We start from the raw sequence: 56,088 nt of genomic DNA on the forward strand, positions 1-56,088 counted from the left end.
TTCCAGCAGCACCTCGTTGGCCAGGGCGAACAGGGCGTCGCCCACCAGGATCGCCTGGGCGGGGCCGTGCACCTTCCAGACCGTGTCGCGGTGGCGGCGCTGCTCGTCGCCGTCCATGAGGTCGTCGTGGAGGAGGGAGAAGTTGTGGACGAGCTCCACGGCGACGGCGCCGGGGACGCCCGTCTCGGGGGCCGCGGACATGACCTCGGCGGACAGCACGGCGAGGGCGGGGCGCACGGCCTTGCCGCCGTCGCCGTCCGCGGGCCTGCCCTGGGCGTCGATCCAGCCGAAGTGGTAGGCGGCAACAGTGTCCATGGGAGGGGCCAGGCGGTCGACGGCCGCCCGCAGTACCGGAGTGGCCAGGGTCCGGCCGCGCTCCAGCAGCGCGGTCACGTCCACCGCCTCGGCAGTCCTCGAGGCCGGGGGCACAGTGGGCACAGTCTCTCCTCTTGTTGCGGTGCCGGAGGTGCGGGGGCCGCCTGCCGCGTCGTGCCGAGCGAGCATCACGCCGCCTCCTCGAACGCGAAGAGGTGCTGCGGGCGGGGCCGGCCCAGGGCGCCCAGCACGGCGTCCGCCGCGCTCACGCCGCTGCGGACCGCACTCTCCATGGTCGCGGGCCACCCGGTGGCGGTCCACGCTCCGGCCAGGTACAGGCCGGGTGCCTTGGTGCGGGCACCGGGCCTGAGGCGCCCGACGCCGGGGGTGGGAGCGAACGTCGCGGTCCGCTCCCGGGTGACGAAGAAGTCCCTCACCGCCGCGCCCCGGGCCCGCGGCAGCAGCCGCTCCAGCTCGGGCAGGTACCGCTCGCGCAGCACCGCCACGGGCGCGTCGATCTCGTCCTGTGCGGCCGACTGGGACACGGCGAGGTACTGGCCCTCGCGCAGCCCCGACGCAGCGGTCCGGTCGAACACCCACTGCACGGGGCTGCCCAGGGCGGTGAAGAAGGGCCGGGTGAGCACCCTGCGGTCGTACACCACGTGGACGTTGAGGATGGGTGCGGTGCCGATCTGCAGGAGCCGCTCGGGGGCGTCCAGGGCGCCTTCGGGCAGCAGCCCGTGCGCCTCGCGCTGCGGTACGGCGAGCACCACCGCGTCGGCGTCGAGCCCCTCGCCGGGGATCTCGACGTCCCAGCGGCCGTCCGGCCGGGCGGCGACGGAGGTGACGCGGGTGCGCAGTTCGGTGCGCACGCCGGCGGAGTCGAGGGCCTTGCGGGCCAGCCCGTCGTGGAGGTCGCCGAGCGGGACGCTCGCCCAGCCGATGTCGGCCGCGCCCGGGTCGGACAGCAGGCCCGTCCTGAACACCATGGCGGCCAGGGCCAGGGAGGAGTCGGCGGCGACGGCGTTGAGGGTGGCGACCCCGACCAGGTCCCACAGCGCCTCGACGGCGCGGGCCGACTGGCCGTGCGCGGCCAGCCAGCTGCCGAAGTCCTGCGCGTCCAGCGCCGGGTCGGCCGGGTCGAGGTTCTTCAGGGCGAGCGCGGCGCGGCCGACCCTGGCGCGTTCGGCGAGCGAGAGGTGCGGATAGGTGGCGAGGCTGCGGCCCAGGTGCAGCGGCACGGGCAGGGCGTCGCGCCGCAGCCTGCCCAGCCGCCGGCCCTCGGGGCGGTCGGCGTCCAGGACGGGTACGTCGAGCCGGTGCTGCAACGGGGCCAGGGCCGCGCCCTCGATGCGGTCGAGGAACCAGCGGTAGGCGGTGCAGCAGCGCAGGTAGACGTGCTGTCCGTTGTCGACGGTCAGGCCGTCGCGCCGGAAGGAGAAGGCCAGGCCGCCCAGCCGGGGCCTGCCCTCCAGCAGTGTGACGCGCACGCCGGCGTCGGCGAGGGCGAGCGCGGTGGTGACACCGGCGAGCCCGCCGCCCACCACGACGGCGTGCCGTCCGTCCGCGGCCGGTCCGTGGGACCGCGTGCCGTGGGTCATCGCACCCCCTCCCCCGCGCGGCGGCCGGGCCGCGCGATGCCCGCGCGGGAGGCCGTCTGTGTCAGGGACGCACCCCCGGGCCGGAGGGTTGCCCGCCGTTTCGCGTCGGCGGCGGCTCCTTCCCCGCTCACACCCGCCTCCTGACGGCCCGTCGCGTGACGTGCCGGGCGTCGAGACCCGACAGACCGCGCACGGCCACGTACGCCTTCTCGCGCCCCGGCAGGGAGACCCGGCCGCGCAGCACCGCCTCCGGGTCGCGCTCGATGCGGTCCAGGAGGCGGCGGTAGATGCCGGCCATGGCGGCGACGCAGGCGCCGCTGCGCCGGTCGAGCATGGGCAGCAGCCGGTAGCCCTCGGCGAACAGGGCGCGGGCCCGGCGCACCTCGAAGTGCACGAGCCCCGCGAAGTCCGAGCCCTCGGGCGGCCGGGGCCCGCTGAAACCGGCGGAGCAGCCGAACTTGGCGAGGTCGTCGGCGGGCAGGTAGGTGCGTCCGCCCTCGGCGTCCTCGCGGACGTCGCGGAGGATGTTGGTGAGCTGGAGCGCGAGACCGAGCGTGTCGGCGTATTCCGGCGCGCGGTCGACGCCACGCGCCCCCGGTTCGGTGCCGAAGACGCCCAGCGACAGCCGTCCGATGGCGCCGGCCACACAGCGGCAGTAGACCTTCAGATCGTCCCAGGTCTCGTACGTCTCGCCGCGGACGTCCATCTGGACGCCGTCGATCAGCTCGTCCAGGCCGCCCAGCGGGATCGGGAAGTGCGAGGCGGCGTGCGTGAGGGCGACGGCGACCGGGTCGGTGTCGTCCTCGCCGACCCCGCCCTCGCGGATCCGGGTGAGCAGCGCTCGCGTCTCCTCCAGCCGGGCCACCTTGACCTCGCCGGCGAGCGGGCCGTCGCCGATGTCGTCGACGCGCCGCGAGAACGCGTAGAGCGCCGACATGGCGCGGCGCTGGGGCGTCGGCAGCAGGCGGATGCCGTAGGCGAAGTTGCGGGCCTGCCGCCCGGTGACGGCCTCGCAGTAGCTGTAGGCGGCGAGTACCGGTGCGGACGTGCGTGGGTCGGATTCCACGGTCCGGATCACCCCTCTCCTCGCAGGATCACGCCCGCCTCGCGCAGCACCTGCAGCTTGCCGGGCTCGGGCGGGCCGGGAAGTACGTCGAAGTCGGCGGCGGCGATCGCCCGCAGTGCCGCCCTGCCCCCCGCCACGAAACCCGCGAGCAGCAGCCTCAGCCTGCCGTGGACGCTGCCCACCAGGGGCGCTCCCTCGTCCAGGAGGTCGCGGGCGCGCTGCGCCTCGTACGCCACCAGCGCGCGGACCGACGCCCCGGCGCTCGCGGCGGCGAGGTCCTCCTCCTGGACGTGGAAGCGCTTCAGGTCGGTGGCGGGCAGGTACACGCGGTCGCGACGGAGGTCCTCGGCCACGTCCTGGAGGTGCTCGACGATCTGCAGGGCGGTGCAGATCATGTCGGAGCGGCGGATCCGCTCGGGCGTCGAGGTGCCGGTGACGGAGAGGACGAGCCGGCCGACCGGATCGGCGGACAGCCTGCAGTAGGCGAGCAGGTCGTCGTAGGTCTCGTAGCGGCTGACCAGCTGGTCCTGGCGGTTGGCGGCGATCAGGTCGAGGAACGGCTCGGGGGTCAGCGCGCGCCGGCGCACGGTCGGCTGCAGCCGGCGCAGCAGGGGGTGACGGGGGGTGGAGTCGAAGACCCTGCGCAGGTCCGCCTCGAAGGCGTCGAGCAGGACGAGCCGGTCCTCGGCGTCTCGCGGGGACACGCCGAGCAGCCGGGCGTCGGCACCGCCGGGGGCGAGGTCGCCGTCGCCGATGTCGTCGACCAGACGGGCGAAGCCGTAGACGGCCATGAGGTCGGTGCGCCAGGCCCGGGGCAGGAAGAAGGGGGCCACGGGGAAGTTCTCACCCGCGGCCTTGTCGAGGGTGGCGCGCTCCGGGTCGGGGGTGCGCGCCGTGCCGGTTCCCGTCACCGCCGGCTGCCCGGTGCGGGGACGGCACGTGCTGCGTGGAGCTGGGGAGTTTCCGTAGCCATCGCCGTCACATCTCCCGTTCTACACTGCCGACCCAATACGCACTATTTCGGACACGCCGCCCGGCCGTCCGCACGGTCCTCCGACGGGCGGTGTCGCGCATTATTGCCCTGATTGCCGTGTTTCGGGACCGGTACAGCTTACGTTGTACAACACGGCACGGTTCGTCAGGGTGGCCCGCACTCCACGGAAACACACCGATCGGCCCCAAGATTCCCGTCATGGGCGGGAGTTGACGCTTCCTTTGCAGACGCCGGGCCCCGCCGGAACAGTTCCGCGGGGCCCTGGCCGGATCGCGTCACTTGCCCGTGAACTTCTCGTACTCCTTGAGCACCTCGTCGGTCGGGCCGTCCATGCGCAGCTCGCCGCGCTCCAGCCACAGGACGCGGTTGCAGGTGTCGCGGATGGACTTGTTGTTGTGGCTGACCAGGAAGACGGTGCCCGCCTCCTTGCGCAGTTCCCGGATCCGGTCCTCGGAGCGCTTCTGGAACTTGCGGTCGCCGGTGGCGAGGGCCTCGTCGATCATCAGGACGTCGTGGTCCTTGGCCGCGGCGATGGAGAAGCGGAGCCGGGCCGCCATGCCGGAGGAGTAGGTGCGCATCGGCAGGGTGATGAAGTCGCCCTTCTCGTTGATGCCGGAGAAGTCGACGATGTCCTGGTAGCGCTCCTTGATCTCCTCGCGGGACATACCCATGGCGAGGCCGCCCAATATGACGTTGCGCTCGCCGGTGAGGTCGTTCATCAGGGCTGCGTTGACGCCGAGCAGCGAGGGCTGGCCGTCGGTGTAGACCTTGCCCTGCTCGGCGGGGAGCAGCCCGGCGATGGCGCGCAGCAGCGTGGACTTGCCGGAGCCGTTGGAGCCGATCAGGCCGATGGCCTCGCCGCGGTAGGCGACGAAGGAGACCCCGCGCACGGCGTGCACCTTGCGCACGCCGCGCGCCGTGTCGTCGGAGCCCCGCTTGAGGATGCGGCTGAGGGCGGCGGTGGCACTGCCCTTGCCGGACTTCGCGCCGTTGACGCGGTAGACGATGTGCAGATCGTCGGCGATCACGGTGGGGACCCGTGCGTCCTGCTGGTCAGCCACGGCCGTACCTCTCCTCCGCCTTCCAGAAGTACACGAAGCCGCCGACGGCGAACAGCACGGCCCAGCCGGCCGCGACCGCCCACACGTGGTCGGGCAGGTACTGCGCGCCGTAGTCGTCGATCAGGGCGAAGCGCATCAGGTCCATGTAGATCGCGGCCGGGTTCCACTGCAGGACGTTGGCGATCCAGGACGGCTTGTCCGCCAGGAAGATCGGGATGGAGAACATCACGCCCGACGCGTACATCCAGGTCCGCATCACGAAGGGCATCAGCTGCGCGAGGTCCGGGGTCTTGGCGCCGGCCCTGGCCATGATCAGCGCAAGGCCGGTGTTGAAGCAGAACTGCAGGACCAGCACCGGCACGATCAGCAGCCAGGACAGGTCCGGGTAGTGGCCGAAGCCGACCGCGACGGCGAACAGCACGATCATCGAGAACAGCAGCTGCTGGAGCTGCTGCAGGGCGAAGGAGATCGGCAGGGACGCCCGCGGGAAGTGCAGGGCGCGGACCAGGCCGAGGTTGCCGGAGATGGCGCGCACACCCGCCATCACCGAGCTCTGCGTGAAGGTGAACACGAACACGCCCGTGACGAGGAACGGGATGTAGACCTCGCGCGACATGCCCCGGTCGGCCTCCAGCAGCAGGCCGAAGATGAAGAAGTACACGGCCGCGTTCAGCAGCGGCGTGGCCACCTGCCACAGCTGGCCGAGCTTGGCCTGGCTGTACTGGGCGGTCAGCTTCGCCCGCGAGAAGGCGAGGATGAAGTGCCGCCGGTCCCAGAGCTGACGTACGTACTCCAGCAGCGAGGGCCGGGCGCCGCTCACGCTCAGCCCGTACTTGGCGGCGAGCTCCTTCGCCGTGAGGCCCTCGTCGGGCGCCGCGGGCGCGCTCAGCGCGACCGCGGCGTCGTGCGTTGTCTCACTCACTAGTGGAAACTTTCGTCTTCGGGATAGGCGGCCTGTGCGGGCCTGCTTGAGCCGGGGCCAGAGTACGGCCCCTTCGACACTCCCGGGGCGGTCCCGGACACGAGCCTGTCAGATGACCGGGGGCCTGCCCAGCCGGGTCAGCCGCCACACCGTACGCCACTTCATCGGACGGCGGGGCCCGCAGGGGGTGGTCCAGCCCTCGCGGAATCCGCCGAACCAGGCCCGCAGTGCCGGCCGCGAGGGGCGGCGCAGCAGGGTGAGCAGCAGCCACACGCCCAGGTACACCGGGACGAGGAGGGCGGGCAGGTTGCGGCGGGCCAGCCAGACGCGGTTGCGGGCGACCATGCGGTGGTACACCGCGTGCCGCGAGGGAGCGGTCGTCGGGTGGTACAGCACCATGTCGGACCGGTAGTCGATCATCCAGCCGGCGTCCAGGGCGCGCCAGGCGAGGTCGGTCTCCTCGTGGGCGTAGAAGAACTCGTCCGGGAGGCCGCCGACGTCGGCCAGGACACGGGTGCGGACGGCGTTGGCGCCGCCGAGGAAGGTGGTGACCCGGGAGGAGCGCATCGGGTCGGAGGCGCGCAGCCGGGGCACGTGCCGGCGCTGGGTGACGCCGGTGTCGGGGTCGGCGATGCGGAAGCTGACGATGCCGAGCTCCGGGTCGGCCTCGAACGCCTTGCGGCACAGTTCGGCGGTGTCGTGGTGCGCGAGCAGCCCGTCGTCGTCGAGGAAGAGCAGGATGTCGACGTCGCGGCCGGCCGGGCCGAAGGCCTCGATGCCGACGTTGCGGCCACCGGGGATGCCGAGGTTCTCGGGCAGCTCGATGGTGCGGACGCCCTCGGGGACGTCCGGGACGGGCGAGCCGTTGCCGACGACGACGACCTCGACCGGGTCGCCGTCCTGCTTGGCGACGGAGTCGAGCAGGGCACGCAGTTCGTCGGGGCGGTTGCCCATGGTGATGATGACGGCCCCGACCTTCATGGCACTCACTTCAGCCTGCTGGAGGCGAGGATGGACACCAGGTGCAGCAGCGTCTGCACCAGGGCGATGCCGGCCAGCACGGCGACGCCGAGGCGCGTGAAGAACAGGTCGCCGCGGGCCTGGTCGACGAGGGCCAGCACCAGGATCAGCAGCGACGCCTCTATGCCGAGGATCAGCCGGTGGAACTTCAGGGCGGCGGCGGCCCGGCGGGCCAGCGCCATGCCGGAGGAGCGCATCTCGGCGGCGGCCTCCTGCACCGGCGGCTTGCCGGCCTGGTGGCGGGCGACGCCGACGAGGTCGGTCTCGGCCTTGATCAGGATGGCGCCGAGGGCGGCGAGGGTGCCGAGGAAGGCCCAGAGCCAGTCGATGCGGCCGCCGCCCCACAGGTCGGCGGCGCGCAGGCCGAAGCCGGTGAGCACCGCGGCGTCGGTCAGGTAGGCGCCGACCCGGTCCAGGTAGACGCCGTTGAGGGAGTACTGCTTCTTCCAGCGTGCGATCTCGCCGTCGACGCAGTCCAGCAGCAGGTACAGCTGGACGCACACCACGCCGAGGACGGCGCCCGGGATCCCCGGCACGAGCAGTGCCGGGGCCGCGAGCACACCGAAGACGGTCATCAGGTAGGTGAGCTGGTTGGGCGTGACCCTGGTGTTCACCAGGTAGCGGTCGACCCGCAGGGACACCTCGCGCATGTAGAGGCGTCCCATCCAGTGCTCACCGCTGCGCCGGTCCTTCACCCCCGCGGGGTGAACGACGGGGCGGAGTTCAGCTACCGATGGCCTTGACATAGTCGGTGTAGGTGTCCTTGATCTGTTCGGTGTTCAGGTCGAGGTGTTCGAGGATGGTGTAGCGGCCGGGCCGGGTCTCGGGCGCGAACTCGACGGCCTTGACGAACTCCTCCGTCGTAAAGCCGATCTCGTCCGGCAGCACGGGCAGCCCGTGCCGGCGCAGCACCTCCGCCATGTACGCCGACTCCTCGTGCGCTCCGCGCAGCCACATCGCGAAGGCCGCACCGAGACCGCACTGCTCGCCGTGGGCGGCGGCCCGCTGCGGGTAGAGCAGGTCGAAGGCGTGGTTGATCTCGTGGCACGAGCCCGAGGCCGGCCGCGAGTCGCCGGAGATCGACATCGCGACGCCGGTGAGGACGAGCGACTCGGCGAGCACCTGAAGGAAGCCGTTGTCACCGACGCCGGCCGGGTGCCGGAGCACCGCCTCGCCCGCCTGGCGGGCCATGGCGGCGGCCAGCCCGTCGATCTTCTCGCCCTTGACGCGGTTGGCCAGTTCCCAGTCGGCGATCGCGTTGACGTTGGAGATCGCGTCACCGATGCCGGCGCGCACGAAGCGGACCGGGGCCTCGCGGATGACGTCCAGGTCGATGACGACGGCGATCGGGTTGGGCACGCCGTAGGAGCCGCGGCCCGCGTCGTTGTCGAGGGTGGCGACCGGCGAGCACAGACCGTCGTGCGCGAGGTTCGTGGGCACGGCGACCAGGGGCAGGCCGACGCGTGCCGCGGCGAACTTGGCGCAGTCGATGATCTTGCCGCCGCCGAGGCCGACCACGGCGTCGTAGCGGCCGGCCTGCATGTCGCCCGCCAGCCGGACGGCGTCGTCGAGGGTGCCGCCGCCGACCTCGTACCAGGTGGCGCCGGGCATGCTCGGCGCGATGCGCTCGCGCAGCCGGGCGCCGGAGCCGCCGCTGACGGCGACGGCGAGGCGGCCGGAGTGCGAGATGCGCTCGTCGGCGAGGACGTACGCCAGGTCGTCGAGGGCACCCGGGCGGATGTCCACGACGAGCGGGGACGGGATCAGCCGGGTCAGTACTGGCACGCGATCTCCCGTCCGCGGGCGAGGTCGTCGTGGTTGTCGATCTCCACCCACTTGACGTCGCCGATCGGCGCCACGTCGATGCGGAAGCCGCGGTTCACGAGCTCCTGGTAGCCGTGCTCGTAGAACTGCTGCGGGTCGGTCTCCCAGACGGTCTTGAGCGCGTCGGCGAGCTCGGCGGCCGCGTCGCCCTCGATGAGGGTGACGCCGATGTACTCGCCGGTGGCCTCGGCGGGGTCCATCAGCTTGGTGATCTTCGTCATGCCCTTCTCGGGGTCGGCGACGACCTTCATCTCCTCGTCGGCGAGGTCCTTGACCGTGTCCAGGGCGAGGATGATCTTCTTGCCGTCGCCGCGGGCGGCGAGCAGCGTCTTCTCGACGGAGACGGGGTGGACGGTGTCGCCGTTGGCGAGGATCACGCCGTCCTTGAGGGCGTCACGGCCGCACCACAGGGAGTAGGCGTTGTTCCACTCCTCGGCCTTGTCGTTGTCGATGAGGGTGAGCTTGAGGCCGTACTTCGCCTCCAGCGCCTCCTTGCGCGCGTACACGGCTTCCTTGCGGTAGCCGACGATGACGGCGACCTCGGTCAGGCCGATCTCGGCGAAGTTGCCGAGGGTGAGGTCGAGAACCGTGGGCTCGTCCTCTTCGCCCGCCAGACCCACCGGTACGAGCGCCTTGGGAAGTCTGTCGGTGTAGGGGCGCAGACGCCGTCCGGCGCCGGCGGCCAGCACGAGGCCGATCATGCGGGTTCTCCTTCATCGTGTACGGCGGGTGCGCCGACCTGGTGGGCGGCGACCCAGAAGCGGATGCTCTCGACGAGCACCACAAGGGCCACGGCCACGGCGAGGACCGTGAGCGCGACGGTGAACTGTGGGGCGGTGAGCAGCGCGGCGAGGACGGTGACGAGCAGCGTCCGCCCCTCGTGCCCACCGAGGGAGCGCACCAGCCAGGCGGGGGGCGCTCCGGCGTTGCCGCGGATGCGGTACACCGTGTCGTAGTGATGGTAGGCGACCGCCGCCACCAGCCCGAAAGCCGCAGGAAGGGCTCCGTTCACGTCCGCTTTCGAGGCGAGGACGAGCACGGTGCCGTACTCGGCGGCCCGGAACAGCGGCGGGACGAGCCAGTCGAGGGCGCCCTTGAGGGGCAGGGCGACGGCTGCGGCCGAGGTGAGGGCGTACAGGACCGCGGCGGCGACGGGCAGCGCGCTGCCGTACGGCTCCAGGGCCGCGGCCAGCACCAGCAAGGCGGCGCCGGGCAGGGCGACGAGGAACCGGGCGCCGAGCGGCGGCTGGGCGGGCAGCCTGCGCAGCAGCCGGGCGAGGGCCTCGGCGAGGGGTCCGCTGTCGGCGAGGTCGGCCAGGGACCGGGCCGCGCGGTCGGTGCCCCGGGCCGTGCGGTTCAGGGAGCGCAGCACGCGGCCCGCGGTGGTGTACGCCGCGGCGAAGGCGCAGCCGGCGAGCAGCGCGTAGAAGGTGATGCGCGGGGTCGTGAGGGCCGTGAGCACCGCGATCATCGCCCAGCGCTCACCGATGGGCAGGACGATCATGCGGCGGACCCAGACCGTCCAGCCGACGCTGTCGAGCTTGCCGGACAGGGCGGCGGTGGGGCTGGTGTTGGCGCCGGCGCCGGCGCCCACGACGTGCGCCTCGTTGAAGGAGAAGTCCACGACGTGCCGGCAGGTCTGCAGGACCATGGCGCCCAGGGCCAGGGCCCAGACGTCGTCGCCGCCGCGGGCGGCGCCCAGGGCGAGACCGGCGTAGTAGGCGTACTCCTTGGCCCGGTCGAAGGTGGCGTCGAGCCAGGCGCCGAGGGTGGAGTACTGCAGGGAGTAGCGGGCGAGCTGGCCGTCGGTGCAGTCCAGCACGAACGAGGCGATCAGCAGGACGCCGGCCGCGACGAAACCGCCGCGGGTGCCGGTGGCCGCGCAGGCCGCCGCTATGAGAGCGGTGAGCAGGGAGGCGGTCGTCACCTGGTTCGGGGTCAGACCGCGGCGGGCGCACCAGCGGGCGAGGTAGCGGGAGTACGGGCTGATGCAGAAGGTGGTGAAGAAGCCGTCGCGGGCCTTCACGGCCGACTTCAGGCGCACGGCCTCGTCGTCGACGTCCGCCACCGCCTGCCGGGCCTCGTTGCGGGCCTGCGGGTCGGCCGGGACGGCCGCGACCAGGCTGCCCAGCTCGGGGCGGTGGACCTCGGCGCCGTCGGCGTCGAGCGCGGCGAGGACGCGGTCGGCGAGGCTGTCGACCAGGGTGGTGCCGCCGCCGGCGGAGTTCTCGCGGGCCATCGCCCGGGTCAGGGCCTGGCGTCCGGCGGGCCGGGCGGTGACGGCGCCCGGGATCGCGGCCAGCGGGAAGCGGGGGTCGGTCAGGCCCAGCCGCAGGGCGTGCACATGGCCCACGAACCGGGCGTCGACCAGCGCGACCCGCTCGTCGCCCGGGACCTCGGCGAGGAGGGTCTCGGCCTCGACGGCGTCAGCGGCGTACCGGACGTCGAAGCCGAGGGACCGCAGGTCGCCCTCGATCGACGATCCGGGGACCGGCTGCCCGGTGAGGATGGCGGTCGACAACCGAATTCACTCCCTGGGGACCGGCGCTCCGCACCGGTGCTGTACATGATGGGGGCGGCCGCGCCGGTGACTCCCGGGGCGGCATGTCGGCAGAGGCTATCGGATGGCCGGAAGGCCGTGTTCACCGCCCGTTGGGCGGCTCGATCGACGCAGTTCGCCCGAGTCCTTGCCGCGATCATCTTGGTGGATCCGGGGCCCGCCCCACAAACCGCGGCCCGCAGACCGGACATCGGGGACATTGCGGGGGTGCCGGGCCGGGCGGCATAGGGTGGACGACCATGACTTGGCTGATCACCGGCGGGGCCGGCTACATCGGGGCCCATGTGGCCAGGGCCATGACGGAGGCCGGCGAGCGCGTCGTCGCCCTGGACGACCTGTCCGCCGGGGTGCCCGCGCGGCTGCCGTCCGGCGTTCCGCTCGTGCGGGGCTCCTCGTCGGACGGGGAGCTGCTGAAGCGGCTTCTCGCCGAGCACGCCGTGACGGGTGTGGTGCACCTCGCGGCGCGCAAGCAGGTCGCCGAGTCGGTGGCCCGGCCCACGCGGTACTACCGGGAGAACGTGGGCGGTCTGGCGACCCTGCTGGACGCGGTGGCCGAGGCGGGGATCGGGCGGTTCGTCTTCTCCTCGTCGGCGGCGGTCTACGGCGACCCGGGCGTGGACCTCATCACGGAGGACGCGCCGTGCGCGCCGGTGAACCCCTACGGCGAGACCAAGCTCGCCGGGGAGTGGCTGGTGCGGGCGGCGGGCCGGGCGCACGGGATCTCCACGGTGTGCCTGCGGTACTTCAACGTGGCGGGCGCCGCCGCACCCGAGCTGGCCGACACGGGGGTGTTCAACATCGTCCCGATGGTCTTCGACCGGCTGACGCGCGACGAGGCGCCGAGGATCTTCGGCGACGACTACCCCACCCCGGACGGCACTTGCGTACGGGACTACATCCACGTCGCCGACCTGGCGGAGGCCCATCTCGCGGCGGCCCGGCGGCTGGCCGGGGGCGGTGTCGCCGGCGACCTGACGGTCAACGTCGGCCGCGGCGAGGGCGTCTCGGTCCGCGAGCTGATCTCGGTCATCGGCGAGGTCACGGGCGACCGGCGGCCGCCGGTCGTGGAAGGGCGCCGCCCCGGGGACGCCCCGCGGGCGGTCGCCTCGGCGGCCCGGGCGGCCGCGGAACTCGGCTGGACGGCGCGGCGCGGGGTGCGCGAGATGACCGAGTCGGCCTGGCGGGGCTGGCGGCTCCACCACGGCTCCTGATCGCCGCACCGCTCTGACCTGCGGGTCGTTTCCGCAGGTCAGGGCAGATGACAACGGTGTTCAGTGCCGCGTTGCCCATACCCCCTCCCCGTAGTTGACTGGGGTGCCCGGAGACGATCGGGCGGACACAGGAGGGTGACCTTTCATGGGGGCTGGGCACGATCACGGGCACGCGCACGGCGCGGCCGGCGGTACGGCGACCTCGGCGTACCGCGGCAGGCTGCGGATCGCGTTGGCGATCACGCTCGGCATCGTCGTCGTCCAGATCGTCGGGGGTGTGCTCGCCGACTCGCTGGCCCTGGTGGCGGACTCGGCGCACATGGCGACGGACGCGCTGGGCCTGGCCATGGCGCTGCTCGCCGTCCACTTCGCGGGCCGTCCCCCGAGCGAGCGCGCCACGTTCGGCTACGCACGCGCCGAGATACTGGCGGCCCTCGCCAACTGCCTGCTGCTGCTCGGGGCCGGCGGGTACGTCGTGTACGAGTCCGTGCAGCGGTTCCTCACCCCGGCGGACACCGAGGGCCGGCTGGCTCTGGTGTTCGGCGCGATCGGCCTGGTCGCGAACCTCGTCTCGCTGTCGCTGCTGATGCGCGGGCAGAAGGAGAGCCTGAACGTCCGGGGCGCGTTCCTGGAGGTGGCGGCGGACGCCCTGGGCTCGGTGACGGTCATCCTGTCCTCGCTGGTGATCATGTTCACCGGCTGGCAGCCCGCCGACCCGATCGCCTCGCTGGTCATCGCGCTGATGATCGTGCCGCGGACCTTGAAGCTGCTGCGCGAGACGCTGGACGTGCTGCTGGAGGCGGCGCCCAAGGGCGTCGACATGGCCGAGGTGCGGGCCCACATCCTGGCGACGGACGGGGTGGAGGACGTGCACGACCTGCACGCCTGGACGATCACCTCCGGCATGCCGGTGCTGTCGGCGCACGTGGTGGTCAGCACCGAGACGCTGAACGCGATGGGGCACGAGAAGATGCTCCACGAGCTCCAGGGCTGCCTCGGCGACCACTTCGACGTGGAGCACTGCACCTTCCAGCTGGAACCGAGCGGGCACGCCGAGCACGAGGCCCGGCTGTGCCACTGACGCTCGTGCCTGCGGGGGCGGACGGGGCCGGTGGGGCGCGTCCCGCTCGGCGCGCGCCGGGGGACGCGGCCTCGCGGCGCGCGCAGGCGCCCTGACTCCCGTAGGACCCGCCGAGGACGATTTTCGGCCCGGTGGGCCGGGCACGATCCCCTTCCGGGTCCCGCTCTCCGGTTCGCCCGGCGGCGCCGTCCGCGCTCCGTGTCGCCCGCGTGGGACATGCGGGCGGGCAGCGAAGTGCCGGGAGTGCCGGATTCGTACGGCAGACTTGGGGCGCGAAGACCGATGTGAAGGATGGGTATGCCGATCACACCTGCCACCGCGACGCACTCCCCGTCGAACGGCACCGCAGACGCGATTTTGCTGGAACTCGTCGACGAGGACGGCGTGACGATCGGCACCGCGGAGAAGCTCGCCGCTCACCAGCCGCCCGGGCGGCTGCACCGCGCGTTCTCGGTGTTCCTCTTCGACGAGTACGGCCGGCTGCTGCTGCAGCAGCGCGCGCTGGGCAAGTACCACTCCCCCGGTGTGTGGTCCAACACGTGCTGCGGCCACCCCTACCCCGGCGAGGCGCCCTTCGCGGCGGCGGCGCGGCGCACGTTCGAGGAGCTCGGCGCGTCCCCCTCGCTGCTGGCCGAGGCGGGCACGGTCCGCTACAACCACCCGGACCCGGAGTCGGGGCTGGTGGAGCAGGAGTACAACCACCTCTTCGTCGGCATGGTCCAGGCCGTGCTGCGGCCGGACCCGGAGGAGGTGGCCTCGACGGTCTTCGTGACCCCGCCGGAGCTGGCCGAGCGGCACGCCAAGGACCCGTTCTCGGCCTGGTTCATGACCGTGCTGGACGCGGCCCGGCCCGCCATCAGGGAGCTGACGGGCACGTCGGCCGGCTGGTGAGGCGCCCGCCCGGGCCCTGACGCCGGGGACGGGCCCCCGGGGCCCGGGACTTCGTCCCCGGCGCCCCCGTGGTCCCGCGGCCGGCGCGGCGCTAGGGCAGCCGGGCGGGTTCGAGCGGCAGCGCGGCCCAGATCACCTTGCCGCCGCTCGCGGTGTACTCGACCTCGCAGACACCGCCGGCCTCCCGGGTGATCTCACGCACCAGGAGGAGGCCGCGCCCGCCGGTGCGGCCGTGGTCGGTCTCCAGGGCCGTGGGCCGGTAGGGGTGGTTGTCCTCCACGGACAGGCGCAGCCACTGCGCGCCGACGGCCAGCTCGACGGCGATCGTCGGCGAGAGCACCGCGGCGTGCTTGACGGCGTTCGTCACCAGTTCGGAGACGATCAGCAGCAGCCCTTGGGCCAGGTCGTCCGAGACCGGTACGCCCTGGCGCAGCAGCAGGTCCCGCACCGCGTGCCGGGCCTGTGGGACGGAGGCCTCCACCGCCGGCGCGGTGAACCTCCAGACCCCTTCGTACGGCAGCGGATCCGCGGGCCCGGGACCGAGGGGCGCCGTGCCGCCCTCGGGGCGCCGGCCGGTTCCGCGCCCGTCGTCGTCCATCGTCCGGTCGCCACCCTCGCGCTCGATTGTCGCCACAGGTCGAGTGTTGGGAACGATGCACTGCCCCCCTCGGAGCTGAACACAAGTCAGCAACTATCGAGCACTTCTGACCGTTGGCGTATGACACGGTCAGTTGTGGGACTGGTCCTGTCCTTGTTGTGCCGTCTCGGCGAACTATTCGGGTTGTACGGGTTTGGCATGCGGATAGCATCCGGCGCATGGAGCCGCAGCTGGACCACGCCGTGACCGACTCGGTCGCGACGGTCGTCATCCGCCACCCCGAGAAGCGCAACGCCATGACCGCCGCGATGTGGCGGGCCCTGCCACCGCTGCTGCACGGCCTCGCGGACGATCCGGCGGTACGGGCGCTGGTGCTGACCGGCGAGGGCCGGACGTTCTGCGCCGGTGCCGACATATCGACACTGCGGGGTTCGCCCGAGGAGGCACAGGCTCTGGCCGTGCGGGCCGAGGAGGCGCTGGCCGCCTTCCCCAAGCCGACGCTGGCGGTGATCCGGGGGCACTGCGTCGGCGGCGGCGCCCAGCTCGCGGCCGCCTGCGATCTGCGGTTCGCCGAGGAGGGCGCCCTGTTCGGGGTCACACCGGCGAAGCTCGGCATCGTCTACCCGGCGTCCTCGACCCGGCGGCTGGCGTCCCTGGTGGGCCCTGCCACCGCCAAGTACCTGCTGTTCTCCGGGGAGCTGATCGACGCGGAGCGGGCGCTGCGCACGGGGCTGGTCGACGAGGTCCTGCCCGAGGGCGAACTCGGCAAGCGGGCGGCGGAGTTCACCCGTGTCCTGGTGTCGCGCTCCCAGCTGACGCAGGCGGCGGCCAAGGAGTTCGCGGACGGCCGGACGGACCGGGACGCGTACTGGGCCGGGCAGGCGCGCGGCAGCGGCGACGCCGCGGAGGGCGTCGCCGCGTTCCTGGAGCGCAGGCAGCCGCGGTTCGGCTGGGGCGTGCCTACGTCAGGATGACTCCGGAGTGGGCGCGGACCAGGTCGACGAGGTGGGCCGGGGCCTTCTCGGGTGATCCGGCGTCGTAGGGCGGCTGCGGGTCGTACTCGGTCGCCAGCTGGACGATCCGGGCGTGGTCGTCGCCGGCGATCCGGCCGAGGAGCGTCAGGCCCATGTCGATGCCGGCGGAGACGCCGGCCGCGGTGACGTACTTGCCGTCGGTGACGACCCGTTCGCCCGTGGGCTCGGCGCCGTGCCGGCGCAGCTCCTCCAGGGCCAGCCAGTGGGAGGTCGCACGGCGGCCCCGCAGCAGCCCGGCGGCGGCCAGCAGCAGGGAGCCGGTGCACACGGACGTGGTCCAGGTGCTGGTGGCGTCCGCGGCGCGCAGCCAGCCGGCCAGGGGGCCGTCGGGGGCCAGGGGAAGCGGGCCGGGGCCGCCGGGGACGACGACGATGTCGGGGCGGGGCACGTCGGCCAGGGTCCGGTCGGCGACCAGGGCGAGGCTGCCGGTGTCGCTGCGCACCGGGCCGGCCTCCTCCGCGACGAACACCGTCTCGGCGCCGGGCAGGCGCCCCAGGGTCTCGTACGGTCCCACGGCGTCTAGGGCGGTGAAGCCCTCGTAGAGGGCGATGGCGATCTGCATGGTGTCCCTTCGGTCGGCGGGAGGGCGTGGCGGGGGCGGGCGCTCCGGCGCTGCCTGCGGCGGCGGGGCGGCCGGTCCCGGCTCAGGGGCGGGCCGGGGGGCGGTCGGTCCCGGTTCAGGGCGTGGTGAGGCGGCCGGTCCCGGTTCGGGGCGCGCCGGGGGCCGGTCCCGGTCCAGGGCGTGGTGGGGCGGGCCGGGTCCCGGCTCAGGGCGCGGCCGCCGGGCGGAAGCGCCGGCGGTACTCGGCGGGTGACGTCCCCAGGACCCTGAGGAAAGCGCGGCGCATCGCCTCCGGGGTGCCGTAGCCGCTGGTGCGGGAGATCTCCTCGACGCCGTCGGCGGTGTCCTCCAGCAGGCGGCGGGCGTGCTCCAGCCGGACGCGGTCCACGTAGCGGCCCGGCGTCGTGCCGGTCTCGGCGCGGAAGGCGCGGGCGAAGTGGCGGGGCGACAACCGGGCGCGGGCGGCCAGGGACTCGACCGACAGATCGGCCCCGGGGCGCTCGGCGATGTAGCGCTGGACCTCGCGCAGGGGTTCGCGGTGCGCGGTCTGGGCGGCCAGCTGCGCGCTGAACTGCGCCTGGTTGCCGGGCCTGCGCAGGAACACCACCAGGTGGCGGGCGACGGTCAGGGCGGCCTGCCGCCCCAGGTCCTCCTCGACCAGGGCGAGGGCGAGGTCGATCCCGGCGGTGACACCCGCCGAGGTGGCGACGTTCCCGTCGCGGACGTAGACGGGGTCGGGGTCGATCTCGACAGCGGGGTGCCGGCGGGCGATCCGGTCGCAGTACGCCCAGTGCGTGGTGATGCGGCGGCCGTCCAGCAGCCCCGCCTCGGCCAGTACGGCGGCGCCGGTGCACACCGACACCAGCCGGGCGGCGCGCGGGCCGTGCTCGCGCACCCAGTCGACCAGGCGCGGGTCGGGCCGCAGGCTGCCCGACCCGCCGGGGACGAGCAGGACGTCCGGGTCGGACGCGTCGGCCAGGGACCCGTCGGGCACGAAGGTCAGGCCGCTGGTGCTGCGCACGGGCGCCCCGTCCAGGGACGCCGTGCGGATCCGGTACGTGCCGGGGCGGAGCAGTTCCGCGCCCGCGAAGACCTCCACGGGCCCGGTGACGTCGAGACTCTGCAGGCCGTCGAAGAGGACGACGAGAACCGTGCGCTGGGCCATGCCCCGATTCTTCGGGGGCCCGCGGCCTGGCCGCAATGCCGAGTTCCCCACCTTTCCTGCCATGGCCTGCACGGCCGTGGAGGCCATACCAAGCGGTTGGTAACCTGCCGGGCATGACGACTGCCGCCCTGGAGCCGCGCGCCGGCCGACGCTGCCACACCATGCTCAACTCCCTGCACGCGACGCACTACTTCTCACCCGACTTGGGCCGTGAGCTGGGCGCCGTCGGCATCACCCACCCGCGGGCGGTGAACTTCGCCGTGCGGGCCGCGGCCCTCGGCCCGGTCGGCCCGGGCCCGGTGGCGGCCGCCTTCTACAACTACAAGTACGAGCTGGTCGCCCGGCACGTCCCGGCCGTCTGGGAGACGGCCGCACCGTCCCGGGTGCTGGCGGCACGCACGCGTGCGGTCGACGCGACGCTGCGCCGGCTGCTCGGCGAGGAGGCCGTGGCGTCGGCGGAGATGGCCGAGGCGGCGCGGCTCGCGCTGCGCGCCGCCGAGGCCTGCTCGCGCGAGGCGCGGCCGCTGTACGCCGCCCACGCCGACCTGCCCGTCCCCGAGGAGCCGCACCTCGCCTACTGGCACGCGGCGACCCTGCTGCGCGAGCACCGGGGCGACGGCCACCTGGCCGTCCTGATGTCCGCCGGGCTGGACGGCCTGGAGGCGCTCGTGACGCACACGGCGACGGGCAAGGGCATGACCCCGAAGTGGGTGTTCAGCACCCGCGGCTGGACGCAGCAGGAGTGGGACGCGGCGACGGAACGGCTGCGGGAGCGGGGGCTGCTGGAGGCCTCCGGCGAGCTGAGCGAGCAGGGAGCCGCCCAGCGCGCGGAGATCGAGCAGGAGACGGACCGCCTCGACCGCGCCCCGTACGAGCACCTGGGCGCCGACGGCGTGGCCCGGCTGACCGAACTGGGCGGGACGTTCGCGCGGGCGGCGCTCACGGCGGGCGCCTTCCCGGCGGACCTGATCGGCAAGGCCTGACACCGGGCCCCCTCTCCGCGCCGGTGGGAGCGCACCGCGCGAGCCCTCCTCCGGTGCGTCCGGGCGGGCGGGCGCGGTCGTCACGCATGGTGAGCCGTTCACGAGGTACCTGTTCTCCACCGGCCGGTGCGGCCGGGACGAAGGAAAGGGGAATTTCGTGTTCCGTGCCATCGCAGACGTGCTGCGCCAGATCGGCGGCGCCATCGCCACCGTCGTGACGCTTCCCTTCCGGGCCCTGGCCCGGCTGTTCGGCGGCGCCTCCTCCTCCACCCGCCGGGCCTGACCCGGCCGCCCGGCCCGCCGGGGCCGCCCTGATCCCCGGGTGCCGGTGCCACCTGCCACAATTGCCGCGCAACCCCAGCGGCAGAAGGCGGTACGGGATCGTGACGACACCCGGGTCCAACGGGTCCATCGAAGGCAGGATCGCCGAGGAGCTCGGCGTACGGGAGCGGCAGGTCAGGGCCGCCGTGGAACTGCTCGACAGCGGTTCGACGGTGCCCTTCATCGCCCGCTACCGCAAGGAAGCGACCGAGATGCTCGACGACGCGCAGCTGCGCACCGTCGAGGAGCGGCTGCGCTACCTGCGGGAGCTGGAGGAGCGGCGGACGGCGATCCTGGAGTCGGTGCGCGAGCAGGGCAAGCTCACCGAGGAACTGGAGACGCGGATCCGGGGCGCCGAGACGAAGGCGCGCCTGGAGGACATCTACCTGCCGTTCAAGCCGAAGCGGCGTACGAAGGCCCAGATCGCCCGCGAGGCGGGCCTCGAGCCGCTGGCGGAGGGGCTGCTCGGCGATCCGTCCGTCGACCCCCTCGCCGCGGCCGCCGCGTTCGTCGACGCGGACAAGGGCGTCGCCGACCCGCAGGCCGCCCTCGACGGTGCCCGGGCGATCCTGACCGAGCGGTTCTCCGAGGACGCCGACCTGATCGGCGAACTGCGCGAACGCATGTGGGTGCGCGGGCGGCTCGCCGCCCGGGTGCGCGAGGGCAAGGAGGAGGCGGGCGCGAAGTTCGCCGACTACTTCGACTTCGCCGAGCCGTTCACCGAACTGCCCTCCCACCGTGTCCTCGCCATGCTGCGCGGCGAGAAGGAGGAGGTCCTCGACCTCGTCCTCGAACCCGAGGAGCCCACCGACGGCCCCTCCTCCTACGAGGGCGTCATCGCCCACCGGTTCGGGATCGCCGACCGGGGCCGCCCCGGCGACAAGTGGCTGAAGGACACGGTCCGCTGGGCGTGGCGCACCCGCGTCCTGGTCCACCTCGGCATCGACCTCCGGCTGCGGCTGCGCACGGCCGCCGAGGACGAGGCGGTGCGGGTCTTCGCGGCGAACCTGCGCGACCTGCTGCTCGCCGCCCCCGCGGGCACGCGTGCGACGCTCGGCCTCGACCCCGGCTTCCGCACGGGCGTCAAGGTCGCCGTGGTCGACGCGACGGGCAAGGTCGTCGCCACGGACGTCATCCACCCGCACGTCCCCGCCAACCGCTGGGACGAGGCCCTGGCCAAGCTGGCCCGGCTGGCGAAGGAGCACGCGGTCGAACTGATCGCGATCGGCAACGGCACGGCCTCCCGGGAGACCGACAAGCTCGCCGGGGAGCTTCTCGCCAGGCACCCGGAGCTGAACCTCACCAAGGTCATGGTGTCCGAGGCGGGCGCGTCGGTGTACTCGGCGTCCGCCTTCGCCTCGCAGGAGCTGCCCGACATGGACGTGTCGCTGCGCGGCGCCGTGTCGATCGCCCGCCGGCTGCAGGACCCGCTGGCCGAGCTGGTGAAGATCGACCCGAAGTCCATCGGTGTGGGGCAGTACCAGCACGACCTGTCCGAGGTGAAGCTGTCGCGCTCGCTGGACGCGGTCGTGGAGGACTGCGTCAACGGCGTCGGCGTGGACGTCAACACCGCGTCGGCCCCGCTGCTGGCCCGGGTCTCCGGCATCACCTCCGGGCTCGCCGAGAACATCGTGGCGCACCGGGACGCCAACGGGCCGTTCACCTCCCGCCGCGAGCTGAAGAAGGTCGCCCGCCTCGGCCCCAAGGCCTACGAGCAGTGCGCCGGCTTCCTGCGCATCCGCGGGGGCGAGGATCCGCTGGACGCCTCCAGCGTGCACCCGGAGGCCTACCCGGTGGTCCGCCGCATGGTGAAGACGGCCGGGCAGGAGGTCGCCGCGCTCATCGGCAACACCTCCGTCCTGCGCTCGCTGCGGCCCCAGGACTTCGTGGACGAGTCCTTCGGCCTGCCGACCGTCACCGACATCCTGAAGGAACTGGAGAAGCCGGGCCGCGACCCGCGTCCGGCGTTCAGGACCGCCGCCTTCAAGGAGGGCGTCGAGAAGATCGCCGACCTGACCCCCGGGATGATCCTGGAGGGCGTGGTGACGAACGTCGCCGCCTTCGGCGCGTTCGTCGACGTCGGCGTCCACCAGGACGGCCTGGTGCACGTCTCCGCGATGTCGAAGACGTTCGTGAAGGACCCGCGGGACGTGGTGAAGCCCGGGGACATCGTCAAGGTGAAGGTGCAGGACGTCGACATCCCGCGCAAGCGGATCTCGCTGACGCTGCGGCTGGACGACGAGGCCGCGCCGCAGGGCGCGGGCGGCGGCGCCGGTGAGCGGCGGCAGCGCGGCGGGCGCCCGCCGCAGCAGCGCCAGGGCGGTGGCGGCGCACGCCGCGGCGGCCAGGCCGGCGGCGGCTCGCGCCAGGCCGCGGCGCCGCCGGCCAACAGCGCGATGGCCGACGCGTTGCGCCGGGCGGGGCTGGTCGACCCGAAGAACGGGCGCCGCTGACGGCGTTCCGCCGGCGGCCGCGGGGAGCTGCCGGCCGGCCGTGGGCCGGCCGCGCGGTTCCCCACGCCCCTCGGGGAGGCGCCCGGGCCCCCTTCGGGCCTACAGTGGCCGCATGGTCACGTCGCGCACCCTGACCTGGGCGGTCCTGGCGAGCGGGGGGTTCGAGACCGCCTGGGTGCGGCGCGCCGACGGCGGGCTGGCGGCACGCGGGCGGGCCGTCGGCATCGATCCGGAGCCGTACTGGATCTCCTACGAACTCGACGCGCCCGAGGAGTTCGTGACGCGCCGGCTGCGGGTGACCGCCGAGTCCGCGGCCGGCAGCCGCGCACTGGACCTGCGGCACGACGGCGGCGGCGCCTGGACCGCGAACGGCGAGCGGCTCCCCGAGGTGGACGGCGCCCTGGACTGCGATCTCGGGTTGTGCCCCCTGACCAACACCCTGCCGGTGCTGCGCCACGGCCTGCACCGGGGGCCGGGAGAGGCCGAGTTCCTGATGGCCTGGGTGTCCGTGCCGGACCTGGCGGTGCGGCCGGCCCGCCAGAGGTACCGGTACCTGCGGCCCGGCCGGGTCGGCTTCGCCTCCGGCGACTTCCGCAGCGACCTGGAGTTCGACGAGGAGGGGTTCGTCGTGGACTACCCCTCCCTGGCCCGGCGCCTGGCGGCCGTCTAGTCAGCGCTCGGTCACCTTGCCGTCCGCCACCTCCAGACGGCGCGTGATGCGCACCGCGTCCAGCATGCGGCGGTCGTGCGTGACCAGCAGCAGCGTCCCCTCGTACGCGTCGAGGGCGGACTCCAGCTGCTCGATGGCGGGCAGGTCGAGGTGGTTGGTCGGCTCGTCCAGGACCAGGAGGTTCACCCCGCGGCCCTGGAGCAGGGCCAGCGCGGCCCTGGTGCGCTCGCCCGGGGACAGCGTCGCCGCGGGACGCAGGACGTGGCCGGTGCCGAGGCCGAACTTGGCCAGGAGGGTGCGCACCTCGACCGGCTCGGTGTCCGGGACGGCCGCGCGGAAGGCGTCGAGCAGGCTCTGCGGGCCGTGGAACAGCTTGCGGGCCTGGTCCACCTCACCGAGCAGGACGCCCGAGCCGAGCGCGGCGTGCCCGGCGTCCAGGGGGACGCGGCCGAGGAGGGCGGCGAGCAGGGTCGACTTGCCGGAGCCGTTGGCGCCCGTGACCGCCACCCGGTCCGCCCAGTCGATCTGCAGGGAGACGGGCCCGAGGACGAAACCTCCGCGCTGCACCTCGGCGTCGCGCAGACTCGCGACGACGGCGCCGGAGCGCGGGGCCGAGGCGATCTCCATGCGCAGTTCCCACTCCTTGCGCGGCTCCTCGACGACGTCGAGGCGCTCGATCATGCGCTGGGTCTGCCGGGCCTTGGCGGCCTGCTTCTCGCTGGCCTCGCTGCGGAACTTGCGGCCGATCTTGTCGTTGTCCCCGCCGGCCTTGCGCCGGGCGTTCTTGACGCCCTTGTCCATCCAGGAGCGCTGCATCTGCGCGCGGTCCTGGAGGGCGGCCTTCTTGTCGGCGTACTCCTCGTAGTCGTCGCGGGCGTGGCGGCGGGCGACCTCCCGCTCCTCGAGATAGGCCTCGTAGCCGCCGCCGTAGAGGTTGATCCGCCGCTGGGCGAGGTCGAGTTCGAGGACCTTGGTGACGGTGCGGGCGAGGAACTCGCGGTCGTGGCTGACGACGACCGTGCCGGCGCGCAGGCCGGTGACGAAGCGTTCGAGGCGCTCCAGGCCGTCCAGGTCGAGGTCGTTGGTCGGCTCGTCGAGCAGGAAGACGTCGTAGCGGGACAGCAGCAGGGAGGCGAGGGAGGCGCGGGCCGCCTGGCCGCCGGACAGGGACGTCATCGGCTGGTCCAGGTCGACCGCGAGGCCCAGGGAGCCGGCGACCTCCTCGGCGCGTTCGTCGAGGTCGGCGCCGCCGAGGCCGAGCCAGCGCTCCAGGCTGGTGGCGTAGGCGTCGTCGGCTCCGGGTGTGCCGTCGACCAGGGCCTGGGTCGCCTCGTCCATGGTCCGCTGCGCCTCGGCGACGCCCGTACGGCGGGACAGGAACGCGCGGACGGACTCGCCGGGGCGGCGCTCCGGCTCCTGCGGGAGGTGGCCGACGGTGGCGGCCGGCGGGGACAGGCGCAGTTCGCCCTGCTCGGGCGTGGTGAGGCCGGCGAGCAGCCGCAGCAGGGTGGACTTGCCCGCGCCGTTGGCACCGACCAGGCCGATCACGTCGCCGGGTGCGACGACGAGGTCGAGTCCGGTGAACAGGGAGCGGTCGGCGTGGCCGGCGGCGAGGTTCTTGGCGACGAGGGTGGCAGTCATCAGAGCGCCGATCCTAGTGGGCCGCTTCCGGGGTCACGGCCGTGGCCAGGACGCCGGTGGCGGTGCGCGCCACGAGGAAGGACCGGCCCCTGACCGCCTTCGGGTCGAGGGCGAGGCGGTGCCGGCCCGGCGGGAGGACCTCGTCGAGCAGGTCGCGGGTGCGGGTGCGGGACAGCCGGTCGACGCGGTACGCGGTGAGGGTGACCCGGCAGGCGGAGGTGACCTCGATCTCCGCGTGGCCGGGGCCGGCGGTCAGGCCCGTGAGGCGGCGCTGCCCGGCCGGGCTGCGGTCGAGGGCGTGCTCGATCTGGGCGACGAGGACGGGCACGACGGGGGCGAGGCCGTCGACGCGGGCGACCGGGACCCGGGCGTCCGCGAAGGCCCGCAGGACGGCGGTGCGTTCGCGCTCCGGGGTGTCCCGGCCGAAGACGACGGCGCCGTAGCCGCGCAGTTCCTCGGCGGGCACGCGGTGGGCGTCCCGGGCGATGTCGGCGCCGATGCCGATGGTGCGCAACGCCGCGGCCAGTCCGGCGAGGACGGCGGCGCGGGCGCCGATGAGGAGCACCCGGGGGCGGGGCGCCCGGTCCGGTGGGTCCAGCAGGGTGGCGAGGGCGGCGCGGTACTCGGCGCCGCGGAAGCGGAACGGGCCGATGCCGGGGTATCCGTTGAGGGCGAGGTCGGCCGTCTCACCGGTCTGCCAGGCGAAGTCGGCCCAGACGACGTCCTCGCCGTCCTGCCGGATCACCGCGGTGACGGCGCCGCACGCCAGGTCCTCGCACTCGGGGCAGGCGTAGACGACGTAGCGGCCGCCGGGCAGCGGGGCCGGGCTCTCCAGGAGCAGGCTGCGGACCTGCGCGGTGAAGATCGCGGGCGGGACGTCGGAGGCGAGCGGGGAGACGGCGTCGAGGTCGGAGAGCCGGAACAGCAGCGGGCGCCCGTCGACGACGAAGTCCACGAAGTCGCGGTGGACCCGGTGACCGCCGTCGGTGCGGACTCCCCCGGCCCGCATCGCCGGGGCCAGGCCGAAGGTGGTGTACTCGGCACACATGCTGTGAGTATCCCCGCACTCAGGGTGAGGTGAGCACGGCATGGCACATTCCGCTACGGTCCCGGCATGGCGAGCGAGCTGAGTGACGGGATCGTGGTGGTCGGGGGCGGGGTCGTCGGTCTGACGACGGCGGTGGTGCTCGCCGAGCAGGGGCACCGGGTGCGGGTGTGGACACGGGACCCCGTGGCGGCGACCACCTCCGCCGTCGCGGGTGCGCTGTGGTGGCCGTACCGCATCGAACCGATGGCGCTCGCGCGGACATGGGCCCTGCGGTCGCTGGAGGTGTACGAGGAACTGGCGGCGGGGTCCGGGGCGTCGGGCGTGCGCATGGTCGAGGGGGTACTGGGAGGCACCCGGTTCGACGAGGTCGACGGGTGGCTGGCCGGCCGGGTGCCCGGGCTGCGGGCGGCCACGGCCGCGGAGTACGCCGGGACGGGCGTGCGGGCGCGGCTGCCGCTGATCGACATGCCCGCCCATCTGCCGTGGCTGCGCGAGCGGTTCGTGGCGGCGGGCGGGGTGGTGCAGGCGCGCGCGGTGTCCTCCCTCGGTGAGGTGGACGCGCGTGTGGTGGTCAACTGCACGGGGCTGGCCGCGCGTGAGCTGGTCCCGGACCCGGCGGTACGGGCCGTGCGCGGGCAGCTGGTCGTGGTGGAGAACCCCGGGATCACCACGTGGCTGGTCGCCGACGACCCGGACGGGGAGCACGCGTACCTGTTCCCGCAGCCGGGCGGGCTCGTGCTCGGCGGGACCAGCGAGGAGGACGCCTGGTCGCTGGAGCCGGACCCGGCGACGGCCGAGGCGATCGTGCGGCGCTGCGCCGCGCTGCGTCCGGAGATCGCGGGGGCGCGGGTGCTGGAGCACCGGGTGGGGCTGCGCCCGGTCCGCGACGCGGTCCGCCTGGAGCGCGAACGGCTGGCGGACGGGCGCGTGCTGGTGCACAACTACGGGCACGGCGGCGCGGGCGTCACGGTGGCCTGGGGCTGCGCGCGGGAGGCGGCCCGGCTGGCCGCGGCCTGACCGGCACCGGCGGCAGCGGCAGCGGGCGGCCGGGCCGTGGTGGCCGGGCCGCCCGCCGCGGTGGCAGGTCAGTGCTTGCCGACCGGGTCCCCCTCGACGTCCGGGCCGCGGCCGGGGCCGACGCGGAGTTCGAACTCGCCGTCGTACTTGGTGTGGCCCTCGATGACGGCCTGCTCGACCGCCTCGGAGCCCATCCGCTCGCGCACGACCACCGGGTCGCGGCGCAGGTCGCGCATGAGGGCGACGCACATGAAGACCATCACGACGACGAACGGCGCCGCCGCGAGGATCGTGAGGTTCTGCAGGCCCGTCAGGGCGTCGCCCTGCCCGCTGCCGACCAGCAGCATGATGGCGGCCACCGCACCGGTCACCACGCCCCAGAAGACGACCACGAAGCGGCCGGGTTCGAGGGCGCCCTTCTGCGACAGGGTGCCCATGACGATCGAGGCGGCGTCGGCTCCCGAGACGAAGAAGATGCCGACGAGGACCATCACCAGCAGGCTGGTGACCGTCGCGATCGGGAACTGCTGGAGCACGCCGAAGAGCTGGCCCTCCGGGGTCGTCTCCTTGCCGAGCTGCCCCTCCTGCTGCATCCGCATCGCCGAGCCGCCGAAGATGGCGAACCAGATCAGGCTGACCGTGCTGGGCACCAGGATCACGCCGCCGACGAACTGCCGGATCGTCCGGCCCCGACTGATCCGGGCGATGAACATGCCGACGAACGGCGTCCACGAGATCCACCACGCCCAGTAGAAGACCGTCCAGCTGCCCAGCCAGTCGGCGACGCCCTCGCCGCCGCTGGCCTCCGTGCGCCCGGCCAGCTGGGGAAGGTCGCCGAGGTAGGCGAAGACCGACGTGGGCAGCAGGTCGAGCACGATGATGGTCGGGCCCGCGACGAACACGAACAGGGCGAGCACCAGCGCCAGCACCATGTTGGTGTTGGACAGCCACTGGATGCCCTTCTCCACCCCGGAGATGGCGGACGCGACGAAGGCCAGGGTCAGCACGGCGATGATCGTGACGAGCAGCCCGGTGCTCACCTCGTCCATCCAGTCCAGCTCCTGGACGCCGGAGCCGATCTGGAGCGCGCCGAGGCCCAGGGACGCGGCCGAACCGAAGACGGTCGCGATGATGGCGAGGACGTCGATGGCCCGGCCGATGCCGCCGTTGGCGTTCTTCCGGCCGATGAGCGGGGTGAACACGGCGCTGATGGTCTGCCGGCGCCGCCTGCGGAAGGTGCTGTAGGCGATGGCGAGACCGACCACCGCGTAGATCGCCCACGGGTGGAGCGTCCAGTGGAACAGGGTGGTGGCCATGGCCGTTTCCATGCGCTCACCGGAGTCGGCCGGGTCGGTGCCGGGCGGGGGGGTCGTGTAGTGCGACAGCGGTTCGCTCACGCCGTAGAACATCAGGCCGATGCCCATGCCGGCGCTGAACATCATCGCGACCCAGGAGACGGTGCGGAACTCGGGCTCCTCGCCCTCCGCGCCCAGGTGGATCCGGCCGTAGCGGCTGATCGCGAGCCAGAGGGCGAAGACGACGAACCCGGAGGCGGCGAGCATGAACGCCCAGCCCCCGTTGTGCATCAGCCCGCTGAGCATGCTGGTGGAGACGTCTTCGAGCGAGTCGGTCGCGGTGGCGCCCCACACCACGAAGGCCAGGGTGAGCACCGCCGTGACGCCGAAGACGATGCGGTCGGTCTGCGGGCGGTCCTGACCGGGCAGGCCCGCTTCCGACCCCGGTAGCGCGGTCCCCTCCGGGGAACCCTTGTCGCTTGGTCGTTCTCGCGTCACTGGCGGCACCTTTCATCGGGACAGCAGCGGAGGTGTTGCTCCTCCGTAAACGCTGCTACCACGACTGGCGCATTTTCACCCCTGCCGACATGTGGTTTCGGGTGAACCTCCGATCAGGTGGTACTCGGCCCGGTCGTCCAGCAGCAGCGGGACGAGGGCCCGCAGGGGCTGGCGCAGCGGGACGAGGACGCCCTCCCGGCCGGTGCGGACGCGTACACCGTGCAGGGCGAGTTCGTCCCCGACCTCGGCGTACTGGGCGGCGGTCAGGCGGTAGCCGCAGGGCGGGTCCTGGACGACGTCGGCCGGTTCGGGGGCCTCGTTGTCGGCGCCGCCCAGGTAGACCGGGCCGGTGTCCGCCAGGCCCGCGAGGCGAGCCTTCGCCGTGGTGGCCCCGATCCGGGCGCGGCGCTGGTCGCTGTAGGCGAACAGACCGGCCAGCGCGTCCCGCTGCGAGGTCACGCGGCGGCGGTTGTTGAGGGCCTCGTCGGCCTGCTCGGCCTCGGTGAGCGGGTCGACGCGGCTCTCGATGAGCAGGCCCACCGCGTGCTTCACGCCGGACATGTTGCGCAGGATCCGCTCCTGCCCGTCCCCGGCGACCTGGCGGACCGGTTCGCCCGTGACCGGGTCGGTCCAGATGCCGTAGGTGCCGGTGGAGCGGCCGGCCCGCCGGGCGGCGGGGCGCACGTACGCCTCGGACAGGGTGCGTGCCTCGTCGTGGACGCCCTCGTCGGTGTTGAGGTTGCGCGGCCACAGGTCGAACAGGTCCTTGTCGTAGTACGGGGGCGTGGCGCCGTACTCGTGCAGGTCGTAGACGATGTCGGGGCGCCGGTCGCGGAGGACCGCGGCCAGGGCGCGGCCCTCGGCGGTGCGCAGGGCGAGGTGGTCGCGGTTGATGTCGACACCGTCGCCGTTGCCCCGGGTGCCGGCCGCCCGTCCGTCGGGGTTGGCGGTGGGCACGACCAGGACCGTGGTGCGGTCCAGGAACCGCCGGGTGCGGCTGTCGCGCGCGAGGGCGAGGTCGCGGACGGTGGTCAGGCAGGCCTCGCGTCCGGCGGGTTCGTCGCCGTGCTGGCTGCACACGAGGAGCACCGTGTGGGGGCTGCGCCCGCTGCCGACGCGGACCAGTTGCAGCGGGCGGCCCTGTGCGGTGGTGCCGAAGCGGGTCACCGCGACGCGGCTGCTGGAGCGGTCGACGGCCCGCAGGAAGTCCTGCTCCTCGGGCTGGGTGGTCCAGCGGGCGCCGTCGCTGCGTTCGAAGCCGGTGCGCGGCGGGGCCTCGGTGGCCGCCCGGGCCGGTGCGGCGACGAGGGACGCGGCGAGCGCCGCGACGGCCGCGACCAGTGCGGCGACAGGGGCGGTGCGGCGGCTCACCGGCCTCCCTCCGGGACGCGCTGGACGGTCCGCGGTTCGCGTACGCCGTCCAGGGCGCCGGCGTCGGGGGCGGCGGGCGCGGCGCCCGAGGTGGCGCGGGCGAAGGCGGCGGCTCCGCCGGTGAACGGCACGCGTGCCGAGGTGCGGGACAGGTCGAGGGTCAGCTTCGGCCGGTCGGCGGGCGGGTCGATCAGGCCCTGGTCGGTGCCGGCGACGATCAGCGCCAGGCGGTGGCCCTTGCGCACGACGTGGTCGGTGGCCGCGAGGTCGAGGGTGATCGTGTACCGCTTGCCCGGGGTGAGGGGTGATCCCTGGAGGTCGGAGGCGTGGTTGCCGAGGTCGGCCCAGCCGCGGCTGACGACCGTGTAGTCGACGTCGGCGGTCTTCGCCCTGGTCTCCTTGAAGCAGGAGTTGTCGCCCGCGGTGCTCGCTCCCCAGCAACTGCGGTCCGTGAGCGTGGTGATTCCCTCACCGGCGTCGGCGTGGTCACGGACGGTGGCGGGGCCGACGTCGACGAGGACGGCGGACAGGTGCGCCGTCGGCGTGGACGGCGTCGCGGTGACGGTGACCTTCGAGGAGCCGGCCAGGCGCAGGTCGCGGGTGAGCGGGCGCGTGGTGAAACCGGCCTTCTCCGGTGTCGGCCTGTCGATCTGCGCGGCCCAGTCGGTCTCGTTCAGGCGCGGGTCGTCGGTGAAGGACTCGGTGCCGTGGCCCCGCCGCAGTCCGAGGGTGCCGACGCCTTCCTCGGCGCCCCGGCCGGGCCGCAGGGTGGCGGCGCGGGTGCCGCTCGGGGGCCAGGTCCGGGAGGTCTCCCAGGTGTCGGGTGCGCGTTCGATGTCGGCCATGGGCTCGCGGTCGATGCCGTTGTCGTAGCCCATGAGTTCGTGGTCGAACCAGCGGTGCAGGGTCTCCACCCAGGCGCCGCGCCGGAAGTCGAAGGGGTCGACGTGGCCGGTCTGGGAGAGCCAGATCTTGCGCTCGACGCCGTTCTTCGCGAGGGCGTCCCACCACTGGCCGACGTGCTTCATGCGGACGTTGAGGTCCTGCATGCCGTGGACGAGGAAGACGCTGGCCTTCACCTTGCGGGCGGCCTGCACGTAGTCGCGCTCGGTCCACAGCGGGGTCCGGTCGCCGGTGCGCGGGGCGCCGTCGGTCAGCTTCTGCTGGACGGGGCCGCACCGGGCGCGGGCGGCGGGGCTGTTGACGTAGTCCGACAGCCATGCGGGGCCGGAGTCGTAGAGCGGGGCGCCCTGCTGGAAGTAGTAGTCGTACCAGGAGGAGATGGCGCTGATGGGCACGATGGTCTCCAGGCCCTCGACGCCGGTGGCGGCGACGCCGTTGGCGATGGTGCCGTCCCAGCTCTTGCCGATCATCCCGGTGCGGCCGTCGGTCCAGCCCGCGGTGGCGCGGGTCGTGCCGGTGCGGGTGGTGTAGGCCCGGGCGCGTCCGTTGAGCCAGTCGATCACGGCCTTCGCCGACCGCACGTCGGAGCGGCCGCCGACGTCGACGCAGCCGTCCGAGCGGTTGGTTCCGGCCAGGTCCACCCCGACGAAGGCGTAGCCGCGGGGCACGAAGTAGTTGTCGTAGTAGAGCGGCATCCGCACGACGTCGCCGTTCGCGTCGTACGTCTTCTTCTGGCTCTCGTTGCCGCGCCCGCAGCAGGAGTAGTACGGGCTGGCGTCCATGATGACGGGGACCTTGCGGCCCTGCCGGGCGGGTTCGCGGGGGCGGACGATGTCGACGGCGACGCGGTCGGTCCTGCCGTCGCGGTCGCCATCGAGTCCGGTGTCCACCCAGACGGCCTCGCGGACGGCGTCCGCGTAGGAGTGGACGGGGCGGCTGCCGCCGGGTGCGGCGGACGCGGTGGCCGGGGCCGCCGGGGTCAGCAGGGTGGCCATCAGGGCGGCCGTGGCCGCCGTCGCGAGCGGTCTCCAGGTCGTGAAGCGCGTGCGTTTCGGCATGCGCCGGACGCTACCTCGGTGAACTCCGGTGCAGAAGACGGCACCTGACGGACCGGCGTGTCCCGGGGGTCCCCCGCGGGGCAGGTGGCGCGTGTCGGCCGAATGGCGATCGTGTGACAGCGGGGGCCATGGACATGACTAGCGGCTCAGGTGGTGAATAGGTTCGTCACGGACTTCGGGACCCTACGACTTGGAGCCTTGCGTGCACCGCAGAATCATCGCGCCGGGAGCCCTGGCGGCGGCCGTCACCCTGCTGGCGATCCCGGCATCGGCCGCTTCCCTCTCCCCCGGCGCGCCGGGTGTCGGCGACCCCTACTACCCGGCCTACGGCAACGGCGGCTACGACGTCTCGCACTACGACCTGAGACTGAAGTACCAGCCGGCCACCGACGAACTGGAGGGCACGGCGACCCTCGTCGCCCGCACCACGCAGGACCTGTCGCGCTTCAACCTGGACTTCCTGCTCGACGTCACCGAGGTGCGCGTCAACGGCGCCACGGCCGCGTACCGCACCTCGGGCGAGCAGGAACTGGAGGTCACGCCGAAGAAGCCGCTGGCCCGGGGCGCGCCCGTCACGGTCGTCGTCCGCTACCGCGGGGTGCCCTCCTCGAAGAAGGCGTTCGGGTTCACCAGCTGGCACCGCACACCGGACGGGGGCGTCGCCGCCAACGAGCCCGAGGCGGCGGCCTGGTGGTTCCCGAGCAACGACCACCCGCTGGACAAGGCCACCTACGACGTGTCCGTGCTGGTCCCGGACGGGACCCAGGCCATCTCCAACGGCAGGCTCCAGTCGACGAGTTCACGCCTCGGCTGGACCCGCTGGAACTGGCGCTCGAACAAGCCGCAGGCCACGTACCTGGCCACCCTGGCGGTCGGCCGGTTCGACATCACCACCGGCACGAGCGAGAGCGGCATCCCGGTCCTCAACGCCTACAGCGAGGACCTCGGGGACAACGCCGGCGCGGCCAGGGCGAGCATCGAGCGGACCGGGGAGATCGCGGACTGGCTGGCCGGGTACTTCGGGCCGTACCCCTACGACGCGCTCGGCGGGTACGTGCCGAACACGACGACGGGGTACGCGCTGGAGACGCAGACCCGGCCGTTCTACAGCCCGCGGCAGTTCGCGAACGGCTCGAACGTGTCCGTCGTGGTCCACGAGCTGGCCCACCAGTGGTACGGCGACTCGGTGTCGCTCGAGCGCTGGAAGGACATCTGGATCAACGAGGGCTTCGCGCGGTACGCGCAGTGGCTGTGGTCGGAGCACGAGGGCGAGGGCACGGCCCAGCAACTCGCCGACCACGTCTACGCCTCGCACCCCGCCGACGACCCGTTCTGGACGGTCCGGCCCGGCGATCCCGGCCCGGACAACCAGTTCGACATCGCCGTCTACGACCGGGGCGCACTGGCCGTCCAGGCCCTGCGCAACGAGGTCGGCGACGAGGCGTTCTTCGCGATCCTGCGGGGCTGGCCGCGGAAGTACGCGCACGGCAACGCGTCGGTCGCCGACTTCCGCCGCTACGCCGAGGAGGTGTCCGGCACGCCGCTGGCCGCGCTGTTCGACACGTGGCTGTTCCAGCCGTCGAAGCCGGGGGCGCCGGCGGCGCGGGCCGCGGCGGTGGCGAAGGGGCCGGGGGCCGCGAAGCAGCCGAGGTCCTGGAAGAAGATCGCCGCGACGAACGGGGTGCACGGGCACGAGCGGCACCGGCACTGACGCGCCCCGCCGGGCTTCCCGGTCTACGGTGGGCCCATGCGCACCCGGGGTGAGCGGCCGGGGGTGCGTGGGCCCAGCGGCGCGGCGGGCTCGCGGGACGCCGCCGGACCGGCGGAAGACCCGTCGGCCGGCCGGTGACGGGGCAGGCGCTGCGTGACCCGGCCGCGGAACGGGGCCGGCGGCGTGCGGGCCGGACGGTGGAGGAGGCGGGCGTGCGGGACGTGGCGATCGTCGAGGCGCCGTCGGTGCTCGGGCTGCGGCCGATCGGCGTGGAGGAGCTGCCGGGGGCGCTGCTCGGGGCCGGGCTGGCCGAAGGGCTGGGCGCGGTGCGGGCGGGGCGGGTGGAGCCGCCGCCGTACGACCCGGAGCGGGACCCGGCGACCGGGCTGCTCAACGCGGACGGGATCGCGGCCTACTCCGGCGCACTGGCCGACGCCGTGGGGGCCGTCCTGGACGGAGGCCGCTTCCCGGTGGTGCTCGGCGGCGACTGCAGCGTGCTGCTGGGCGCCCTGCTCGCGCTGCGCCGCCGGGACCGGCACGGCCTGCTGTTCCTGGACGGGCACAGCGACTTCTACCAGCCCGCGGCGGAGCCGGCCGGCGAGGTGGCGTCCATGGAGCTCGCCCTGGCCACCGGCCGGGGGCCGCGGGTGCTGGCCGACCTGGAGGGCAGGGGGCCGCTCGTCCGGGACGAGGACGTCGTCGCCCTGGGCTTCCGGGACGCGGAGGAGTCCGCGGCGTACGGGATGCAGCCGCTGCCGGCCGCACTGCACGCGATGGAGCTGGACACCGTCCGTGCCCTGGGCGCGGGCGAGGCCGCCCGGCGGGCGGTCGGGCTGCTGACCCGGGGCGGCGCGGACGCGGGCTACTGGGTCCATCTCGACGTCGACGTGCTGGACGACGCGGTGATGCCGGCCGTCGACCACCGCCAGCCGGACGGCCTGTCCTGGCAGGACCTGGAGACGGTGCTCCGGGCGGCGCTGCGCGGCGGCCACGCGGCCGGCCTCACCGTCACCATCCTCAACCCCCGCCTGGACCCCACCGGAAGCATCACTGGCGAGCTGGCCGCGTGCCTGCTGCGGGCCTTCGACGGGCAGGGCTGACGGCGGACCGTCGGCGGGGCCGCTGCGGGCGGGGCCGCCGTCCCGTGCGGCGGCGCGACGGTGGCGCCGGCGGAGGTGCACAGCACGTCCGGCGCGACGCCACCTCCGGGGAGCCGTGGAGCGGCCCGCCCGTCACTTCGTCAGCTGCGACAGTTCCTGTTCGGCCGTCCGGGACACGCGGCGGCGGACGCCGAACCAGCCCGCGACCAGCAGGAGCGCGATGACCGGGACGAGCAGCAGGGTCTTGCGGCCGACCTCCGGGTCGTTGCCCATCATGCCCAGGCAGGCCAGCAGGAAGGCGATCGTGGCGATCTCCGTGACCGGGCTGCCGAAGAGGCGGAAGGCCGGGCGGGTGATCAGGCCAGCCTTGGCGCGGCGGACGAAGACCAGGTGGCAGACCATGATGATCACCCAGGTGCTGATGATGCCGAGCGAGGCGACGTTCAGCACGATCTCGAAGGCCTGGGCCGGGACGAGGAAGTTCAGGCCGACGCCCAGCACGCACACCCCGCAGGTGAGCAGGATGCCGCCGTAGGGGACCTGGCTGCGGTTCATGCGGGCGGTGAACTTCGGCGCGGAGCCGGCCATCGCCATGGAGCGCAGGATGCGGCCCGTGGAGTACAGGCCCGAGTTGAGGGAGGACATGGCGGCCGTCAGGACCACCAGGTTCATCACGTCGCCCGCGGCCGGGACGCCGATCTTCGACAGGACCGTGACGAAGGGGCTCTGGTCGGCGGAGTAGACCGAGCCGGGCAGCAGCAGGGCCAGCAGGACGACCGAGCCGACGTAGAAGAGACCGACCCGCCACATGATCGAGTTCACCGCGCGCGGGACGACCTTCTCCGGCTCGGCCGTCTCGCCCGCCGCGACACCGACGAGCTCCAGCGCGGCGTAGGCGAAGATCACGCCCTGCATCACGAGGACGACGGGCATCAGGCCGTGCGGGAAGACGCCGCCGTTGTCCGTGATGACGCTCAGGCCCGGGGTCCGGCCGCCCACCTCGTGCTGGGTGGCGAGCAGGAAGATGCCGATGAGCATGAAGCCGACCAGCGTCGCGACCTTGATGATCGCGAACCAGAACTCCATCTCGCCGAAGATCTTCACCGAGATCAGGTTCACGGCGAGCACCACGGCGAGGGCGATCAGCGCGAGCACCCACTGCGGGATGTCGGTGAACAGGCTCCAGTAGTGCGTGTACAGCGCGATGGCGGTGATGTCGGCGATGCCGGTGGTCGACCAGTTCAGGAAGTACATCCAGCCGGCGACGTAGGCGCCCTTCTCGCCGAGGAACTCGCGCGCGTAGGAGACGAAGGAGCCCGAGGAGGGGCGGTACAGGACGAGCTCGCCGAGCGCCCGCACGACGAAGAAGGCGAAGATGCCGCAGACCAGGTAGGCGATCGCCAGCGCGGGGCCGGCGTTGTGCAGGCGTCCGCCGGCGCCGAGGAAGAGGCCGGTGCCGATGGCCCCGCCGATGGCGATCATGTTGACGTGCCGGGCCTTGAGGTCCTTGCTGTAGCCGGCGTCGCCCGCGTCCGCGGGCACCTGGGCCGCATCGGTACGCGGCGTGGCCGCAGCCGTGTTCACGGCGTCCTTGCTCACGGGTGGTTCCACTTTCTGGATCGCCCCGGACGTCGTGGGCCCGGGGTCCGTACAGTGCGTCGGCCCGCACCACCCTCGTGACGCGGCACAGACCAAGGCAGCACCTTCCCACACGCCTCACCTCGCACACGGTGACTGGTGTCACAGAGCGTGACTTCTCACAAGGTCCGCCCGGGACGCCCACAGCGGCCGCCGCGTGTTCACGGTTCGGTCATCACGGGAGGCGGTCGCGGCCGCCCGGGGGGTACCCGTGAGGTGTCACAGCACTGGTGGGACAGCGATACTGCTGCACATGACGACCGACACCGGGGAGCCGACCCTCACGATCGACGAGCTGGCCGCCCGGGCCGGTGTCACCGTGCGCACGGTCCGCTTCTACGGGACCAAGGGCCTGCTGCCGCCGCCGGTGCTCGGCCCGCGGCGCGTCGGGCACTACGGACGGGAGCACCTGGCCCGGCTCGCCCTGATCGAGGAGTTGCAGCGCCAGGGCATGACCCTGGCCGGCATCGAGCGCCATCTGCGGCAGCTCCCGCCCGGCCTGAGCCCGCGCGATCTCGCCGTCCACCGGGCGGTGGTGGCCTCCTGGTCCCCGGAGACCGTCGAGACGGTCACCTGGGAGGAGCTGGTGCGGCGGGCGGGGCGGCCGCTGGACGGCGGGGACGTCGAGCGGCTTGTCGCCATGGGCGTGCTCCGGCCGGCGGACGGCGGCTACGAGGCCGATCTCGGCCTGCTGCGGCTGGGCGTGGGCCTGCTGGACGTGCCCCTGTCGCAGCAGGCCATCTCCGCGGCGCGCACGGTACTGCTGGAGCACGCGCGCGCCGCGGCCCGTGAGTTGTCGGACCTTTTCCGCGGTGAGGTGGCGCAGCGGGACGCACAGGACGTGCGGTCCCTGTCCGCGCACATGCACCCCCTGGTGGTGCAGGCGCTCCTCACCGCGTTCCAGCGGTCGCTGAAGGAGGAGCTGGACCGGTGGCTGACCGGTGGTCCGGGCGGCTCAGCCGCGGGCTGAGTCGCTGAACCGCTCCCCCTTCCCGGCCATCTCCACCAGCAGCGCCGGCGGCGTGAACCGGTCGCCGTAGCGCTCGGCGAGCTCCCGCGCGCGGGCCACGAAGCCGGGCAGCCCGACCCCTGCCCCGGCGCCGCCGTCGTAGCCGTTGATGTACTGCAGCACGCCGCCGGTCCAGCCCGGGAAGCCGATACCGAAGATGGAGCCGATGTTGGCGTCGGCGACGGAGGTCAGCACGCCCTCCTCCAGCAGCCGCACGGTGTCCAGCGCCTCGGAGAAGAGCATGCGCTCCTGCATGTCCTCGAACGGGATCCGGTGGCCGGGCCGGGTGAAGTGCTCGCGCAGCCCCGGCCAGAGCCCGGCGCGCCTGCCGTCCTCGTCGTAGTCGTAGAAGCCGGCGCCGCCGCTGCGGCCCGTGCGGCCGAACTCGTCCACCATGCGGTCGATGACGGCCTCGGCGGGGTGGGGCGTCCAGGTGCCGCCGGCCTCCTCGACCGCGCGCCGGGACTCGGCGCGGATCTTGCGGGGCAGGGTGAGCGTCAGCTCGTCCATCAGGGACAGCACCTTGGCCGGGTAGCCCGCCTGGGCCGCCGCCTGTTCGACCGACGCGGGCTCGATGCCCTCGGCGACCATGGCCACGCCCTCGTTGATGAAGTGGCCGATGACGCGGGAGGTGAAGAAGCCGCGCGAGTCGTTGACGACGATCGGCGTCTTGTTGATCTGGCGGACCAGGTCGAAGGCGCGCGCCAGCGCCTCCTCGCCCGTGCGCTCGCCCTTGATGATCTCGACGAGCGGCATCTTGTCGACCGGCGAGAAGAAGTGCAGTCCGATGAAGTCGGCCTGGCGCTCGACGCCTTCGGCGAGGGCGGTGATGGGCAGGGTGGAGGTGTTGGAGCACAGCAGCGCGTCGGGCTCGACGACGTTCTGCACCTCCTGGAACACCTTGTGCTTGAGGGCGGTGTCCTCGAAGACGGCCTCGATGACGGCGTCGCAGCCGGCCAGGTCCTGCGCCTCGGCGGTGGGCGTGATGCGGGCCAGGAGCGCGTCGGCCTTCTCCTGCGTCGTGCGGCCCTTGGCGACGGCCTTGGCGCACAGCTTCTCGGAGTAGCCCTTGCCCTTGAGCGCCGCCTCCAGGGACACGTCCTTCAGGACGACGTCGATGCCGGCGCGGGCGCAGGAGTAGGCGATGCCGGCGCCCATCATGCCGGCGCCGAGGACGGCCACCTTGCCGACCTTGCGCGGCTCGACGCCCTTGGGGCGGTTCGCGCCGGAGTTGACGGCCTGGAGGTCGAAGAAGAACGCCTGGATCATGTTCTTCGAGGTCTGGCCCGCGGCCAGTTCGACGAAGTAGCGGGCCTCGATGACCTGCGCGGTCTCGAAGTCGACCTGGGCGCCCTCGACGGCCGCGGCGAGGATGTTGCGCGGGGCGGGATAGGGGGCGCCATGGGTCTGCTTGCGCAGGGTGGCGGGGAAGGCGGGCAGGTTCGCGGCGAACTTCGGGTTGGCCGGCGTGCCGCCCGGGATGCGGTAGCCCGGCCTGTCCCAGGGCTGCTGCGACTCGGGGTGGGCGTCGATGAACGCCCGCGCCTTGGCGAGGAGTTCCTCCTGGGTGGTGGCGACCTCGTCGACGAGGCCGTTGTCCAGGGCGCGGCGCGGGCTGTACTGGGTGCCCTGGAGCAGGACCTTCAGCAGGGCGTCGGCGATGCCGAGCAGGCGGACGGTGCGGACCACGCCGCCGCCTCCGGGCAGCAGGCCGAGGGTGACCTCGGGGCAGCCGATCTTGGAGCCGGGCGCGTCCAGGGCGATCCGGTGGTGGCAGGCCAGGGCGATCTCGTAACCGCCGCCGAGCGCGGCGCCGTTGAGCGCGGCGACGACGGGCTTGCCGAGGGTCTCGATGCGGCGCAGGTTCCGCTTGATGGCCATGCCGCCGTCGAACAGCTGCTGCGCGGTGTCGGGGGTGACGCGGATGAGGTCGCGCAGGTCGCCGCCGGCGAAGAAGGTCTTCTTGGCGGAGGTGATGATGACGCCCCGGACGGAGTCCTTCTCGGCCTCCAGCCGGTCGGCGACGGCGGCGAGGGAGTCGCGGAACGCCTGGTTCATGGTGTTCGCGGACTGGTTCGGGTCGTCGAGGACCAGGGTGACGAGGCCGGTGCGGTCCTGTTCCCAGCGGATGGTGGTGGGCTCAGTGCTCATGTGGAGGTGCTCCGTGTGATCCGTCGGGAGGGGGTCAGATGCGCTCGACGATGGTGGCGACGCCCATGCCGCCGCCGACGCACAGCGTGGCGAGGCCGTAGCGCTTGTCCTGGCGCTCGAGTTCGTCGACGAGGGTGCCGAGGATCATCGCGCCCGTGGCGCCGAGGGGGTGGCCGAGCGCGATCGCGCCGCCGTTGACGTTGACCTTGTCCAGGGACAGGCCCATGTCCTTCACGAAGCGCAGCACGACCGCCGCGAACGCCTCGTTGATCTCGACGAGGTCGATGTCGTCGATGGTCAGTCCGGCCTTGGCGAGGGCCTTGCGGGTGGCGGGGGCGGGGCCGGTGAGCATGATGGTGGGCTCGGAGCCGGAGACGGCGGCGGAGACGATCCGCGCGCGGGGCGTGAGGCCGTAACGCTCGCCGACCTCCCTGGAGCCGATCGCGACGAGCGAGGCGCCGTCGACGATGCCGGAGGAGTTGCCCGCGTGGTGGACGTGGTCGATCTTCTCCACCCAGTGGTACTGCTGGAGTGCGACGGCGTCGAAGCCGCCGAGTTCGCCGATGTCGGCGAAGGACGGCTTCAGCTTGGCGAGGGAGTCGGCGGTGGTGCCGGGGCGCGGGAACTCGTCGCGGTCGAGGACGACGAGCCCGTTGCGGTCCTTCACGGGGACGACGGACCGCTCGAAGCGGCCGTCCTTCATGGCGGTGGCGGCCCGCTCCTGGGAGAGCGCGGCGTACTCGTCGACGTCCCGGCGGGAGAAGCCCTCGATGGTGGCGATGAGGTCGGCGCCGATGCCCTGCGGTACGAAGTTGACCTGGAGGTTGGTCATCGGGTCGTTGAACCAGGCACCGCCGTCGGAGGCCATGGGCACGCGGGACATCGACTCGACGCCACCGGCCAGGACGAGGTCCTCCCAGCCGGAACGGACCTTCGCGGCGGCCAGGTTGACGGCCTCCAGGCCCGAGGCGCAGAAGCGGTTCTCCTGGACGCCCGCGACGGTGTCGGGCAGCCCGGCGGCGATGGCCGCGATGCGCGCGATGTCGGAGCCCTGGTCGCCGACCGGGCCGACGACGCCGAGGACGATGTCGTCGACGGCGGCCGGATCGAGGTCCGGGAAGCGGGCGCGGATCTCGTGGATGAGTCCGACCACCAGGTCGATGGGCTTGGTGCCGTGCAGGGCGCCGTTGGCCTTGCCGCGCCCGCGCGGGGTGCGGATCGCGTCGTACACGTACGCTTCGGTGCTCACGGGGAGGCCTTTCACTGAGGGTTTCGGGACGCTGGGAGCAGCCCGGGCACGTCCCACTCCCGGGCGACGGCCGCCGTGTCGGCGCCGGGCCGGGCCGGACCGCTGCGGACGGTGGTCGGGGTCGCGGAGAAGCGCGGGGCCGGGGCGGGCTGGGTGATGCCGCCGTGGTCGGTGAAGGTGCCGCGGGCGGCCAGGTGCGGGTGGTGGGGCGCCTCGCGCAGTGACAGCACGGGCGCCACGCACGCGTCGGTGCCGTCGAAGACGGCCGTCCACTCCTCGCGCGTACGGGCCTTGAAGCGGGCGGCGACCTCCTCGCGCAGCTCGTCCCAGCGGGTGACGTCCGCGTGGGCGCCGGACCGGTCCCCGATGCCCAGCAGGGCCAGGAACTCCGCGTAGAACTGGGGCTCCAGGGCGCCGACCGCCATGTACCGGCCGTCGGCCGTCTCGTAGGTGCCGTAGTAGGGGCAGCCGCCGTCCAGGAGGTTGGCGCCGCGGCGGTCCTGCCAGGCACCGGCGGCGAGCATGCCGTGGATCATCGTGGCGAGGTGGGCGGTGCCGTCGACGATGGCCGCGTCGACGACCTGCCCGGTGCCGGTCGCGCGCGCGTGGTGGAGGGCGGCGAGGACACCGACGACCAGGTAGAGGGAGCCGCCGGCGTAGTCGCCGAGCAGGTTGGCGGGTGGCGGGGGCGGCGTGCCGGGGCCGCCGATCATGCCGAGGGCGCCGGTGGGGGCGAGGTAGGCGATGTCGTGCCCGGCGCGCGGGGCGAGCGGGCCGTCCTGCCCCCAGCCGGTCATCCGGCCGTAGACCAGGCGCGGGTTGCGGGCGTGGCACGGCTCGGGGCCGACGCCCAGGCGCTCGGCGACGCCGGGCCGGTACCCCTCGACCAGGACGTCGGCCCGGGCGGCGAGGTCGAGCACCCGCCCGGCGCCGTCCGGGGACTTCAGGTCGACGACCACCGAGCGCTTGTTGCGGTTGGTGACGTCGCAGGCCGGGTCGATGCCCAGGCCGGGGCCGCCGGGCCGGTCCACGCGCACCACGTCGGCGCCCAGGTCGGCCAGGAGCATGGCGGCGAACGGGCCGGGCCCGATGCCCGCCAGCTCGACGACGCGCACACCGGCGAGCGGGCCGTGCCCTGGCGTCCTTGCCGTGGTCATCCAGCCCCCAGTGCTGTGACACAACCGATGTAACACCCGTGATGCTAAGAACGTGTTCCACTCGGCACAAGCCCTGAACGAGCAAGCGCTTAGCAATCTGCCGTACGGGTCAGCTCGCGTCCAGTTCCGCCGTGAGCCGCTTCGGCGCGATCACCCGGTAGCTCTCCTCCACCCAGTCGCACAGCAGCTCCGCCGCGGGGGCGCCCTGCTCCTCCAGGGGGATGCTGACCCAGCCCGCCTTGCCCAGTCCGTACCCGGCGGGCTCGGCGCCGGGGCAGGCCAGCGCGTGGGCGTGGGCCGTCTCGTCCGTGAGCTTCACCGTCACCCCCGGCGGGTGACTGCCGTCGCCGACGCCGAGGAAGACGAACACCTTCCTGTTCACCTTGGCGACCGACTCGCCCCAGGGGAACTCCTCGACCGCGCCCGGCAGCCCCAGCGCGAACGCGCGCACCTTCTCCCGCTTCTTCAGGGCATTTCTGGGCACGGCCATCGCCTTCCTCCGGGCTCGTCGTCGCGCTCCGCACCCCTCACGCTAGCCTCGGCCACCGACAGCGGCACGGGCTGCACGACCGAGGGGTGTCATGAGCAGGCAAAGCAGGACGGACCGTCCGTACGACATCGTGCTCTTCGGAGCCACGAGTTTCGCCGGTGCGCTCACCGCCGAATACCTCGCCGCGCACGCGCCCGAGGGACTGCGCTGGGCGATCGCGGGCCGCAGCGCCGAGAAGCTGCGGCGGCTGGGCGAGCGGCTGCCCGCCGGGGTCGGCGTGGTGCGGGCGGACGCCTCCGACCCGGCCTCCCTGCGCGAGCTGGCCGGCAGCGCGCGCGTGGTGGCGACGACCGTCGGGCCGTACATCGCCTACGGCGAGGAGCTGGTGGCGGCCTGCGCGGACGCCGGGACCGACTACCTGGACCTGTGCGGCGAGCCGGAGTTCGTGGACCTGATGTACGTCCGGCACGACGCACGCGCGCGGGAGACCGGGGCGCGGCTGGTGCACGCCGCCGGGTTCGACTCCGTCCCGCACGACCTGGGCGTGTACTTCACGGTGCAGCAGCTCCCCGAGGGCGTGCCGCTGAGCGTCGAGGGGTTCGTGAGGGCCGACGCGGCGTTCTCGGGCGGGACCTTCGCCTCGGCGCTCAACCAGATCGCGCGGCAGCGGCAGATGGCGGAGGCCGTACGCGACCGGCGCCGGCACGAGCCGCGGCTGGTGGGGCGGCGGGCGTCGGCGCCGCTGGGTGCCCCGCGCTTCGCGAAGGAGGTCGGGGCGTGGGCGCTGCCGATGCCGACCATCGACCCGCAGATCGTGCGGCGCTCGGCGGCGGCGCTCGACCGCTACGGGCCCGACTTCCGCTACCGCCAGTACGCCGCCGTACGCCACCTGCCCGTGGCGGTGGGCGGGGTCGCGGCGCTCGGCGCACTCGTCGCCGCGGCCCAGGTGCCGCCCGCGCGGCGCTGGTTGTCGGACCGGCTCAAGCCCGGCGACGGGCCCAGCGCGCAGAAGCGGGCCGAGAGCTGGTTCTCGGTGCGGTTCGTGGGCGAGGGCGGCGGCCGGCGGGTGTACACGGAGGTCTCCGGCGGCGATCCCGGCTACGACGAGACGGCGAAGATGCTCGCCGAGTCGGCCCTGTGCCTGGCCTTCGACGAGCTGCCGGAGACGGCGGGACAGGTCACCACGGCGGCGGCGATGGGCAACGCCCTGATCGACCGGCTGCGGGCGGCGGGCATCCGCTTCCGCGTGGCGGCGACCCGCTGAGACCGCTCGCGGCTCACAGCGGCCACGCGGCGAGGGTGTAGATCATCCCGCCGATCCAGGCGAGCCCCGCCAGTACGGCGAGGACGAGTCCGGCGACGACGGCACGCTCCACGGGCTGGACCGGGGCGGCGACTGGTTTGGGCGCACGGTGTGTCGGCATGCGCCCAGCCTGTCGGCGGCGGGCGGGGCGCACATCCGTGCGGGTACTCAGGGCCCGTACTCATCCCCGCCCGCCCGGCGCGCCCCGGATCTGCACCGCCCTTTGAGACTTCCGGTGCACCAGCCTCGGTGCAGCACTCAAAAGCCTCCACGCGACCTCGATGGAACGATGGAAGCCATGAGATTCCATCTGGAAGTCACCATGGACGACGCGGCGTTGGCGAAGGACCCGGCGGGCGAGCTGGGCCGGATCCTGAGGTACTGGGGCGGCAACCTGCGCCACTACGCCCTCGAACCCGGGGACGGGTCGGCCGTCCACGACTCCGAGTACCGCGAGGTCGGCCACTGGCGTGTGACCGATCAGGCGGAGTAGGTCTCCTTCAGGGCCCGGCGGCACAGGGCGTCCGCCCGGCGCGTGGTCTCCGGGAGGCGGTAGCGCGGGGTCAGCGCGAGGGTGTGGGCGCAGGCGTTCGCCATCGACACCCGGTGCCCCACGGAGACGAAGACCGGCTTCACGCCGTCCCGGGTGCGCAGGGCGCGGCCGACCTCCTCGGAACCGGCGAGCAGCGCCGAGCTGCTGCCGCGCGCGGCGTCCGGGTCGTCGTAGGTGAAGGTGAACGGGTTCTTGGCCACGCCGATCGTGGGCAGGCCGGTGAGGACGCCGAGGTGGCTGGCCAGGCCGAAGCGGCGGGGGTGCGCCAGGCCGTACCCGTCGCAGACGACCAGGCCGGGCGGGCACGGCAGGGCGTCCAGGGCGGCCAGGACCGCCGGGATCTCCCGGAAGGCGAGCAGTCCGGGGACATAGGGGAAGGAGACCCGGCCCACCGCCGTGGCCTCGGCGACGACGCCGAGCCCGGCGGCGTCCAGGACGACCGCCGCCGCCACGACCACGTCGCGTTCGTCGTCGTAGGCGACGTCGACACCCGTCACCTGCCCCGCCCCGGGCGGCGGTCCGGGTTCGTCGAGGATCACCCGGGCGCGCAGTTCCTCCTGCACGGCGCGGGCCTGTTCCTCGGTGGCGGGCCAGTCCTTCGGGATGCCTACGGTCGTCATGGTGCGGGAAAGCCTACGGGCCGCGCGGAGGCCGGCAGGACGCGGGAGTCCTGCCGGCCTCACGAGCCGTGTGCGTCACTTGCCGAGTGCGCGCTGCAGCTGGCTCTTGTTCATGCTGGAACGGCCTTCCACGCCCTTGCGCTTGGCCTCCTGGTAGAGCTGGTCGTAGGTGGGCCCCTGGGAGCCCTGCCCCGACCTCTGGCCGCCCCGCTTGCCGGAGGACATGTCCTGGGTGGAGGTGCGGCTGGCCGTCTTCGCCTCGCCGGACCGCGCGCGTTCCTTGTTCACCGTCCGCGCGGCGATCTCCTCGGCGCGGCCGGTGCTCTCGCCCCGGTCCTTCGCGCTCTGCTTGATGTGCTCGTACTGGCGTTCCCGCTTGGGGCTGGAACCGCGTGGCATACCCGCTCACTTCCTTTCCCGATCCGTGAACGGGTACCCACCCTGCCAAGGTTCAGCGCACCTCGCTCGCTCAGTGCTCCAGGCGGGCAACACGCCCCTTCTCACCGGCGGCCCAGCAGCCCGCGCCGCGTGCGCAGTCGACCGTGTCGAACGAGCCGCTGCCGACGGTCCGCCAGGTGCGGCCCGCGTCGGTGGTGAGGTCGGTGCCGGTCGGACCGACGGCGAGGGCGGCGGTCCGGCTGTGCGGGAGCCAGGCGACACCGGAACGGTAGGCGGGCGGCGGGGTGCCGGCGGCCCGCCAGGTGCGGCCGCCGTCCGCCGAGCGCGCGGCGGCCCGCGGCGAGGACTGGTCGGGGCGGTAGTCGCCGCCGACGGCGAGGCCGTGGGTCCGGTCGCGGAAGGCGAGGGCGAAGACGCCTCGCGTGGGGTCGCCCGCCGGGAGGGGCGCGGTGGTGGCCGTCCAGGTGCGGCCCCGGTCGGCGGAGTGCAGCACGCGCGCGTGCGCGGCCCCGCCGGTGGCGAGCCAGACGTCCCGCGGCCCGGACGTCACCAGGCACTGGCCGCTCGCCGCGAATCCGGCCTCGCCCTCCAGCGCGGGCGGCATGCCCCGGTCCGGCAGCACCTGCCACGTCCGGCCGCCGTCGCCGGTCGACAGGATGCGGAACCGGCCGTCCACCGGGTCGCTCAGGGCGAGGCCGTGGCGGTGGTCGAAGAAGGCCAGGCAGTCGTAGAAGGCCTTGGGATCGGTGTTGCGGAAGGACTCCGTCCAGGTCGCTCCGCCGTCGTCGGTGCGGTAGACGCGGGACGCCTCGCCCTCCCCGATGGCCAGGACGACCGCCCGGCGCGCGTCGAACGCCTCCACGTCCCGGAACTGCAACTCCCCCGCGCCGGGCGGCGACACGTCCCGCCAGCTGCGGCCGCCGTCGGTGGTGCGCAGGACGGTTCCGGCGGTCCCGGCGACCCAGGCGGTGTCCCGGCCGACCGTGGCCAGACCCCGGAACCGCACGTCGGAAGTGCCGGTGTCCTTCAGTTCCCAGTGCGGTGCCCCGCGCCCTGCCGGGTGGGCCTGCGCCGGTACGGCGGTCAGCGCGGCCAGTGCCGCCGCGCAGGCCGCGACCACTGTGGCGGTGCGCCGTGCCGGTCCCCTGCGTCGCGTACGTCGCGTGTTCCCCATGCGCCTCATGGCGGGCGAAGCTAGCCCACCACCCGGACGCCGTCCAGACGGCCTCGCTCGCTCGTTCCCCCGGCTCCGCGGGTGCAACAAGTGCCCTGCGGGGCACACGGGAAGAACCACGTCCCGTGCGGGCATGAACGCGGTGACGGAGGTCACTCACATCACGGGTGCACGGATTGGCTGATTCCGACGTCTCCTCCAGTGCCCGGCCTCATACGCCCGGAAGTCCGTCCAGCCGTCCAGAGGGAGCAAGGCGTTGTCCATCGTCATCGAGCAGCCCGTGGAGGCCCGCCTCGTCGCCGCCGCGCCGCGTATGCCGAGCATCCCCGCGACGCTGCACTACGACCGGCGCGACCCCTTCGCCGTGCGCATGACCTTCCCGGCCCCGGCCACGCTGGAGGGTGTCGACGTCTGCTGGACCTTCTCCCGCGAACTGCTCGCCGCGGGCCTGCACGACTGCGAGGGCCACGGCGACGTGCGGGTGCGGCCGTACGGATACGACCGCACCGTGCTGGAGTTCCACGCTCCCGAGGGCACCGCCGTGGTGCACGTGCGCTCCAGCGAGATCCGCCGGTTCCTGGAGGCGGCCGGGGAGCTGGTCCCCGTCGGCCTGGAGCACCTCCAGCTGGACCTCGACCACGACCTGGCCGAGCTGATGCGGGACGCCTGCTGAGCCCCGACGCCCCGGTTTCAGCAGGCCGTTGACCTCACCGGGGCCGAGCGTGTCCGCGAGCGGCCCGTACGTCCCGGCCCGCGACGGCTCCCGCGCGGCCCGGTCATGCCCGAGAGATGCCCGCCCGCGTCAGGGGCGGGGCGTCCGCGGTGCCCTCCCGTCCCGTCCACGGTTGTCGCCCGCCCGCGCCCGGGCGCTGACCGCCGGGCGTCACAGCGACGCCGGTGCCCGCACCGCGCCGGCCACCGCCGCACGCACCTCGCGCACGATCCGGCCCAGCCCCGGAGCCGCCTGACCGGCCCGTTCGGTCAGTTCCCCGACCCGCCGGCCCGCCGCGGCCCCCTCCTGCGCGAACAGGCCGGCCGCGGCGGCCAGGGCGGCGACGGCGGCGTCCCGTTCGCCGAGCGCGGCAACCGGCAGCGGCCCCCGCAGGGCCTGCCGGACCTCCTCCCGCAGCGCCTCCACGGCAGCCGGGCGCCCGAGGGCGTACTCCACCGACGGGAACACGCCGAGGACCCGCCTCTTCTCCGCCCGCAGATACCCCCCGGCCACCAACTGCTCCCGCACGGCGTCGAGGGTCACCCGCGACCGCAGGGTCACCCAGGTCCGCCAGGGATGCGGGCACGACTCGTGGACGAGTTCCAGCAGCCCGTCGAGGACCGCGTCGCCCGCGAGCGCGTCCGGGTCGGCCGGTACGGCGATGCCGTCCTCGTCCCGGAGCAGGCCCTGCCGGGCCAGCTCCACCAGGGCGCCGGCCCGGACCAGCCCGGGCAGCCGGACGGTGGCGCCGGACGGCGGCCGTGCGGCGTCCCAGCCCACCAGGCACAGCCGGGCCGGCAGCGAGAGCGGGCCCTCGGACACGGGCACGGTGCCTCCTCGGGGGTCGGGGAACGGTCACTCGGCGCGGGACAGGGAGGGCGGTTCGTTAATACGTTGACACCCCCCGTGGCCGCTCCTACGGTGTGGAGCGGTCCTGTTGCCGCCGATTGGAGAAGGACGTTGCTCGTCTGAGGTCCTGAGACACCGCGTCACACCCCCGGGTGTGCGCTGCGTGCGACCTCGGCGTCCGAGCCGTCCTGGCGGTACGGGGCTTTTCCCATGCCCGTGGAGCCTCCCTCCCAGGTCGCAGGTGTCTCGACACGCGTTTGCCCCTGTCTGCTTCGAGCAACCGCGAGTGAGGCCGCCATGTCTTCATCCGTCACCGTCACGTCCCTGTCGTTCGCCTGGCCCGACGGCACCCCCGTCTTCGAGGGACTGGACGCCGCGTTCGGCCCCGGCCGCACCGGCCTGGTCGGGGTCAACGGGTCGGGAAAATCGACCCTGCTGAAACTGATCGCCGGTGAACTCCCGCCGCCCGACGGCACCGTCCGTGTCGCCGGGGAGGTCGGACACCTCCCGCAGAACGTCACGCTCGACACCGCCCTGCGGGTCGACGAGGCGCTCGGCATCGCCGGCCGGCGGGCCGCACTGCACGCCATCGAGGCCGGTGACGTGTCCGAGGAGCACTTCGAGACGGTCGGCGACGACTGGGACGTCGAGGAGCGCGCCCTCGCCACGCTCGGCGACCTCGGGCTCGGCCACGTCGGTCTCGACCGCACCGTCGGCGAGGTGTCCGGCGGCGAGTCGGTGCTGCTGCGGCTGGCCGCGCTGCTGCTGCGCCGGCCCGACGTCCTGCTCCTGGACGAGCCGACGAACAACCTCGACCTGTACGCGCGCGGGCGGCTGTACGAGGCCGTCCGCACCTGGCCGGGCGTCATGATCGTGGTCAGCCACGACCGTGAACTGCTCGACCTCGTCGACCGGATCGCCGATCTGCGCTCGGGCGCGATCACCTGGTACGGCGGCAACTTCACCGACTACGAGGCGGCACTGGAGGTCGAACAGGAGGCCGCCGAGCGCATGGTGCGCGTCGCCGAGGCCGATCTGCGCAAGCAGAAGCGCGAACTGGCCGACGCCCAGGTCAAGCTGGCCCGCCGCAAGCGGTACGGGCAGAGGATGTGGGACCAGAAGCGCGAGCCGAAGATCGTCATGGGGGCGCGCAAGCGCGCGGCACAGGAGTCCGCGGGCAAGCACCGCCTCATGCACGAGGAGAAGCTCGCCGAGGCCAGGGAGCGGCTGGACGAGGCCGCCGAGGCCGTGCGGGACGACGACGAGATCCGCGTCGAACTGCCCTACACGGCCGTCCCGCCGGGACGCACGGTCCTCACCCTGCGCGATCTCCGGCTCCGCCACGGCGCCCGGGTCGGGGGTCTCGACCTGCGCGGCCCGGAGCGGGTCGCGCTGATCGGGCGCAACGGCGCGGGCAAGACGACCCTGCTGCGCACGATCGGCGGCGAGCTCGCGCCGGAGGCGGGCGAGGTCACGGCCCACGTCCCGCTGCGGTTCCTGCCGCAGCGGCTCGACGTCCTCGACGAGGAGCTGACGGTCGCCGAGAACGTGGCCCGGTTCGCGCCGGACGCCACGAACAACCGGGTGCGGGCGCGGCTGGCCCGGTTCCTGTTCCGGGGCGCCCGGGCCGACCGGAAGGCGGCGACGCTGTCCGGCGGCGAACGCTTCCGGGCGGCCCTGGCCGCGCTGATGCTGGCCGAGCCCGCCCCGCAGCTGCTCATGCTGGACGAGCCGACCAACAACCTCGACATGGCGAGCGTGCGCCAGCTGGTCTCGGCCCTGGACTCGTACGAGGGGGCGCTGCTGGTGGCCAGTCACGACCTGCCGTTCCTGGAGTCGGTCGGCATCACGCGCTGGCTGATGATGGAGGAGGGAGAACTGCGGGAAATCACGCCGGAGGCTGTCGGGTATACCGCCTAGCTTCGGGCGCATGCCCGATGTCATCACCCTCACCGCAGCCCGGGAGAACAACCTCAAGGACGTCACCCTCCGCATCCCGAAAGGCCGGCTGACCGTGTTCACCGGCGTTTCGGGGTCGGGGAAGTCGTCGGTGGTCTTCGACACGATCGCGGTGGAGTCGCAGCGCCAGCTCAACGAGACCTTCCCGTGGTTCGTCCGCAACCGGCTGCCCAAGTTCGAACGGCCGCACGCGGACGGCCTGGAGGACCTCACCCCCGCGATCGTCGTCGACCAACGGCCGGTGGGCGGCCACTCGCGGTCCACGGTCGGCACGATGACCGACGTCTACTCGGTGATCCGGGTGCTGTTCTCCCGGCACGGCACCCCGAGCGCGGGGCCCGCCACCGCGTACTCGTTCAACGACCCGTCGGGGATGTGCCCCGAGTGCGACGGCCTCGGCCGGACCGTGCGGCCCGACTGGGACCGCATCCTGGACCCGGACCGCTCCCTGGCCGGCGGGGCGGTCCGCTTCCCGCCGTTCGCCGCCGGGACCTGGCAGGGCCAGGCGTACACCCACAGCCCCGCACTCGACCCCGACAAGCCGGTGGGACGCTTCACCGCCGCCGAGCGCGCGTTCCTGATGCGGGGGCGGCCGGGCAGCAAGGTCACCGTCAGCGGCAGCGGCGGCACCTGGACCACCGACTACGAGGGCCTGGCGGACCGCTTCGAGCGGCTGTACCTCAAACGGGACCTGTCCGCCATGAGCCAGAAGACCCGCGACCTCGTCGGACAGTTCCTGGTGGAGGGCGTCTGCCCGGCCTGCCGGGGCGCGCGGCTGAACGCGGCGGCGCTCGCCACCCGCATCGGCGGCCGGTCCATCGCCGACTGCACCCGGATGCAGGTCACGGACCTGATCACCGTCCTGAAGGAGATCGACGATCCGGTGGCGCGGCCGATCGCCTCGGCGGCGGTGGCCGCCCTGGAGCGGATCGAGGCGATCGGCCTCGGCTACCTCAGCCTCGACCGGGAGACCGCGACGCTCAGCGGCGGGGAGGGGCAGCGGCTGAAGACGGTGCGGCACCTCGGCTCCAGCCTGACCGGGATGACGTACATCTTCGACGAGCCCAGCGTCGGACTGCACCCGCGCGACGTGCGGCGCCTGGGCGAGCTGCTGCTGCGGCTGCGCGACAAGGGCAACACGGTGCTCGTGGTGGAGCACGACCCGGACGTCATCGCGCTCGCCGACCACGTGGTCGACATGGGGCCGGGGGCCGGTGCGCAGGGCGGCACGGTGGTGTTCGAGGGGACACCCGCCCGGCTCGTGGCGTCCGGCACACTCACCGGGCGCTGCCTGCGCAGCCGTACGGCGGTCAAGGACACGGTGCGCCGCCCCACCGGCGAGCTGTGGGTCGAGGGCGCGGACCGGCACAACCTGCGGGACGTGACCGTGCGGTTCCCGGCCGGTGTGCTCACCGCCGTGACCGGGGTCGCGGGGTCGGGCAAGAGCACGCTCGTCGGCGAGTTCACCGCGGCGCACCGGGAGGCCGTGGTCGTCGACCAGTCCGCCATCGGCATCTCGGGCCGGTCCACCCCGGCGACGTATCTGGGGATCATGGACACCGTCCGCAGGCTCTTCGCCCGTGCGACGGGGGCGGAGCCGGGCCTGTTCAGCTTCAACTCCGCCGGGGCGTGCGGCACCTGCGAGGGCCGCGGTGTCATCCACACCGACCTCGCGTTCATGGACCCGGTGACGACGACCTGCCAGGACTGCGAGGGGCGGCGCTTCAAGGAGGAGGTGCTCGCGCTGACCGTGCGGGGCCGCTCCGTGGCCGACGTGCTGGAGATGACCGCCGGGGAGGCGCTCGCCTTCTTCGACGACGCGGGCGTGCGGCGCCGGCTGCGGGCCCTGCGGGACGTCGGGCTGACGTATCTGACGCTCGGTCAGCCCCTGTCCACGCTCTCCGGCGGCGAGCGGCAGCGCATCAAGCTGGCGACGCGGCTGCACCGGACGGGCGCGGTGTACGTGCTCGACGAGCCGACGACCGGCCTGCACATGGCGGACGTCGCCGGCCTGATCGCCCTGTTGGAGCGGCTGGTCGACGCGGGCAACACGGTCGTCGTGGTCGAGCACAACCTGGACGTCGTCGCCCGGGCCGACTGGGTGATCGACCTCGGCCCGGACGGCGGCCGGGACGGCGGCGAGGTCGTCTTCGAGGGAACGCCCCGCCACCTGCTCGAGGCGCAGGGTTCGTGCACCGCCGAGCATCTGCGGCGCGCGGTCGGGGCGGGCGCGGTGGCGTCGGGCTGAGAGCCGTCCGGGCGCGGAGCGCTCGGGCCGCCGCCGGTTGGCGACCGCCGGGCGCCGGGCCGCCGGGCCGCCGGGTGCCGGGCCGCCGGGCGGAAGCCGCCAGGTGCCCGGGAGCCGGGCCGTCACCATGGACGGTGGCGTCGTCCCGCCCGGCCACCCGGTCCCGTGCGGGGCGAGGGCGCACCGGCGGGGCGGGGCGCGTGCCTGGGCCGGTGGGCTGACGGTGCCAGGGCGACGGGAGCGGGGGCTGTCCTCCCCTCCCGCCGCCCTGCATGATGGTCGGCCGACGCACGTCGGGTTCCGGCCGATCCCGGGAACCCCCACGGTGCGGTCCCCTACGTCCCCTGCCGATACGGAGTCGTCCTCGTGCCCAGCAAGAAGGCCCTCGTCCGCCGTCCCGGCCCGCGCCTCGCCGAAGGGCTGGTGACGCACATCGAGCGGGAGCCCGTCGACACCGACCTCGCGCTCGAGCAGTGGGAGGCGTACGTGACGGCCCTGCGCACGCACGGCTGGGAGACGGTCGAGGTGGAGCCGGCCGACGACTGCCCGGACGCGGTGTTCGTCGAGGACACGGTGGTCATGTACCGGAACGTCGCCCTGATCACCCGTCCCGGCGCCGCATCGCGGCGGGAGGAGACCGCCGGCGTCGAGGAGGCGGTGGCCGGTCTCGGCTGCTCGGTGAACTGGGTCTGGGAGCCGGGCACGCTGGAGGGCGGCGACGTCCTGAAGATCGGCGACACGGTGTACGTGGGCCGGGGCGGGCGCACCAACGCCGCCGGCGTCCAGCAGCTGCGCGCCGCGTTCGAGCCGCTCGGCGCGCGGGTCGTCTCCGTGCCGGTGAGCAAGGTGCTGCACCTGAAGACCGCGGTCACGGCGCTGCCCGACGGCACGGTGATCGGGCACATCCCCCAGATGGACACGCCCTCGCTGTTCGGCCGCTTCCTGCCGGTGCCGGAGGAGTCCGGGGCCCACGTGGTGCTGCTCGGCGGGGACAAGCTGCTCATGGCGGCGGGTGCGCCGAAGACCGCGGAGCTGTTCGCCGACCTCGGGTACGAACCGGTCGTCGTGGACATCAGCGAGTTCGAGAAGCTCGAAGGCTGTGTGACATGTCTCTCGGTGCGGCTGCGCGAGCTGTACGTCTGACCGGGCGGGTCCGCCGCCTTCCGGGCCGCCGACCTGCACATCCGGAGGCACGCCCTACACATGGGCGACACCGCTGATCAGCGGCCTTTGCGGCGCTCTCGACCTACGGCCTCGTAACCTACGGAGACGTAGCCTACGATGCCGTAGGTTATTGCTCACCGCTCGTACGCATGTCCCCCTGGAGAGTCCATGACGATCACCGCTCCCCATCTCGGCAGCCCCGCCGGCGCCTGGTCCGACGCCCAGCTGCTGCACGCCCTGGAGGAAGTGGTCGAGACCGAACTCAACCGGCATCTGAAGGTCGCCAAGGACTGGATGCCGCACGAGTACGTCCCGTGGAGCGACGGACGCAACTTCCCCGGCCTCTTCGAGGACGGCGAGGCCTGGGAGAAGGAGCAGTCCAAGGTCACGGAGATCGGCCGCATCGCGCTGGTCGTGAACCTGCTGACCGAGGACAACCTGCCCAGCTACCACCACGAGATCGCCAGCCTGTTCGGCCGCGACGGCGCGTGGGGCACCTGGGTGCACCGCTGGACCGCCGAGGAGGGCCGGCACGGCATCGTGATGCGCGACTACCTGCTCACCTCGCGCGCGGTGGACCCGGACAAGCTGGAGCAGTTCCGCATGTCCCACATGAGCGAGGGCTTCGAGTCGGACAACCGGCACTCGATGCTGCACTCGGTCGCCTACGTCGCCTTCCAGGAGCTGGCGACGCGCATCTCGCACCGCAACACCGGCCACCAGTCCGGCGACCCGGTCTGCGACCGCATGCTGGCCCGGATCGCCACCGACGAGAACCTGCACATGGTCTTCTACCGCAACCTGCTCAAGGCGGCCTTCGAGCTGGCGCCCGACCTGACGATGCAGGCCGTCCGGGACGTCGTGGTCGACTTCCGGATGCCCGGGCACGGCATCCCCGGCTTCGAGCGGGCCGCCGCGCAGATGGCGATCGGCGAGGTCTACAACCTGCGCATCCACCACGACGACGTGCTGCAGCCCGTGCTGCGCCACCTGAAGGTCATGGAGATCGACGGGCTGGGCGCGGAGGGCCGCAAGGCGCAGGAGGAGCTCGGGCTGTTCATGGGCGGCCTCGACTCCGAGGCGGCGAAGTTCGACGAGAAGCTGGCCGCCCGCAAGGCCCGCATGGCCGCCCGCGCCGGCGCCTGACGGCACCCCGCGCACGCACCGGGCAGGGCCCGGCCGCCACGAGCGGCCGGGCCCTGCCCGTGTGCCGCGCACGCGGCGGTGCCGCCGGGCTACCGCGCCACGCGCCGCAGCTCCAGCCGCTCCTTCTCGGACAGGCCGCCCCAGACGCCGAAGCGCTCGTCGTGGGCCATCGCGTACTCCAGGCAGGCCGTGCGGATCGGGCACATGCCGCAGATCCGCTTCGCCTCGCGCACCGAGCTGCCCGGCTCGGGGAAGAAGAAGTCCGCCCCGGTCTGCGCGCACAGCGCTTCCTGCTGCCAGGCGAGTTCGGGCGTGATCATCGTGTCGATGTGCATGGCCGGAAGCCTCGCGGCAGGCGAAAAACGTTCGATCAACGCCGGATCAACACCGCGTTCACGGGCCCCGGGCCGCCTCGATGCTGCCCCGGCGGACGGCCGGGCGCACGGCGGCGCGCGGAGCCGCGCGCCACCCGGGCGGCCACGGCCGGTGCGGCGGGGCAGGCACCGGCCGCGTTCCGGCGGCGCCGGGCCGCGCGCGGTGCGAGACTCGGCAGTACGGGCGAACGGGCCCCTGTGCGAGGAGGGCGAGGATGCTCACCACCCGTTATGTCACCGGCTCCCCCAACTGGATCGATCTCGGCGTGCCCGACATCGGGGGCGCGGCGGCCTTCTACGGCGATCTGTTCGGCTGGCGGTTCGAGCCGGGCGGACCGGAGGTCGGCGGGTACGGGCTGTTCCGGCTCGGCGGGCGGACCGCCGCCGGGGGGATGCAGACCACGGCGGAGCAGGGGCCGCCGTCCTGGACGGTGTACTTCCAGGCGCCGGACGCGGACGCCACGGCACGGGCGGCCGAGCAGAAGCACGGCCGGGTCCTCGTGCAGCCCATGGACGTGCAGGACCTCGGCCGCATGGCGATCCTCGCCGACCAGGCGGGGGTGTCCTTCGGCCTGTGGCAGCCGGGCCGCAACCAGGGCCTGGAGGCCGTCCAGGAGCCGGGCTCGCTGTGCTGGGTGGAGCTGTACACGGCCGACGTCCCGGCCACGGCCGCCTTCTACCACTCGGTCCTCGGCCTGGAGACCGCCGGTGTCGACTTCCCGAGCGGCATCTACACCGCGTTCCATCCGGCCGGGGAAGGCGAGGAGGCCATGTTCGGCGGCGTCGTCCCGCTGTCCGGGGACCCGGCCGAGGAACAGGCGTACTGGCTGCCGTACTTCGAGGTGACGGACCCGGACGCCGTCGTCGCGAGGGCCGGGGAACGCGGCGGCACGGTGCGTCTTCCCGCCACCGACGTGCCGGGCGTCGGGCGCCTGGCCAAGCTGGCCGACCCGTACGGCGCCCGCTTCGCGGTGGTCCGCAGCGAGCGGCCGGAGGGTCAGGGCACCGACCTGTCCGAACAGGACACCTAGGGCCTGTCAGGCCGATCCGCGGCGTACCAGTGTCGTGGGGAGCACCACGCTGGACGGGGTGCCGGCGAGGCCCTCGCGGGGGGCGTCCCGGTCCAGGCCGCGCAGGAGGAGTCGGGTCATCAGGCGGCCCATCTCCTCGATGTCCTGGCGGACCGTGGTCAGCGGCGGGTCGGTCTGCTCGGCGATCGGCTGCATGTCGTCGAAGCCGATGACGGCCACGTCGTCGGGGACGCGGCGGCCGGACTCGCGCAGGACGCGCAGCGCGCCGGAGGCGGTGAGGTCGTTCGCGGCGAACACGGCGTCCACGTCGGGGCAGCGGGCGAGCAGTTCGCGCATGGCCCGCTCACCGCCGGCGTAGGTGAAGTCGGCCTCGGCGATCAGCCGCGGGTCGGCGTCCGCCATGACGTCGCGGTAGCCGTCGAGCCGGTCGACCGCCGAGGTCTGGTCGAGGGCGCCGGTGATGTGCGCGATGCGGGTGCGGCCGAGGCCCGCCAGGTGGCGGACGGCGTCCCGGGCGCCGCCGCGGTTGTCGCTGTCGACGTAGACCACGTCCCGCCGGTCGCCGCCCCAGCCGGGCCGTCCGCCGAAGACGGTGGGCACGCCCGCGCGCTGGATCAGCTCCGGCAGCGGGTCGTCGAGGTGGAGCGAGAAGACCAGGGCGCCGTCGACGTGCCCGCCCGCGAGGTAACGGCCGACCCGGGCGTGGTCGTCGCGGCCCTCGGTGAGCAGCAGCACGAGCTGGTTGTCGTGGGCGGTGAGTTCCTTGCTGATGCCGCGCAGCTGGAGCGCGAAGAACGGGTCGGCGAACACGCGCGTCTCCGGTTCGGCGACGACCACCGCGACCGCGTCGTGCCGCCGGGTGACCAGGGAGCGGGCGGCCTGGTTCGG

General features: G+C 73.5%; 52 protein-coding genes (2 of these 52 running past the window's edge). 20 read left to right on the top strand and 32 right to left on the bottom strand.

Features of this window, described 5'->3' with window-relative positions; genetic code table 11:
- The 12 genes from ACFYWG_RS05005 to ACFYWG_RS05060 form a co-directional block, all read right to left on the bottom strand.
- Nucleotides 1–438 carry the 5' portion of a polyprenyl synthetase family protein gene (locus tag ACFYWG_RS05005; protein ID WP_376324532.1) on the bottom strand. Its footprint begins 630 nt before the window's first position, so only the first 438 of its 1,068 coding nucleotides appear in the window; its start codon is at nucleotides 436–438; the stop codon falls past the left edge of the window.
- 65 nt (nucleotides 439–503) lie between these two features.
- Entirely contained in the window at nucleotides 504–1,916 is a 1,413-nt protein-coding gene (hpnE, locus tag ACFYWG_RS05010; protein ID WP_383504917.1) for a hydroxysqualene dehydroxylase HpnE, read from the bottom strand.
- A complete protein-coding gene (locus ACFYWG_RS05015; protein WP_385421397.1) occupies nucleotides 1,913–2,047 on the bottom strand; it encodes a DUF6380 family protein in 135 nt (44 codons plus the stop codon). Before ACFYWG_RS05015 ends, hpnE begins: the two co-directional genes overlap by 4 nt.
- Nucleotides 2,044–2,994: a presqualene diphosphate synthase HpnD gene (gene hpnD, locus ACFYWG_RS05020; RefSeq protein ID WP_376324524.1), complete on the bottom strand. Its 951-nt coding sequence runs from the start codon at nucleotides 2,992–2,994 to the stop codon at nucleotides 2,044–2,046. The genes ACFYWG_RS05015 and hpnD overlap by 4 nt, the downstream gene beginning before the upstream one ends.
- The gene (gene hpnC, locus ACFYWG_RS05025; RefSeq protein ID WP_385421394.1) at nucleotides 2,991–3,893 is read right to left on the bottom strand and encodes a squalene synthase HpnC; all 903 of its coding nucleotides are present in this window, start codon (nucleotides 3,891–3,893) and stop codon (nucleotides 2,991–2,993) included. The genes hpnD and hpnC overlap by 4 nt, the downstream gene beginning before the upstream one ends.
- Before the next feature lie 358 nt (nucleotides 3,894–4,251).
- Nucleotides 4,252–5,037, bottom strand: a complete 786-nt coding sequence (locus ACFYWG_RS05030; RefSeq protein WP_383504929.1) for an ABC transporter ATP-binding protein — start codon at nucleotides 5,035–5,037, stop codon at nucleotides 4,252–4,254.
- A complete protein-coding gene (locus ACFYWG_RS05035; RefSeq protein ID WP_383504932.1) occupies nucleotides 5,030–5,959 on the bottom strand; it encodes an ABC transporter permease in 930 nt (309 codons plus the stop codon). The genes ACFYWG_RS05030 and ACFYWG_RS05035 overlap by 8 nt, the downstream gene beginning before the upstream one ends.
- 108 nt (nucleotides 5,960–6,067) lie before the next feature.
- Nucleotides 6,068–6,940: a glycosyltransferase family 2 protein gene (locus tag ACFYWG_RS05040; RefSeq protein WP_383504966.1), complete on the bottom strand. Its 873-nt coding sequence runs from the start codon at nucleotides 6,938–6,940 to the stop codon at nucleotides 6,068–6,070.
- A gap of 5 nt (nucleotides 6,941–6,945) precedes the next feature.
- Complete coding sequence (locus ACFYWG_RS05045) at nucleotides 6,946–7,725, bottom strand: CDP-alcohol phosphatidyltransferase family protein (RefSeq protein WP_383504935.1); 780 nt, start codon at nucleotides 7,723–7,725, stop codon at nucleotides 6,946–6,948.
- The gene (locus tag ACFYWG_RS05050) at nucleotides 7,703–8,764 is read right to left on the bottom strand and encodes an iron-containing alcohol dehydrogenase family protein (protein ID WP_376324510.1); all 1,062 of its coding nucleotides are present in this window, start codon (nucleotides 8,762–8,764) and stop codon (nucleotides 7,703–7,705) included. The genes ACFYWG_RS05045 and ACFYWG_RS05050 overlap by 23 nt, the downstream gene beginning before the upstream one ends.
- Entirely contained in the window at nucleotides 8,752–9,504 is a 753-nt protein-coding gene (locus ACFYWG_RS05055) for a sugar phosphate nucleotidyltransferase (RefSeq protein ID WP_376324508.1), read from the bottom strand. Before ACFYWG_RS05055 ends, ACFYWG_RS05050 begins: the two co-directional genes overlap by 13 nt.
- Nucleotides 9,501–11,324: a DUF5941 domain-containing protein gene (locus ACFYWG_RS05060; RefSeq protein WP_389199334.1), complete on the bottom strand. Its 1,824-nt coding sequence runs from the start codon at nucleotides 11,322–11,324 to the stop codon at nucleotides 9,501–9,503. Before ACFYWG_RS05060 ends, ACFYWG_RS05055 begins: the two co-directional genes overlap by 4 nt.
- Nucleotides 11,325–11,602: 278 nt before the next feature.
- Here ACFYWG_RS05060 and galE point away from each other — a divergent pair, with 278 nt between their 5' ends.
- The 3 genes from galE (at nucleotide 11,603) to idi (ending at nucleotide 14,546) form a co-directional block, all read left to right on the top strand.
- Nucleotides 11,603–12,574, top strand: coding sequence for a UDP-glucose 4-epimerase GalE (gene galE / locus ACFYWG_RS05065; RefSeq protein ID WP_389199336.1), 972 nt, complete (start codon nucleotides 11,603–11,605; stop codon nucleotides 12,572–12,574).
- 145 nt (nucleotides 12,575–12,719) lie between these two features.
- Entirely contained in the window at nucleotides 12,720–13,655 is a 936-nt protein-coding gene (locus tag ACFYWG_RS05070; RefSeq protein ID WP_376324500.1) for a cation diffusion facilitator family transporter, read from the top strand.
- Between the two features lie 297 nt (nucleotides 13,656–13,952).
- Nucleotides 13,953–14,546 carry an isopentenyl-diphosphate Delta-isomerase gene (gene idi, locus ACFYWG_RS05075; RefSeq protein ID WP_376324497.1) on the top strand — a complete coding sequence of 198 codons (594 nt, stop codon included), beginning with the start codon at nucleotides 13,953–13,955 and terminating at the stop codon, nucleotides 14,544–14,546.
- Between the two features lie 91 nt (nucleotides 14,547–14,637).
- Here idi and ACFYWG_RS05080 read toward each other — a convergent pair whose 3' ends face one another.
- The gene (locus tag ACFYWG_RS05080) at nucleotides 14,638–15,144 is read right to left on the bottom strand and encodes an ATP-binding protein (RefSeq protein ID WP_376324986.1); all 507 of its coding nucleotides are present in this window, start codon (nucleotides 15,142–15,144) and stop codon (nucleotides 14,638–14,640) included.
- A gap of 218 nt (nucleotides 15,145–15,362) precedes the next feature.
- Between ACFYWG_RS05080 and ACFYWG_RS05085 the strand changes: the two genes are divergently transcribed.
- Entirely contained in the window at nucleotides 15,363–16,118 is a 756-nt protein-coding gene (locus tag ACFYWG_RS05085) for an enoyl-CoA hydratase/isomerase family protein (protein WP_389199339.1), read from the top strand.
- Here ACFYWG_RS05085 and ACFYWG_RS05090 read toward each other — a convergent pair.
- Nucleotides 16,105–16,740, bottom strand: coding sequence for a DJ-1/PfpI family protein (locus ACFYWG_RS05090; protein WP_389199341.1), 636 nt, complete (start codon nucleotides 16,738–16,740; stop codon nucleotides 16,105–16,107). The two genes, ACFYWG_RS05085 and ACFYWG_RS05090, sit on opposite strands and share 14 nt — an antisense overlap.
- Nucleotides 16,741–16,945: 205 nt before the next feature.
- Nucleotides 16,946–17,905 carry a GlxA family transcriptional regulator gene (locus tag ACFYWG_RS05095; RefSeq protein ID WP_389199343.1) on the bottom strand — a complete coding sequence of 320 codons (960 nt, stop codon included), beginning with the start codon at nucleotides 17,903–17,905 and terminating at the stop codon, nucleotides 16,946–16,948.
- A gap of 113 nt (nucleotides 17,906–18,018) precedes the next feature.
- Between ACFYWG_RS05095 and ACFYWG_RS05100 the strand changes: the two genes are divergently transcribed.
- From ACFYWG_RS05100 to ACFYWG_RS05115, 4 genes are all read left to right on the top strand, one after another.
- Entirely contained in the window at nucleotides 18,019–18,888 is an 870-nt protein-coding gene (locus ACFYWG_RS05100) for a hypothetical protein (protein WP_389199345.1), read from the top strand.
- A 157-nt stretch (nucleotides 18,889–19,045) separates the two neighbouring features.
- Entirely contained in the window at nucleotides 19,046–19,171 is a 126-nt protein-coding gene (locus ACFYWG_RS05105; protein WP_267889763.1) for an LPFR motif small protein, read from the top strand.
- 100 nt (nucleotides 19,172–19,271) lie between these two features.
- Entirely contained in the window at nucleotides 19,272–21,662 is a 2,391-nt protein-coding gene (locus ACFYWG_RS05110) for a Tex family protein (protein ID WP_389199346.1), read from the top strand.
- Nucleotides 21,663–21,774: 112 nt separating this feature from the next.
- Nucleotides 21,775–22,332: a putative glycolipid-binding domain-containing protein gene (locus ACFYWG_RS05115; RefSeq protein WP_383507456.1), complete on the top strand. Its 558-nt coding sequence runs from the start codon at nucleotides 21,775–21,777 to the stop codon at nucleotides 22,330–22,332.
- On the opposite strand, the gene ACFYWG_RS05120 is transcribed toward ACFYWG_RS05115, so the two are convergent.
- Nucleotides 22,333–23,973 (bottom strand): ABC-F family ATP-binding cassette domain-containing protein, encoded by a 1,641-nt coding sequence (locus ACFYWG_RS05120; protein ID WP_385420834.1) that lies wholly within the window; start codon nucleotides 23,971–23,973, stop codon nucleotides 22,333–22,335.
- Nucleotides 23,974–23,986: 13 nt separating this feature from the next.
- Nucleotides 23,987–25,021: an oxidoreductase gene (locus ACFYWG_RS05125; protein WP_389199349.1), complete on the bottom strand. Its 1,035-nt coding sequence runs from the start codon at nucleotides 25,019–25,021 to the stop codon at nucleotides 23,987–23,989.
- A gap of 66 nt (nucleotides 25,022–25,087) precedes the next feature.
- Between ACFYWG_RS05125 and ACFYWG_RS05130 the strand changes: the two genes are divergently transcribed.
- Nucleotides 25,088–26,038: an FAD-dependent oxidoreductase gene (locus ACFYWG_RS05130; protein ID WP_383507447.1), complete on the top strand. Its 951-nt coding sequence runs from the start codon at nucleotides 25,088–25,090 to the stop codon at nucleotides 26,036–26,038.
- 68 nt (nucleotides 26,039–26,106) lie between these two features.
- Here ACFYWG_RS05130 and ACFYWG_RS05135 read toward each other — a convergent pair whose 3' ends face one another.
- The 3 genes from ACFYWG_RS05135 to ACFYWG_RS05145 form a co-directional block, all read right to left on the bottom strand.
- Nucleotides 26,107–27,831, bottom strand: coding sequence for a BCCT family transporter (locus tag ACFYWG_RS05135; protein WP_376324470.1), 1,725 nt, complete (start codon nucleotides 27,829–27,831; stop codon nucleotides 26,107–26,109).
- A gap of 75 nt (nucleotides 27,832–27,906) precedes the next feature.
- Nucleotides 27,907–29,202 carry a M14 family metallocarboxypeptidase gene (locus ACFYWG_RS05140; protein WP_385420842.1) on the bottom strand — a complete coding sequence of 432 codons (1,296 nt, stop codon included), beginning with the start codon at nucleotides 29,200–29,202 and terminating at the stop codon, nucleotides 27,907–27,909.
- Nucleotides 29,199–31,163, bottom strand: coding sequence for a Xaa-Pro dipeptidyl-peptidase (locus ACFYWG_RS05145; protein ID WP_389199351.1), 1,965 nt, complete (start codon nucleotides 31,161–31,163; stop codon nucleotides 29,199–29,201). Before ACFYWG_RS05145 ends, ACFYWG_RS05140 begins: the two co-directional genes overlap by 4 nt.
- A 202-nt stretch (nucleotides 31,164–31,365) precedes the next feature.
- Here ACFYWG_RS05145 and ACFYWG_RS05150 point away from each other — a divergent pair, with 202 nt between their 5' ends.
- Together ACFYWG_RS05150 and ACFYWG_RS05155 are read left to right on the top strand one after the other, a co-directional pair.
- On the top strand, nucleotides 31,366–32,874 hold the full coding sequence (locus ACFYWG_RS05150) for a M1 family metallopeptidase (protein ID WP_389199353.1): 1,509 nt from the start codon (nucleotides 31,366–31,368) through the stop codon (nucleotides 32,872–32,874).
- A 212-nt stretch (nucleotides 32,875–33,086) separates the two neighbouring features.
- Nucleotides 33,087–33,974, top strand: coding sequence for an arginase family protein (locus ACFYWG_RS05155; protein WP_389199355.1), 888 nt, complete (start codon nucleotides 33,087–33,089; stop codon nucleotides 33,972–33,974).
- A gap of 132 nt (nucleotides 33,975–34,106) precedes the next feature.
- Here the strand turns inward: ACFYWG_RS05155 and ACFYWG_RS05160 are convergent, their stop codons facing one another.
- The gene (locus ACFYWG_RS05160) at nucleotides 34,107–35,573 is read right to left on the bottom strand and encodes an amino acid permease (protein WP_376324456.1); all 1,467 of its coding nucleotides are present in this window, start codon (nucleotides 35,571–35,573) and stop codon (nucleotides 34,107–34,109) included.
- Nucleotides 35,574–35,865: 292 nt separating this feature from the next.
- Between ACFYWG_RS05160 and ACFYWG_RS05165 the strand changes: the two genes are divergently transcribed.
- The gene (locus ACFYWG_RS05165; protein WP_389199357.1) at nucleotides 35,866–36,582 is read left to right on the top strand and encodes a MerR family transcriptional regulator; all 717 of its coding nucleotides are present in this window, start codon (nucleotides 35,866–35,868) and stop codon (nucleotides 36,580–36,582) included.
- Here ACFYWG_RS05165 and ACFYWG_RS05170 read toward each other — a convergent pair.
- From ACFYWG_RS05170 to ACFYWG_RS05185, 4 genes are all read right to left on the bottom strand, one after another.
- Nucleotides 36,568–38,772: a 3-hydroxyacyl-CoA dehydrogenase NAD-binding domain-containing protein gene (locus ACFYWG_RS05170; RefSeq protein WP_389199359.1), complete on the bottom strand. Its 2,205-nt coding sequence runs from the start codon at nucleotides 38,770–38,772 to the stop codon at nucleotides 36,568–36,570. The two genes, ACFYWG_RS05165 and ACFYWG_RS05170, sit on opposite strands and share 15 nt — an antisense overlap.
- A 34-nt stretch (nucleotides 38,773–38,806) precedes the next feature.
- Nucleotides 38,807–40,021, bottom strand: coding sequence for an acetyl-CoA C-acetyltransferase (locus ACFYWG_RS05175; protein WP_389199361.1), 1,215 nt, complete (start codon nucleotides 40,019–40,021; stop codon nucleotides 38,807–38,809).
- Nucleotides 40,022–40,032: 11 nt separating this feature from the next.
- Entirely contained in the window at nucleotides 40,033–41,178 is a 1,146-nt protein-coding gene (locus tag ACFYWG_RS05180) for a CaiB/BaiF CoA transferase family protein (RefSeq protein ID WP_385420856.1), read from the bottom strand.
- A gap of 109 nt (nucleotides 41,179–41,287) precedes the next feature.
- Complete coding sequence (locus ACFYWG_RS05185) at nucleotides 41,288–41,668, bottom strand: MmcQ/YjbR family DNA-binding protein (protein ID WP_376324443.1); 381 nt, start codon at nucleotides 41,666–41,668, stop codon at nucleotides 41,288–41,290.
- Between the two features lie 91 nt (nucleotides 41,669–41,759).
- On the opposite strand from ACFYWG_RS05185, the gene ACFYWG_RS05190 reads away from it, so the two are divergent.
- Nucleotides 41,760–42,932: a saccharopine dehydrogenase family protein gene (locus ACFYWG_RS05190; protein ID WP_383507418.1), complete on the top strand. Its 1,173-nt coding sequence runs from the start codon at nucleotides 41,760–41,762 to the stop codon at nucleotides 42,930–42,932.
- 13 nt (nucleotides 42,933–42,945) lie between these two features.
- On the opposite strand, the gene mmpA is transcribed toward ACFYWG_RS05190, so the two are convergent.
- Entirely contained in the window at nucleotides 42,946–43,092 is a 147-nt protein-coding gene (mmpA, locus tag ACFYWG_RS05195) for a morphogenic membrane protein MmpA (protein ID WP_383507415.1), read from the bottom strand.
- Nucleotides 43,093–43,269: 177 nt separating this feature from the next.
- Here mmpA and ACFYWG_RS05200 point away from each other — a divergent pair, with 177 nt between their 5' ends.
- Nucleotides 43,270–43,464, top strand: a complete 195-nt coding sequence (locus ACFYWG_RS05200) for a hypothetical protein (protein WP_376324434.1) — start codon at nucleotides 43,270–43,272, stop codon at nucleotides 43,462–43,464.
- Here the strand turns inward: ACFYWG_RS05200 and ACFYWG_RS05205 are convergent.
- From ACFYWG_RS05205 to ACFYWG_RS05215, 3 genes are all read right to left on the bottom strand, one after another.
- Nucleotides 43,452–44,144, bottom strand: a complete 693-nt coding sequence (locus ACFYWG_RS05205) for an endonuclease V (protein ID WP_376324432.1) — start codon at nucleotides 44,142–44,144, stop codon at nucleotides 43,452–43,454. The genes ACFYWG_RS05200 and ACFYWG_RS05205 overlap by 13 nt on opposite strands.
- Nucleotides 44,145–44,219: 75 nt before the next feature.
- Nucleotides 44,220–44,543, bottom strand: coding sequence for a plasmid stabilization protein (locus ACFYWG_RS05210; RefSeq protein ID WP_383507410.1), 324 nt, complete (start codon nucleotides 44,541–44,543; stop codon nucleotides 44,220–44,222).
- Between the two features lie 70 nt (nucleotides 44,544–44,613).
- A complete protein-coding gene (locus ACFYWG_RS05215; protein ID WP_389199365.1) occupies nucleotides 44,614–45,717 on the bottom strand; it encodes a WD40/YVTN/BNR-like repeat-containing protein in 1,104 nt (367 codons plus the stop codon).
- Nucleotides 45,718–45,973: 256 nt separating this feature from the next.
- On the opposite strand from ACFYWG_RS05215, the gene ACFYWG_RS05220 reads away from it, so the two are divergent.
- Nucleotides 45,974–46,390 carry an SsgA family sporulation/cell division regulator gene (locus tag ACFYWG_RS05220; protein WP_376324425.1) on the top strand — a complete coding sequence of 139 codons (417 nt, stop codon included), beginning with the start codon at nucleotides 45,974–45,976 and terminating at the stop codon, nucleotides 46,388–46,390.
- 210 nt (nucleotides 46,391–46,600) lie between these two features.
- On the opposite strand, the gene ACFYWG_RS05225 is transcribed toward ACFYWG_RS05220, so the two are convergent.
- Nucleotides 46,601–47,251 carry a GPP34 family phosphoprotein gene (locus tag ACFYWG_RS05225; protein ID WP_389199473.1) on the bottom strand — a complete coding sequence of 217 codons (651 nt, stop codon included), beginning with the start codon at nucleotides 47,249–47,251 and terminating at the stop codon, nucleotides 46,601–46,603.
- A 324-nt stretch (nucleotides 47,252–47,575) separates the two neighbouring features.
- Between ACFYWG_RS05225 and ACFYWG_RS05230 the strand changes: the two genes are divergently transcribed.
- From ACFYWG_RS05230 to ACFYWG_RS05245, 4 genes are all read left to right on the top strand, one after another.
- Entirely contained in the window at nucleotides 47,576–49,198 is a 1,623-nt protein-coding gene (locus ACFYWG_RS05230) for an ABC-F family ATP-binding cassette domain-containing protein (RefSeq protein ID WP_389199367.1), read from the top strand.
- Nucleotides 49,199–49,208: 10 nt separating this feature from the next.
- Nucleotides 49,209–51,485, top strand: a complete 2,277-nt coding sequence (locus tag ACFYWG_RS05235; RefSeq protein ID WP_389199369.1) for an ATP-binding cassette domain-containing protein — start codon at nucleotides 49,209–49,211, stop codon at nucleotides 51,483–51,485.
- Between the two features lie 366 nt (nucleotides 51,486–51,851).
- On the top strand, nucleotides 51,852–52,628 hold the full coding sequence (gene ddaH / locus ACFYWG_RS05240; protein ID WP_376324414.1) for a dimethylargininase: 777 nt from the start codon (nucleotides 51,852–51,854) through the stop codon (nucleotides 52,626–52,628).
- A 189-nt stretch (nucleotides 52,629–52,817) separates the two neighbouring features.
- Nucleotides 52,818–53,795, top strand: a complete 978-nt coding sequence (locus tag ACFYWG_RS05245) for an acyl-ACP desaturase (RefSeq protein WP_383507397.1) — start codon at nucleotides 52,818–52,820, stop codon at nucleotides 53,793–53,795.
- A gap of 89 nt (nucleotides 53,796–53,884) precedes the next feature.
- On the opposite strand, the gene ACFYWG_RS05250 is transcribed toward ACFYWG_RS05245, so the two are convergent.
- Nucleotides 53,885–54,130 (bottom strand): WhiB family transcriptional regulator, encoded by a 246-nt coding sequence (locus tag ACFYWG_RS05250; protein WP_376324410.1) that lies wholly within the window; start codon nucleotides 54,128–54,130, stop codon nucleotides 53,885–53,887.
- Between the two features lie 254 nt (nucleotides 54,131–54,384).
- Between ACFYWG_RS05250 and ACFYWG_RS05255 the strand changes: the two genes are divergently transcribed.
- Complete coding sequence (locus ACFYWG_RS05255; RefSeq protein WP_389199371.1) at nucleotides 54,385–55,200, top strand: VOC family protein; 816 nt, start codon at nucleotides 54,385–54,387, stop codon at nucleotides 55,198–55,200.
- A 6-nt stretch (nucleotides 55,201–55,206) separates the two neighbouring features.
- Here the strand turns inward: ACFYWG_RS05255 and ACFYWG_RS05260 are convergent, their stop codons facing one another.
- Nucleotides 55,207–56,088, bottom strand: partial view of a LacI family DNA-binding transcriptional regulator gene (locus ACFYWG_RS05260; protein ID WP_376324404.1) — the 3' portion only. 156 nt of this gene lie beyond the right edge of the window; 882 of the gene's 1,038 nt are visible here — the last part of the coding sequence; the start codon falls outside the window, past its right edge; its stop codon occupies nucleotides 55,207–55,209.

The organism is Streptomyces sp. NPDC003456 (assembly GCF_042878735.1).
Classification (GTDB): domain Bacteria; phylum Actinomycetota; class Actinomycetes; order Streptomycetales; family Streptomycetaceae; genus Streptomyces.

Coding starts and splice junctions, on each gene's coding strand:
- hpnE (WP_383504917.1), bottom strand. CDS start 1,916: ATGACCCACGGCACGCGGTCCCACGGACCGGCCGCGGACGGACGGCAC.
- ACFYWG_RS05040 (WP_383504966.1), bottom strand. CDS start 6,940: ATGAAGGTCGGGGCCGTCATCATCACCATGGGCAACCGCCCCGACGAA.
- ACFYWG_RS05045 (WP_383504935.1), bottom strand. CDS start 7,725: ATGTCAAGGCCATCGGTAGCTGAACTCCGCCCCGTCGTTCACCCCGCG.
- ACFYWG_RS05055 (WP_376324508.1), bottom strand. CDS start 9,504: ATGATCGGCCTCGTGCTGGCCGCCGGCGCCGGACGGCGTCTGCGCCCC.
- galE (WP_389199336.1), top strand. CDS start 11,603: ATGACTTGGCTGATCACCGGCGGGGCCGGCTACATCGGGGCCCATGTG.
- ACFYWG_RS05070 (WP_376324500.1), top strand. CDS start 12,720: ATGGGGGCTGGGCACGATCACGGGCACGCGCACGGCGCGGCCGGCGGT.
- idi (WP_376324497.1), top strand. CDS start 13,953: ATGCCGATCACACCTGCCACCGCGACGCACTCCCCGTCGAACGGCACC.
- ACFYWG_RS05080 (WP_376324986.1), bottom strand. CDS start 15,144: ATGGACGACGACGGGCGCGGAACCGGCCGGCGCCCCGAGGGCGGCACG.
- ACFYWG_RS05085 (WP_389199339.1), top strand. CDS start 15,363: ATGGAGCCGCAGCTGGACCACGCCGTGACCGACTCGGTCGCGACGGTC.
- ACFYWG_RS05090 (WP_389199341.1), bottom strand. CDS start 16,740: ATGCAGATCGCCATCGCCCTCTACGAGGGCTTCACCGCCCTAGACGCC.
- ACFYWG_RS05095 (WP_389199343.1), bottom strand. CDS start 17,905: ATGGCCCAGCGCACGGTTCTCGTCGTCCTCTTCGACGGCCTGCAGAGT.
- ACFYWG_RS05100 (WP_389199345.1), top strand. CDS start 18,019: ATGACGACTGCCGCCCTGGAGCCGCGCGCCGGCCGACGCTGCCACACC.
- ACFYWG_RS05115 (WP_383507456.1), top strand. CDS start 21,775: ATGGTCACGTCGCGCACCCTGACCTGGGCGGTCCTGGCGAGCGGGGGG.
- ACFYWG_RS05120 (WP_385420834.1), bottom strand. CDS start 23,973: ATGACTGCCACCCTCGTCGCCAAGAACCTCGCCGCCGGCCACGCCGAC.
- ACFYWG_RS05125 (WP_389199349.1), bottom strand. CDS start 25,021: ATGTGTGCCGAGTACACCACCTTCGGCCTGGCCCCGGCGATGCGGGCC.
- ACFYWG_RS05130 (WP_383507447.1), top strand. CDS start 25,088: ATGGCGAGCGAGCTGAGTGACGGGATCGTGGTGGTCGGGGGCGGGGTC.
- ACFYWG_RS05145 (WP_389199351.1), bottom strand. CDS start 31,163: ATGCCGAAACGCACGCGCTTCACGACCTGGAGACCGCTCGCGACGGCG.
- ACFYWG_RS05165 (WP_389199357.1), top strand. CDS start 35,866: ATGACGACCGACACCGGGGAGCCGACCCTCACGATCGACGAGCTGGCC.
- ACFYWG_RS05170 (WP_389199359.1), bottom strand. CDS start 38,772: ATGAGCACTGAGCCCACCACCATCCGCTGGGAACAGGACCGCACCGGC.
- ACFYWG_RS05180 (WP_385420856.1), bottom strand. CDS start 41,178: ATGACCACGGCAAGGACGCCAGGGCACGGCCCGCTCGCCGGTGTGCGC.
- ACFYWG_RS05185 (WP_376324443.1), bottom strand. CDS start 41,668: ATGGCCGTGCCCAGAAATGCCCTGAAGAAGCGGGAGAAGGTGCGCGCG.
- ACFYWG_RS05190 (WP_383507418.1), top strand. CDS start 41,760: ATGAGCAGGCAAAGCAGGACGGACCGTCCGTACGACATCGTGCTCTTC.
- mmpA (WP_383507415.1), bottom strand. CDS start 43,092: ATGCCGACACACCGTGCGCCCAAACCAGTCGCCGCCCCGGTCCAGCCC.
- ACFYWG_RS05200 (WP_376324434.1), top strand. CDS start 43,270: ATGAGATTCCATCTGGAAGTCACCATGGACGACGCGGCGTTGGCGAAG.
- ACFYWG_RS05205 (WP_376324432.1), bottom strand. CDS start 44,144: ATGACGACCGTAGGCATCCCGAAGGACTGGCCCGCCACCGAGGAACAG.
- ACFYWG_RS05210 (WP_383507410.1), bottom strand. CDS start 44,543: ATGCCACGCGGTTCCAGCCCCAAGCGGGAACGCCAGTACGAGCACATC.
- ACFYWG_RS05215 (WP_389199365.1), bottom strand. CDS start 45,717: ATGGGGAACACGCGACGTACGCGACGCAGGGGACCGGCACGGCGCACC.
- ACFYWG_RS05230 (WP_389199367.1), top strand. CDS start 47,576: ATGTCTTCATCCGTCACCGTCACGTCCCTGTCGTTCGCCTGGCCCGAC.
- ACFYWG_RS05235 (WP_389199369.1), top strand. CDS start 49,209: ATGCCCGATGTCATCACCCTCACCGCAGCCCGGGAGAACAACCTCAAG.
- ACFYWG_RS05245 (WP_383507397.1), top strand. CDS start 52,818: ATGACGATCACCGCTCCCCATCTCGGCAGCCCCGCCGGCGCCTGGTCC.
- ACFYWG_RS05250 (WP_376324410.1), bottom strand. CDS start 54,130: ATGCACATCGACACGATGATCACGCCCGAACTCGCCTGGCAGCAGGAA.
- ACFYWG_RS05255 (WP_389199371.1), top strand. CDS start 54,385: ATGCTCACCACCCGTTATGTCACCGGCTCCCCCAACTGGATCGATCTC.